Origin of the sequence: Novosphingobium sp. (assembly GCF_030696665.1) — a bacterium.
In the GTDB taxonomy this organism is placed as follows: domain Bacteria; phylum Pseudomonadota; class Alphaproteobacteria; order Sphingomonadales; family Sphingomonadaceae; genus Novosphingobium.
Genome location: NZ_JAUYRV010000041.1, coordinates 1 through 54,913, shown reverse-complemented (window position 1 = coordinate 54,913; position 54,913 = coordinate 1). Strand labels below are relative to the sequence as shown.

Annotated in this window: 61 protein-coding genes and 1 tRNA gene (1 of these 62 cut by a window edge); 43 read left to right on the top strand and 19 right to left on the bottom strand. The window is 61.1% G+C overall.

The genetic code is table 11. The annotated features are described in order from the left end of the window. The 3 genes from fabZ to Q8R81_RS11835 all read left to right on the top strand — a co-directional run. Positions 1-274, top strand: the 3' portion of a protein-coding gene (gene fabZ, locus Q8R81_RS11845) for a 3-hydroxyacyl-ACP dehydratase FabZ (RefSeq protein ID WP_305618065.1). The gene continues 194 nt to the left of window position 1, outside the view; only the last 274 of its 468 coding nucleotides appear in the window; its start codon lies off the left edge, out of view; its stop codon occupies positions 272-274. A 102-nt stretch (positions 275-376) separates the two neighbouring features. Next, positions 377-601 carry a 50S ribosomal protein L31 gene (rpmE, locus tag Q8R81_RS11840; protein ID WP_039337458.1) on the top strand — a complete coding sequence of 75 codons (225 nt, stop codon included), beginning with the start codon at positions 377-379 and terminating at the stop codon, positions 599-601. 114 nt (positions 602-715) lie between these two features. Further along, positions 716-1,156, top strand: a complete 441-nt coding sequence (locus Q8R81_RS11835; RefSeq protein ID WP_305618059.1) for a MarR family winged helix-turn-helix transcriptional regulator — start codon at positions 716-718, stop codon at positions 1,154-1,156. Here Q8R81_RS11835 and Q8R81_RS11830 read toward each other — a convergent pair whose 3' ends face one another. Further along, positions 1,157-1,792, bottom strand: coding sequence for a 2OG-Fe(II) oxygenase (locus tag Q8R81_RS11830; RefSeq protein WP_305618057.1), 636 nt, complete (start codon positions 1,790-1,792; stop codon positions 1,157-1,159). A 97-nt stretch (positions 1,793-1,889) separates the two neighbouring features. Here Q8R81_RS11830 and Q8R81_RS11825 point away from each other — a divergent pair, with 97 nt between their 5' ends. From Q8R81_RS11825 to Q8R81_RS11755, 15 genes are all read left to right on the top strand, one after another. Further along, positions 1,890-2,348: a GspH/FimT family pseudopilin gene (locus tag Q8R81_RS11825; protein WP_305618055.1), complete on the top strand. Its 459-nt coding sequence runs from the start codon at positions 1,890-1,892 to the stop codon at positions 2,346-2,348. Beyond that, complete coding sequence (gene gspI, locus Q8R81_RS11820; protein WP_305618053.1) at positions 2,338-2,712, top strand: type II secretion system minor pseudopilin GspI; 375 nt, start codon at positions 2,338-2,340, stop codon at positions 2,710-2,712. The genes Q8R81_RS11825 and gspI overlap by 11 nt, the downstream gene beginning before the upstream one ends. Next, positions 2,709-3,305: a type II secretion system minor pseudopilin GspJ gene (gspJ, locus tag Q8R81_RS11815; RefSeq protein ID WP_305618051.1), complete on the top strand. Its 597-nt coding sequence runs from the start codon at positions 2,709-2,711 to the stop codon at positions 3,303-3,305. The genes gspI and gspJ overlap by 4 nt, the downstream gene beginning before the upstream one ends. Further along, positions 3,302-4,288, top strand: a complete 987-nt coding sequence (gspK, locus tag Q8R81_RS11810; RefSeq protein WP_305618049.1) for a type II secretion system minor pseudopilin GspK — start codon at positions 3,302-3,304, stop codon at positions 4,286-4,288. The genes gspJ and gspK overlap by 4 nt, the downstream gene beginning before the upstream one ends. Before the next feature lie 90 nt (positions 4,289-4,378). Further along, positions 4,379-4,455: transfer RNA gene (locus Q8R81_RS11805), tRNA-His, on the top strand. 168 nt (positions 4,456-4,623) lie between these two features. After that, positions 4,624-5,352 (top strand): heme ABC transporter permease CcmC, encoded by a 729-nt coding sequence (ccmC, locus tag Q8R81_RS11800; protein ID WP_305618048.1) that lies wholly within the window; start codon positions 4,624-4,626, stop codon positions 5,350-5,352. 7 nt (positions 5,353-5,359) lie between these two features. Next, positions 5,360-5,500, top strand: coding sequence for a hypothetical protein (locus Q8R81_RS11795; protein ID WP_305618046.1), 141 nt, complete (start codon positions 5,360-5,362; stop codon positions 5,498-5,500). Further along, positions 5,497-5,964 carry a cytochrome c maturation protein CcmE gene (gene ccmE, locus Q8R81_RS11790; protein ID WP_305618044.1) on the top strand — a complete coding sequence of 156 codons (468 nt, stop codon included), beginning with the start codon at positions 5,497-5,499 and terminating at the stop codon, positions 5,962-5,964. The genes Q8R81_RS11795 and ccmE overlap by 4 nt, the downstream gene beginning before the upstream one ends. Further along, positions 5,961-7,916 carry a heme lyase CcmF/NrfE family subunit gene (locus tag Q8R81_RS11785; RefSeq protein ID WP_305618043.1) on the top strand — a complete coding sequence of 652 codons (1,956 nt, stop codon included), beginning with the start codon at positions 5,961-5,963 and terminating at the stop codon, positions 7,914-7,916. Before ccmE ends, Q8R81_RS11785 begins: the two co-directional genes overlap by 4 nt. Continuing rightward, a complete protein-coding gene (locus tag Q8R81_RS11780; protein ID WP_305618041.1) occupies positions 7,913-8,464 on the top strand; it encodes a DsbE family thiol:disulfide interchange protein in 552 nt (183 codons plus the stop codon). The genes Q8R81_RS11785 and Q8R81_RS11780 overlap by 4 nt, the downstream gene beginning before the upstream one ends. 62 nt (positions 8,465-8,526) lie before the next feature. Next, entirely contained in the window at positions 8,527-8,901 is a 375-nt protein-coding gene (locus Q8R81_RS11775; RefSeq protein WP_305618078.1) for a cytochrome c-type biogenesis protein, read from the top strand. Further along, positions 8,898-9,596 (top strand): tetratricopeptide repeat protein, encoded by a 699-nt coding sequence (locus Q8R81_RS11770; protein ID WP_305618039.1) that lies wholly within the window; start codon positions 8,898-8,900, stop codon positions 9,594-9,596. The genes Q8R81_RS11775 and Q8R81_RS11770 overlap by 4 nt, the downstream gene beginning before the upstream one ends. 166 nt (positions 9,597-9,762) lie before the next feature. Further along, positions 9,763-11,685 carry a potassium transporter Kup gene (locus Q8R81_RS11765; RefSeq protein WP_305618038.1) on the top strand — a complete coding sequence of 641 codons (1,923 nt, stop codon included), beginning with the start codon at positions 9,763-9,765 and terminating at the stop codon, positions 11,683-11,685. A 109-nt stretch (positions 11,686-11,794) separates the two neighbouring features. Continuing rightward, a complete protein-coding gene (locus Q8R81_RS11760; RefSeq protein WP_305618036.1) occupies positions 11,795-12,778 on the top strand; it encodes a sensor histidine kinase in 984 nt (327 codons plus the stop codon). Beyond that, entirely contained in the window at positions 12,779-13,129 is a 351-nt protein-coding gene (locus Q8R81_RS11755) for a response regulator (protein WP_305618034.1), read from the top strand. A 73-nt stretch (positions 13,130-13,202) separates the two neighbouring features. On the opposite strand, the gene Q8R81_RS11750 is transcribed toward Q8R81_RS11755, so the two are convergent. From Q8R81_RS11750 to Q8R81_RS11720, 7 genes are all read right to left on the bottom strand, one after another. Continuing rightward, positions 13,203-13,508 (bottom strand): hypothetical protein, encoded by a 306-nt coding sequence (locus tag Q8R81_RS11750; RefSeq protein ID WP_305618032.1) that lies wholly within the window; start codon positions 13,506-13,508, stop codon positions 13,203-13,205. Between the two features lie 182 nt (positions 13,509-13,690). Next, positions 13,691-14,263, bottom strand: a complete 573-nt coding sequence (locus tag Q8R81_RS11745) for a urate hydroxylase PuuD (RefSeq protein ID WP_305618031.1) — start codon at positions 14,261-14,263, stop codon at positions 13,691-13,693. A 123-nt stretch (positions 14,264-14,386) separates the two neighbouring features. Further along, a complete protein-coding gene (locus Q8R81_RS11740) occupies positions 14,387-15,046 on the bottom strand; it encodes an inner membrane-spanning protein YciB (protein ID WP_305618030.1) in 660 nt (219 codons plus the stop codon). After that, complete coding sequence (gene ftsY, locus Q8R81_RS11735) at positions 15,043-15,981, bottom strand: signal recognition particle-docking protein FtsY (RefSeq protein WP_305618028.1); 939 nt, start codon at positions 15,979-15,981, stop codon at positions 15,043-15,045. The genes Q8R81_RS11740 and ftsY overlap by 4 nt, the downstream gene beginning before the upstream one ends. Further along, complete coding sequence (locus Q8R81_RS11730) at positions 15,978-17,264, bottom strand: MiaB/RimO family radical SAM methylthiotransferase (RefSeq protein ID WP_305618027.1); 1,287 nt, start codon at positions 17,262-17,264, stop codon at positions 15,978-15,980. The genes ftsY and Q8R81_RS11730 overlap by 4 nt, the downstream gene beginning before the upstream one ends. Further along, entirely contained in the window at positions 17,261-18,082 is an 822-nt protein-coding gene (gene dapF, locus Q8R81_RS11725; RefSeq protein WP_305618026.1) for a diaminopimelate epimerase, read from the bottom strand. The genes Q8R81_RS11730 and dapF overlap by 4 nt, the downstream gene beginning before the upstream one ends. 78 nt (positions 18,083-18,160) lie before the next feature. After that, positions 18,161-19,849 carry a bifunctional diguanylate cyclase/phosphodiesterase gene (locus Q8R81_RS11720; RefSeq protein WP_305618025.1) on the bottom strand — a complete coding sequence of 563 codons (1,689 nt, stop codon included), beginning with the start codon at positions 19,847-19,849 and terminating at the stop codon, positions 18,161-18,163. A gap of 335 nt (positions 19,850-20,184) precedes the next feature. On the opposite strand from Q8R81_RS11720, the gene ffh reads away from it, so the two are divergent. The 14 genes from ffh to Q8R81_RS11650 all read left to right on the top strand — a co-directional run bounded on the left by ffh (position 20,185) and on the right by Q8R81_RS11650 (position 32,730). Next, on the top strand, positions 20,185-21,675 hold the full coding sequence (ffh, locus tag Q8R81_RS11715; protein ID WP_305618023.1) for a signal recognition particle protein: 1,491 nt from the start codon (positions 20,185-20,187) through the stop codon (positions 21,673-21,675). Positions 21,676-21,725: 50 nt separating this feature from the next. After that, positions 21,726-22,172, top strand: coding sequence for a 30S ribosomal protein S16 (gene rpsP, locus Q8R81_RS11710; RefSeq protein ID WP_305618021.1), 447 nt, complete (start codon positions 21,726-21,728; stop codon positions 22,170-22,172). 2 nt (positions 22,173-22,174) lie between these two features. Beyond that, entirely contained in the window at positions 22,175-22,660 is a 486-nt protein-coding gene (gene rimM, locus Q8R81_RS11705) for a ribosome maturation factor RimM (RefSeq protein WP_305618019.1), read from the top strand. A gap of 30 nt (positions 22,661-22,690) precedes the next feature. Beyond that, complete coding sequence (locus Q8R81_RS11700; protein ID WP_305618017.1) at positions 22,691-22,960, top strand: hypothetical protein; 270 nt, start codon at positions 22,691-22,693, stop codon at positions 22,958-22,960. After that, a complete protein-coding gene (locus tag Q8R81_RS11695; protein WP_305618015.1) occupies positions 22,957-23,334 on the top strand; it encodes a type II toxin-antitoxin system VapC family toxin in 378 nt (125 codons plus the stop codon). Before Q8R81_RS11700 ends, Q8R81_RS11695 begins: the two co-directional genes overlap by 4 nt. Beyond that, positions 23,334-23,681 carry a hypothetical protein gene (locus Q8R81_RS11690; RefSeq protein ID WP_305618014.1) on the top strand — a complete coding sequence of 116 codons (348 nt, stop codon included), beginning with the start codon at positions 23,334-23,336 and terminating at the stop codon, positions 23,679-23,681. The genes Q8R81_RS11695 and Q8R81_RS11690 overlap by 1 nt, the downstream gene beginning before the upstream one ends. After that, entirely contained in the window at positions 23,678-24,424 is a 747-nt protein-coding gene (gene trmD / locus Q8R81_RS11685; RefSeq protein ID WP_305618012.1) for a tRNA (guanosine(37)-N1)-methyltransferase TrmD, read from the top strand. Before Q8R81_RS11690 ends, trmD begins: the two co-directional genes overlap by 4 nt. Further along, entirely contained in the window at positions 24,421-24,789 is a 369-nt protein-coding gene (gene rplS, locus Q8R81_RS11680) for a 50S ribosomal protein L19 (protein ID WP_305618010.1), read from the top strand. The genes trmD and rplS overlap by 4 nt, the downstream gene beginning before the upstream one ends. 161 nt (positions 24,790-24,950) lie before the next feature. Continuing rightward, positions 24,951-27,206 (top strand): DPP IV N-terminal domain-containing protein, encoded by a 2,256-nt coding sequence (locus Q8R81_RS11675; RefSeq protein WP_305618009.1) that lies wholly within the window; start codon positions 24,951-24,953, stop codon positions 27,204-27,206. A gap of 244 nt (positions 27,207-27,450) precedes the next feature. Continuing rightward, positions 27,451-28,482 carry an aspartate-semialdehyde dehydrogenase gene (locus Q8R81_RS11670; RefSeq protein ID WP_305618007.1) on the top strand — a complete coding sequence of 344 codons (1,032 nt, stop codon included), beginning with the start codon at positions 27,451-27,453 and terminating at the stop codon, positions 28,480-28,482. 181 nt (positions 28,483-28,663) lie between these two features. After that, positions 28,664-29,446 (top strand): sulfite exporter TauE/SafE family protein, encoded by a 783-nt coding sequence (locus Q8R81_RS11665; RefSeq protein WP_305618006.1) that lies wholly within the window; start codon positions 28,664-28,666, stop codon positions 29,444-29,446. Further along, complete coding sequence (locus Q8R81_RS11660; protein WP_305618004.1) at positions 29,443-30,195, top strand: alpha/beta fold hydrolase; 753 nt, start codon at positions 29,443-29,445, stop codon at positions 30,193-30,195. The genes Q8R81_RS11665 and Q8R81_RS11660 overlap by 4 nt, the downstream gene beginning before the upstream one ends. A gap of 109 nt (positions 30,196-30,304) precedes the next feature. Then, a complete protein-coding gene (locus tag Q8R81_RS11655) occupies positions 30,305-32,116 on the top strand; it encodes a M2 family metallopeptidase (RefSeq protein ID WP_305618002.1) in 1,812 nt (603 codons plus the stop codon). 125 nt (positions 32,117-32,241) lie between these two features. Beyond that, complete coding sequence (locus Q8R81_RS11650) at positions 32,242-32,730, top strand: YbjN domain-containing protein (RefSeq protein ID WP_305618000.1); 489 nt, start codon at positions 32,242-32,244, stop codon at positions 32,728-32,730. A gap of 117 nt (positions 32,731-32,847) precedes the next feature. On the opposite strand, the gene Q8R81_RS11645 is transcribed toward Q8R81_RS11650, so the two are convergent. Further along, on the bottom strand, positions 32,848-34,284 hold the full coding sequence (locus Q8R81_RS11645) for an AMP nucleosidase (protein WP_305617999.1): 1,437 nt from the start codon (positions 34,282-34,284) through the stop codon (positions 32,848-32,850). A gap of 150 nt (positions 34,285-34,434) precedes the next feature. Here Q8R81_RS11645 and Q8R81_RS11640 point away from each other — a divergent pair, with 150 nt between their 5' ends. After that, positions 34,435-35,430, top strand: a complete 996-nt coding sequence (locus Q8R81_RS11640; RefSeq protein ID WP_305617997.1) for an amidohydrolase family protein — start codon at positions 34,435-34,437, stop codon at positions 35,428-35,430. Positions 35,431-35,497: 67 nt separating this feature from the next. On the opposite strand, the gene rplI is transcribed toward Q8R81_RS11640, so the two are convergent. The 4 genes from rplI to Q8R81_RS11620 all read right to left on the bottom strand — a co-directional run bounded on the left by rplI (position 35,498) and on the right by Q8R81_RS11620 (position 37,970). Continuing rightward, on the bottom strand, positions 35,498-36,100 hold the full coding sequence (gene rplI, locus Q8R81_RS11635; RefSeq protein ID WP_305617995.1) for a 50S ribosomal protein L9: 603 nt from the start codon (positions 36,098-36,100) through the stop codon (positions 35,498-35,500). Between the two features lie 12 nt (positions 36,101-36,112). Further along, the gene (gene rpsR / locus Q8R81_RS11630) at positions 36,113-36,337 is read right to left on the bottom strand and encodes a 30S ribosomal protein S18 (RefSeq protein WP_011445073.1); all 225 of its coding nucleotides are present in this window, start codon (positions 36,335-36,337) and stop codon (positions 36,113-36,115) included. A 3-nt stretch (positions 36,338-36,340) separates the two neighbouring features. After that, positions 36,341-36,703: a 30S ribosomal protein S6 gene (gene rpsF / locus Q8R81_RS11625; protein WP_305617992.1), complete on the bottom strand. Its 363-nt coding sequence runs from the start codon at positions 36,701-36,703 to the stop codon at positions 36,341-36,343. Positions 36,704-36,812: 109 nt separating this feature from the next. Then, positions 36,813-37,970, bottom strand: coding sequence for an acyltransferase family protein (locus tag Q8R81_RS11620; protein ID WP_305617991.1), 1,158 nt, complete (start codon positions 37,968-37,970; stop codon positions 36,813-36,815). Between the two features lie 149 nt (positions 37,971-38,119). Between Q8R81_RS11620 and Q8R81_RS11615 the strand changes: the two genes are divergently transcribed. Beyond that, positions 38,120-39,061, top strand: a complete 942-nt coding sequence (locus tag Q8R81_RS11615) for a DUF808 domain-containing protein (RefSeq protein ID WP_305617989.1) — start codon at positions 38,120-38,122, stop codon at positions 39,059-39,061. 46 nt (positions 39,062-39,107) lie between these two features. On the opposite strand, the gene Q8R81_RS11610 is transcribed toward Q8R81_RS11615, so the two are convergent. Next, positions 39,108-39,476 (bottom strand): PilZ domain-containing protein, encoded by a 369-nt coding sequence (locus tag Q8R81_RS11610; protein ID WP_305617986.1) that lies wholly within the window; start codon positions 39,474-39,476, stop codon positions 39,108-39,110. 214 nt (positions 39,477-39,690) lie between these two features. Here Q8R81_RS11610 and Q8R81_RS11605 point away from each other — a divergent pair, with 214 nt between their 5' ends. Beyond that, entirely contained in the window at positions 39,691-40,221 is a 531-nt protein-coding gene (locus Q8R81_RS11605; protein ID WP_305617984.1) for a GNAT family N-acetyltransferase, read from the top strand. A 95-nt stretch (positions 40,222-40,316) separates the two neighbouring features. Here Q8R81_RS11605 and Q8R81_RS11600 read toward each other — a convergent pair whose 3' ends face one another. Continuing rightward, positions 40,317-41,759: a glutamate ligase domain-containing protein gene (locus Q8R81_RS11600; protein ID WP_305617982.1), complete on the bottom strand. Its 1,443-nt coding sequence runs from the start codon at positions 41,757-41,759 to the stop codon at positions 40,317-40,319. 86 nt (positions 41,760-41,845) lie between these two features. On the opposite strand from Q8R81_RS11600, the gene Q8R81_RS11595 reads away from it, so the two are divergent. The 6 genes from Q8R81_RS11595 to Q8R81_RS11570 all read left to right on the top strand — a co-directional run bounded on the left by Q8R81_RS11595 (position 41,846) and on the right by Q8R81_RS11570 (position 47,588). Beyond that, positions 41,846-42,667, top strand: coding sequence for an LD-carboxypeptidase (locus tag Q8R81_RS11595; RefSeq protein ID WP_305617980.1), 822 nt, complete (start codon positions 41,846-41,848; stop codon positions 42,665-42,667). A 60-nt stretch (positions 42,668-42,727) separates the two neighbouring features. Beyond that, positions 42,728-43,663 (top strand): ACP S-malonyltransferase, encoded by a 936-nt coding sequence (fabD, locus tag Q8R81_RS11590; RefSeq protein WP_305617978.1) that lies wholly within the window; start codon positions 42,728-42,730, stop codon positions 43,661-43,663. A 4-nt stretch (positions 43,664-43,667) separates the two neighbouring features. Further along, entirely contained in the window at positions 43,668-44,444 is a 777-nt protein-coding gene (gene fabG, locus Q8R81_RS11585) for a 3-oxoacyl-[acyl-carrier-protein] reductase (protein ID WP_305617976.1), read from the top strand. 204 nt (positions 44,445-44,648) lie between these two features. Then, entirely contained in the window at positions 44,649-45,776 is a 1,128-nt protein-coding gene (dnaN, locus tag Q8R81_RS11580) for a DNA polymerase III subunit beta (RefSeq protein WP_305617974.1), read from the top strand. 298 nt (positions 45,777-46,074) lie between these two features. Then, complete coding sequence (locus Q8R81_RS11575; protein WP_305617972.1) at positions 46,075-47,409, top strand: IS5 family transposase; 1,335 nt, start codon at positions 46,075-46,077, stop codon at positions 47,407-47,409. Continuing rightward, on the top strand, positions 47,409-47,588 hold the full coding sequence (locus Q8R81_RS11570; protein ID WP_305617970.1) for a DUF559 domain-containing protein: 180 nt from the start codon (positions 47,409-47,411) through the stop codon (positions 47,586-47,588). The genes Q8R81_RS11575 and Q8R81_RS11570 overlap by 1 nt, the downstream gene beginning before the upstream one ends. 523 nt (positions 47,589-48,111) lie before the next feature. On the opposite strand, the gene Q8R81_RS11560 is transcribed toward Q8R81_RS11570, so the two are convergent. Together Q8R81_RS11560 and Q8R81_RS11555 are read right to left on the bottom strand one after the other, a co-directional pair. Beyond that, positions 48,112-49,677 (bottom strand): anti-phage dCTP deaminase, encoded by a 1,566-nt coding sequence (locus Q8R81_RS11560; RefSeq protein WP_305617967.1) that lies wholly within the window; start codon positions 49,675-49,677, stop codon positions 48,112-48,114. 74 nt (positions 49,678-49,751) lie between these two features. Beyond that, the gene (locus Q8R81_RS11555; protein WP_305617964.1) at positions 49,752-50,807 is read right to left on the bottom strand and encodes a ribonucleotide-diphosphate reductase subunit beta; all 1,056 of its coding nucleotides are present in this window, start codon (positions 50,805-50,807) and stop codon (positions 49,752-49,754) included. 274 nt (positions 50,808-51,081) lie between these two features. On the opposite strand from Q8R81_RS11555, the gene Q8R81_RS11550 reads away from it, so the two are divergent. After that, complete coding sequence (locus Q8R81_RS11550; protein WP_305617962.1) at positions 51,082-51,351, top strand: DUF2171 domain-containing protein; 270 nt, start codon at positions 51,082-51,084, stop codon at positions 51,349-51,351. Between the two features lie 173 nt (positions 51,352-51,524). On the opposite strand, the gene Q8R81_RS11545 is transcribed toward Q8R81_RS11550, so the two are convergent. Continuing rightward, complete coding sequence (locus Q8R81_RS11545; RefSeq protein ID WP_305617960.1) at positions 51,525-52,001, bottom strand: PepSY domain-containing protein; 477 nt, start codon at positions 51,999-52,001, stop codon at positions 51,525-51,527. 125 nt (positions 52,002-52,126) lie between these two features. Then, positions 52,127-54,130: a ribonucleoside-diphosphate reductase subunit alpha gene (locus tag Q8R81_RS11540; RefSeq protein WP_305617958.1), complete on the bottom strand. Its 2,004-nt coding sequence runs from the start codon at positions 54,128-54,130 to the stop codon at positions 52,127-52,129. Positions 54,131-54,627: 497 nt separating this feature from the next. Here Q8R81_RS11540 and Q8R81_RS11535 point away from each other — a divergent pair, with 497 nt between their 5' ends. Next, complete coding sequence (locus Q8R81_RS11535; RefSeq protein ID WP_305617956.1) at positions 54,628-54,876, top strand: GlsB/YeaQ/YmgE family stress response membrane protein; 249 nt, start codon at positions 54,628-54,630, stop codon at positions 54,874-54,876. Positions 54,877-54,913: the final 37 nt, after the last annotated feature.

The following is a 54,913-nucleotide window of genomic DNA, read 5'->3' as shown; positions in this document are numbered from 1 at the left end:
CATGCCCGGCGTCCTCCAGATTGAGGCGCTGGCGCAGGCTGCTGGCGTTCTCGCGGTGGAATCCCTTGGCCTCGCAGGCTCGGGCAAGCTCGTCTATTTCATGGCGATTGAAGAGGCCAAGTTCCGCAACCCTGTGGAACCCGGCGTTCTGCTCGATCTCCACGTCGAATTCACGCAGAAGCGTTCGCGCGTGTGCAAGTTTGCCGGCAAGGCCATGATTGGCGACAAGGTGACCTGCGAAGTCAGCTTCACCGCGATGATTGCCGACGCCTGATCCGATCACTGACGCTGGACAATAGCGCCACTTTCGGTTAGGCGCGCGCCCTTACAGATTCTTGCGGCCGGTCGGAACCGGCTGCGCACCGGAGTTAGACGCATGAAGACTGGCATTCACCCCGACTACCACATGATCAAGGTGCAGATGACCGACGGCACCGTTTTCGAGACTCGCTCCACCTGGGGCAAGGAAGGCGACACGCTGGCGCTCGAAATCGACCCGACTTCGCACCCGGCATGGACCGGCGGCACCCGCCAGCTCGATCAGGGCGGCCGCGTTGCCCAGTTCAACAAGCGTTTCGGCGGTCTTTCGCTCAAGCGCTAAGACACAGCCAACGCTGGAAATTCAGGGAAGGGCGGCTTCGGTCGCCCTTTTCTTTGCGTGGAACGCAGGGCTTCGGGCATTGCTATCGGCGATAGCTGTCTTAAAGAACGTGTCATGACGTTGACCAATTCCCTCGAAAGCCGCCTCGGCTATCAGCTTCGCCGGGCATCGGCGGTCATGATGGCCGATCTCTCCCGCGAACTCGCAGACCTTGATCTGCGCCCCGCTGAAGTTACGACGCTATTGGTCATCGCAGAGAACCCTGATTGCTCGCAGACCGAAGTGGGGCAGGCGCTGGCGATCAAGCGCGCCAACATGGTGCCGATTATTTCGCGCCTGATGGAGCGCGGACTGGTGGACCGCCGCCGCCTCGATGGCCGCAGCCACGCGCTAAGCCTGACCGATGAAGGCCGCAAGACGGCGGATGATGCAGTGGCGCGGATCGAACGACACGAAACCCGCTTCACCGAGCTGCTTGGCTCCACCGATTCTGATGCTCTGTTCCGCTGCCTGCCCGTTATACGCGCAGTGCTGGATGCTGACGCTGAACTCTGATCAGCCCCACACCTTCTCCCGGTACCACTTCGTAATCACGTACTTCAGCCCCTTGCGCACCTTCATCGCGTGATGAAGCGTGCACGGGTTGCCGCTGCCGTCGGGCCGACGGTTGTTCCAGCACACCAGTTTGCCGCGCTCGGCCTGGATGATCTTGTCGATTACCTTGAACCGCGTCGCGCCGCCCGCTTCCACATCGTTGAGGTAGACCATGAAGGTCCATGTGCGTTGCCCCGCCACGCTGCAGAACTTCTCGAAATCCACACCGCCCGGATCGAAAAAGTCGGTGTGTGCCTTGAACTCCTGCCCCACGTCGTAGCGCTGCCCTTGAATCGGCTCGCCAAACTGCCGGTCGATTCCCGATAGTGCCGAAAGCTTTGCGTCCAGCGCGGCAACCTCCGGCGCGTCCATGTGCAGGTCGCACGTCTCGCTGGTGCGGAAATAGTGATCCCCATCGGCATCGGCGAGCGTCGAGGGCCGCCGCTCCCGCTCGATCCGCGCCACCAGCGCCGCGCATTCCGCCTCGGACAGGAAATCGCGGAGCACGAACATTTCCAGCCGGGGCGAGGGCATGCGCATCATGCCGGGCAGCGACATCAGGCGTTCGGCAGACGATTCGTTGGCGGGAAGTGTCATCGCGCGCAGCCTATCGCAGCCCCGCTTCGCGCTGCAACTTGAACCTGCTGGCTTGTTGGTCGTAAAACCGTCACGTTCCTGCCGCATGCGATCCGAGATGCCCCGCCAAAACGCCCACATCCCTCCACGCAACGGCTTCTCGCTGGTCGAGATGCTTGTCGTGCTGATGGTCATGGGCCTGCTCGCCACGGTGGCGGTGCTCACCATCCCCGGCGATGAGCGCAAGCTGCGCGACGAGGCCGAACGCTTCGCCGCCCGCACGCTCGCCGCGCGCGACGAGGCGATCATCGGCGCGCGCCCCGTGGCATTGGTGGTCAGCGATCGCGGCTACTATTTCGAGCGGCGCATGCAGGGCCAGTGGCAACCGCTGCCGGGCCGGGGCTTTGACCTCACCGGCTGGGCTGATGGCACGACGGCCAATGCAGGCCGCCAGCGCCTTGTGTTCGATTCGCTTGGCTTGGCCAGCAGTGAAGCCGCTGTCCGCCTGACGCGCGATGGCAAAACACTCGTCGTCCACTTGCGTCGCGACGGCAAGGTCACGCTCGATGCAGGTTGAACGCAACGGTTTCTCTCTGCTTGAACTGCTCGTCGCGCTGGCTGTTTTTGCCATCGCCGCGCTGGCACTGCTGCAGATGGAAGGCGCCAGCATTTCCCGCACCGCCGATCTTGACCAGCGCCTGCTGCGCGAGATCGTGGCGCAGAACATGGCCGCCGAAATCCTCACCGACCCCGCGCCGCCATCGGTGGGCAGTGCCAGCGGTACTATAGAGAACGCCGGTCGCCGCTTCCAATGGACCCGTACCGTGGCCATGCAGCCCGATTACGGCGTCCTTTCGATCACCCTCTCAGTCCGCGAAACCAGCCCCGGCGCGCAAAGCCAGTCGTTCACGCTCGATTTCACGCGGCTCCCCGGCGCATGAATGAGGAGCCTACCCCCAACGGTTTCACTCTGGTCGAGATGCTCGTTGCGCTCGCGCTCTTCGCCGTCATTGCGGTCGGCGCGCTTGGCCTGCTGCGGTTCTCGGTCGATGCCGAGCTCGCCAGCCGCGCCAAGACGGACAGCATCGCTGCCCAGCGCCGCTTCCTCTCGGTCTGGACCGCCGATCTGGCCCAAGCCGTTCCACGCCCGTCGCGTGACCAATCCGGCACCCCGCGCCCTGCTTTCGAGGCGAACACGGACGGCATGGTCATTCGCTTCACCCGCAGCGGTTGGGACAATCTCGACGGTGCCGCGCGCCCCGGCCTGCAAAAGGTTGAATACCGCATCACCGCAACCGCGCTGGTCCGCGCAGGTTACCCGTTCCCCGATGGCGCGGCGGCGGACTCACCCAGTGAAGTCCTGCCGCTCACCGCCCCCGCCACTGTCCGCTTCCGCACCAGGGATGGCAACTGGCGTGACCGGTGGGAGCCGCAACTCACCACTGAATTGCCCATCGCGGTTGAACTGCTGATTCCGCAACGCGGCGTGCCCCCGCTGCGCATCGTCTCGCTGGTCGGGGTCAATTACCAGTGAACCCGCACGACCCAAGGGAGCGTGGTGCGGCGTTGCTCTCGGTCCTGCTGCTAGTCGCAGTCATGGCGGTGATCGCGGCGGTAATGCTTGATCGCCTGAACCTTGCCACGCGCCTTGCCGGAAACGGGCAGGCGATGACGCAGGCCCGCCTCTATGCCACCAGCGCCGAAACGCTGGCGATGGCGCGGATCAAGGCGATGGTCGATCAATCGCAGGAACGCACGGTGGATCGCACCGGCCTGCTTGGCCGCGAATTTCCGCTGCCCCTGCCGCGCGGCACCGTGATGGCGAGGGTGGATGACGCCGGAAACTGCTTCAATCTCAATTCCTTGGTCGAGGCTGATGCCCAAGCCAACAACCGCCTGCGCCTCGTTGGGCTGAACCAACTACGCGCCTTGATGCGCAGCCTTGCCATCCCCGAAGCCGAGGCTGCGATCATCAGCGATTCGATTGCCGACTGGATCGACACCGACAGCGCGCCCGCGCCCAACGGGGCCGAGGACGATTCCTACCAAGGCCGCCCCGTGCCTTATCGCACCGCCGGACGTCTGATCGGCGATGTCAGTGAGATTCGCGCGGTTCGTGGCATGACGCCGCAGTTCTACGAACGCTTGCGCCCGTGGCTTTGCGCGCTGCCCGCTGCCCAGCTCTCGCCGCTCAACATCAACACTTTGCGCGCGGATCAGGCCCCGCTGCTCGCCATGATTGCGCCCACCGCCATCCCGGTGGACCGCGCGCGCGCGCTGATTGCCAGCCGCTCCCCGCTCGGCTGGGCCACGGCGGAGGATGCCTTGCGCAGCTTCGGCGGTGGCGAAGGGGCGGGCATTCCTGCAGGCCAGTTGCAGGTCCGCAGCCGCTGGTTCCTGCTGACGCAGACCGTCACCGTCGATTCGGCAGTGCTTGAAGAACAGGCGCTGATCGACGTTGGCCTCAACCCACCGCGCGTTGCTTTCCGCACATGGGGCGACAGGTTCAGCCGCTGAATTGCCGCATATGGCAAATTTCCGCTTCCCTTTCCTGCGCCTTTCTGCAAAGGGGCCACCCCGCGCAGCGTGTTCTGTGCGATCAATGTGGCGACCGTAGCTCAGTTGGTTAGAGCGCCGGTTTGTGGTACCGGAGGTCGGGGGTTCGAACCCCCTCGGTCGCCCCATTTTCCTCCCAAAGCTCCTGCATTTCCCCCTTTCGGGGTGCGCACCAAGGCATAGCCTTTTGGTGTGGATTGCCGCCATTGCGCTTGCGGCTGCGCGGCCCGCGTGGCAGAGCGAGGCAAGACCGGTTGCGAGCGCTTCCGGGAGAAGGATCAGACTGCTCCGCGCCCATGCACGGTTTTGCCAATCCCGCCCGTTTCCTGCGCCTTGCCCGCTGGATGATGCCGCTTCTGCTGGTTTCCGGCCTGCTGCTGTCGATGGGCGCGCTGCTCTATGGCATACTTGTCGTCCCGCCTGACCGGCTGATGGGTGAAACGGTGCGGATCATGTTCATCCATGTGCCCGCCGCATGGCTGGGCATGGCTGGATGGTCCACCATCGCTATTGCCAGCATTGTCGAATTGGTCTGGCGGCACCCGCTGGCTGCCATCGCAGGCCGCGCCGCAGCCGTTCCTGGCGCAACTTTCACCGCCATCTGCCTTGCCACCGGCTCCATCTGGGCGCGGCCCACGTGGGGCACCTGGTGGGTGTGGGATGGGCGGTTGACGAGTTTCCTCGTGCTGCTGTTCCTCTATTTCGGCTATATCGCGCTGTCCGGCGCGGCGCAGCGTGATATGGCGGGCGGAGGCGGGGGCAACCGCATCACTGCAATCTTCGGCCTCGTCGGCGCTATCAACATCCCGATCATCAACCGCTCGGTCGTGTGGTGGAACAGCCTGCACCAGCCGCCTTCGATCACCGCAGGCAAATCCGCCATTGATGGCACGTTCCTGTGGCCGCTGCTGATTGCCGCGATTGGCTTCAGCCTGATCTTCGGCGGCGTTGTAATCGCGCGGATGCGCACCCTTCTGGCCGATATTCAGGCCGAGGCGCGTCTGCGCCGGAAAGCGATGGCGTAACAAGCGTATGCGCGAAGGTCTTGAGCAATGGGATTACGTCGTGGCCGCCCTGTCGATCGGGGTTATCGGCACGCTGCTGCTGGTCGGCTGGTCCTTGGTAGCCATGATCCGCGCCGAACGTCGCCGGGATAAGGTCAGAGGCAAGTGAGCAGTAACCCGTCCGGCGGTATCAAGCCCAAACACCAGCGCCTCGTCCTCATCATTGTGGCGTTGGTCGCGCTGGTCGGTGCCGGTCTGCTTGCTGCCTATGCCCTGTCCAATCAGGCCAGCTATTTCTACGTGCCCGCCGATCTGGTGAAGGCCCCGCCTGAACAGGGCCGCGCCATCCGTCTTGGCGGCATGGTTGAAAAGGGTTCACTCAAGACGCGCAGTGACGGCATCACCATCGATTTCATCGTCGGCGATGGCAAAGCGCGCGTTCCCGTGCGCTACACCGGCATCACCCCTGATCTCTTCGTCGAAGCCTCCGGCGTGGTTGCCGAAGGCCGCATGGAAGGCCAGACATTCGTGGCTGACAACCTCCTTGCCAAGCACGATGAGAACTACGTCCCGCGCCAGATGGGCGACATGACCCCGGAACAGGCCAAGCAAGTGGTGGCTGAAACGCAATGATCGCCGAAATCGGCCTCGCCGTGCTGTGGATGGCAGCAGCCCTTGCCGTGCTGCAGTTGTTCGCCGGTTTCTCTGCACTGCGCCCCGGCGGCAAGGCGTTGGCTGGGGTCGTGCGCCCGCTTGCGGTGATGCAGGGCGTGCTCGTCGCGATCTCGTTCCTTGCGCTGATCGACCTGTTCCTTGAAACCGACCTGTCGGTAAAGCTTGTCGCGGCCAACAGCCATTCGATGAAGCCGTTCATCTTCAAGCTGGCGGGTACATGGGGCAACCATGAAGGCTCGATGCTGCTGTGGATCACGATTATGGCCGTCTCGGGCGGTGTGGTCGCGCTGGTGGAAAAGCGCCTGCGCGAAGACACACTGATCGCCACGCTGGCGGGGCAGGCTTTCGTCAGCCTTGGTTTTTACGCTTTCTTGCTGCTGTCCTCGAACCCGTTCGAGCGCCTGCCCGAACCTGCGCCCGAAGGGCAAGGCCTCAACCCGCTGCTGCAGGACATTGGTCTCGCCTTCCACCCACCGACGCTCTACGTCGGCTATGTTGGCCTCTCGGTCGCGTTCAGCTTTGCCATTGGCGCGCTCATCACACGTGATGTCGGCCCGGCTTTTGCCCGCGCCATGCGGCCGTGGGTGCTGGGTGCATGGATTTTCCTCACGGTCGGCATCACCGCCGGATCGTATTGGGCCTATTACACGCTCGGCTGGGGTGGCTGGTGGTTCTGGGATCCGGTTGAAAACGCGTCGCTGATGCCGTGGCTCGCCGCCACTGCGCTGCTTCATTCGTGCTCGGTCCTCGCCAGCCGCAACGCCTTGCGCGCGTGGACGGTGATGCTCGGCGTGATTGCGTTTTCGATGTCGATGGTGGGCACGTTCCTCGTGCGCTCGGGCATCCTCACCTCGGTCCACGCGTTTGCGGTTGATCCAGAGCGCGGTTCGTTCATTCTTGCCCTGCTGGCCATCTACATCGGCGGTGCGCTCGCGCTGTTCGGCATCCGGGCATCGACCGTGACCGAGGGTGAGCGCTTCAGTCTGTTCAGCCGCGAAGCCAGCCTCGTGTTCAACAACGTGATGCTGTGCGGCATCCTTGGTATCGTGCTGCTCGGCACACTCTATCCGCTGATGACCGAGGCTTTCGGTGCCAAAGTTTCCGTCGGCCCGCCCTACTTCAACCCGGTTTCGGCCATCTTCGCGATCCCGATGATGCTGATGATGGGCGTTGGCCCGCTCCTGCGCTGGCGCAAGGACAAGCCTTCGCGCATCACCGCCACGGTGGCCATTCCGGCGCTGGTCGTCGCGCTTGTCCTGCTGGCCGTCGTGTTGATGTTCCCATCGATCCGCATTCTGCCGATGCTCGGCATCGCTGTCGGCGCAGGGCTGGCGGTGGGAAGCTGGCTTCCGCTCAAGGGTCGCAACTTGCGCCGCACTCCGTTTGCCGTGTGGGGCATGGTCGTGGCGCATTGCGGCCTCGGCGTCGCGCTGCTGGGCGCGGCCAGCGAGAGTGCGTTCTCAACCGAACGCCTTGCCGCGATGAACGTGGGTGACACGCAAAGCGTCGGCCCGATCGCGCTCAAGCTTGAAAAGATCGAGCCCGTCGCCGGACCGAACTGGACCGCCATCGAAGCCACCGTGACCGCCTCATACAAGGGTGGAACCCCGGTCACGCTCCACCCGCAGGCGCGCACCTTCACCTCGCCGCCCGGAGAGCGCACCGAATCCGCACTGCACACTCGCTGGAACGGCCAGCTTTACGCGGTGCTGGGCAATGAAGGTGATGATGGCCGCTGGCAGATGCGCTTCTGGTGGAAGCCTTTCGTGCCGCTGCTCTGGCTTGGCGGTCTGCTGGTCGCTTTCGGCGGTCTGCTCGCGCTCATTGGCCGTGTTGCGCAGGATGTGAAGCGCGTTCGCGTGAATGACAAGATCGCCTTCCGCAAGACGCAGCAGGATATGCTGAAATGACCGGGGAAGCTCCCAAACGCTCTGGCTTGGCGATCTGGCTCCCCCTCGCCGTGTTCGGTGCGTTCTTCGCACTCGTCATCTGGGGCCTCTACCGCCCGGCAGACCGCGACGTTGCCAGCGCGTTCATCGGCAAGCCGCTGCCCCAGTTCAACCTGCCCGCCGCCACCGAAGACCGCCCCGGCCTCTCCACTGCCGAAATGAAGGCTGGCAAACCCCGCTTGCTCAATGTTTTCGCCAGTTGGTGCGTGCCCTGCGCGGTCGAAGCGCCACAGCTTGAAGCGCTCCGCCAGCAAGGGGTGGACATCGACGGCGTCGCCATCCGTGATCGCAGTGAAGACCTCAACCGCTTCCTCGCCACTTATGGCAACCCGTTCACCCGCATCGGCAAGGACGATCTGTCCGAAGTCCAGCTTGGCATCGGCTCGTCGGGTGTGCCCGAAACGTTCGTGATTGATGGCAAAGGCGTGATCCGCCACCAACACATCGGCGAAATCCGCCCCGAGGACGTGCCCATGATCCTCGAAAAGTTGAAGGAGGCGCAATCGTGAAGCGCCTGATTATCGCCATCCTCACGCTCCTCCTCGCCACCCCGCTCGCAGCGCAAGACCAGATGCCGCCTGCGCCGCTGGCCTACAAGCAACTCGATGATCCAGCGCTCGAAGCCAAGGCTCAGGGCCTGATGGAAACCCTGCGCTGCCTCAAGTGTCAGAGCCAATCCATCGCCGACAGCGACGCGCCGATGGCGGGTGACATGCGCCATCAGGTCCGCACGCGCATCGCCGCAGGTGAGGAGCCCGAGGCAATCCGCACATGGCTGGTTGAGCGCTATGGCGATTACGTCAGCTACGCGCCGCAGAACAAGCCGATCATGTGGCCGCTCTTCGCAGCGCCGCTGGTGATTCTGCTCCTCGCCGTGTTCCTGTTGCGCGGGCGCTTCCGCAGTGCAGGCAAGAAGGAAACAGACAACAAGGTGGCTGGCGAATGACGTGGGTTATCGTCCTCCTGATCGCCGCCGCAGCCTTTGGCGTGATGGCCTTCGCGCTCAGGATGCCCCGCGCAGGCTGGGAGTTGGCCGGCGCGGCGCTGCTCGTCGGCATCGCGGGATATGCACTGCAAGGCATGCCCAGCATGCCCGGTGCCCCCAAGGCTCCGATTGAAAACAAGCGCGCCGCTGACGAAGCGCTGATCAAGCAGCGCCAGCAGATGGGCAACGGTTTTGCCAAGGGCGCGAGTTGGATGATCCTTGCCGATGGGCTTGCCCGGCAGGGCCAGTTCGGCGCAGCTGCCGAAGTGCTGCGCAAGGGCACGCAGCAGTTTCCGCAGGACGCGGACCTGTGGGTATCGCTGGGCAATGCGCTGGTCGGGCACTCCGACGGCATGATCACGCCTGCCGCGCAGTTCGCCTTCCAGAAGGCGGCCAGCATCGATCCCGCGCACCCCGGCCCGCCATTCTTCATGGGTCTCGCGCTCGCCCAGTCGGGACGTTTGCCCGATGCCCGCGCGGTCTGGTCCGAACTGCTCGAACGCTCTCCCGCCGATGCCCCTTGGCGCGCCGACCTTGCTGCACGGATTCAGCGTATCGATTCGATGTTGGCGATGAATGGTGGAGCCGAAACCGCAGGCGCTCCAGTCGAAGCTCAGCCACCCACACCCGAAGCCTCGGTCCAAGCCGCTGAATAAGCGCCTGGAATTTCGCTCCGAAAAGGGCTGAATGCCCGCGCCTTTCAGCTTGTCCCAAGGCGCGTTCGGCCCCATTGCAGGGGGCAGGGGGCGGTGCTACAGCGCCGCGCCGCTCCGCCGTTTCGGGGGAATGGAACAGGGCTGAAAAGCCGGGGGCACGGTCGCCATGAGTAATGCCGAAACCACTGCGGAAACACCCGGCATAGCCGCGCCTGCTTCCGGCGGGCATGGCCAATCACAAGGGCCGCTGCTGAAACTTGCGGTGGGCGCCATTGGCGTCGTCTTCGGTGACATCGGCACCAGCCCGCTTTACGCCCTGCGCGATACATTCGCGGGTCATCACCCGCTCCCGCTCGATCTCATGCACATCTTCGGCATCATCAGCCTGATGTTCTGGTCCATGATGATCATTGTGACGTTCAAATACGTCACAGTCATCATGCGGGCCGACAACAAGGGTGAGGGCGGCAGCCTCGCATTGCTGGCGCTGATCAACCAGCACACCGATGGCAAACGCTGGGGCAAGGGCATCATCCTGCTCGGCGTGTTCGCCACCGCGCTGTTCTATGGCGATTCCATGATCACGCCGGCCGTCTCGGTCATGGGCGCGATTGAAGGTGTCGCGGTCTATCGCCCCTCAATGCAGGGCATGATCGTGCCGCTGGTCGTCACCATCCTGATCGGCCTGTTCTTTATCCAGAGCCGTGGGACGGAAAAGGTCGCAACGTTCTTCGGCCCGATCATGCTGCTCTATTTCGCCACGATCTCGGTCCTCGGCGCGCTGAGTATTGCGCAGTATCCGCAGGTTATCGCGGCGCTCAGCCCGCATTATGCGGTCAGCATGTTCATCAGCGATCCGTTCCGTGGGTTTCTGGCAATGGGCGCTGCGGTGCTGGCGGTGACCGGGGCAGAGGCACTCTATGCCGATATGGGCCACTTCGGTCGCCGCCCGATCCGCGTATCCTGGCTGGTCTTCGTGCTGCCTGCGCTGGTGCTCAATTATCTGGGCCAGGCCTCGCTGCTGATCCGCAACCCCGCAGCGCTGGAAAGCCCGTTCTATTTCCTTGCGCCGGAATGGTTCCAGTGGCCGCTGCTGTTCATCGCTTCGGCCGCCGCCGTCATTGCCTCGCAGGCGGTGATCTCGGGTGCTTTCTCGGTCACGCAGCAGGCCATCCAGCTCGGCTTCATCCCGCGCATGACGATCAAGCACACATCGACCGCTGCGGGCCAGATCTACATTCCGGTGATCAACTGGGCGCTGATGATCGCGGTGATCCTGCTGGTGCTGGTGTTCCAGCGCTCGTCAAACCTCACCGCCGCCTATGGTATCGCGGTGACCGGGGCGATGCTGATTGACAACTTCCTGCTCGCAGTCGTGCTGTTCAAGCTGTGGAACTGGAAGAAGACGGCGGCGATTGCCATGCTCGCGCTGTTCTTCGCAATTGACGGGGCCTATCTGGGTGCCAACCTCACCAAGATCCCTGATGGCGGCTGGGTGCCGCTGGTGATGGGCGTGGCGATCTTCACGCTGCTTACCACATGGTCGCGGGGCCGCGCGCTGATGCGGGCCAACATGGCCGAAGGCACCATCCCGCTGGAAGTGTTCACCAAGTCCGCCCATTCCAGCGCCGCCCGCGTGTCGGGCACCGCCATCTTCATGGCCTCCACCGCCGCTGGCGTGCCCTCGGCGCTGCTGCACAACATCAAGCACAACAAGGTGCTGCACGAACGGGTGGTGATCCTCACCGTGTCGATCGAGGACGTCCCCTATGTGGATGAAGGTGAGCGCTTCTCGGTCAAGGACTACTCCAACGGCTTCTACCGCCTGACCATGCGCTTCGGCTTTCTTGAGGAAACTGACGTCCCCGCCGCGCTCAAGAAAGTCAGCATGTGCGGCGAGCCGTTCAACATGATGAAGACCAGTTTCTTCCTCTCACGCCAGACGCTGATCGCATCGGACAAGCCGGGCATGGCGCTGTGGCGTGAAAAGCTGTTCGCGTGGATGCTGCGCAACGCAGCCAGTGCGATGGAATTCTTCCGTCTGCCCACCAATCGCGTGGTGGAACTTGGTAGCCAGCTCAAGATCTGAACCCGCAAATCGGTCCATTTCGGCTTATCGCTCTTTGCAGGGCAGGGCTTGGATTGGCGCAGAATTGCGATAATCTGCTAATCCGACTGGCGAATGGGGGCGGCCCGCAATGCCCGACAAGGCGCTCTTGCGCGAAATACTTGATGCTCAGCTGGAAATGGTGTGCCGCTTCACAGCGGAAGGCACCATTTTGTTCGTCAACCGCGCCTATGCCGCTACGCTCGGCCATGCGTCCGATGATCTGACGGGAAGAAACCTCTGGGCTTACGTGACCGAGGACGATCACGCATACGTCAGCCAGATGCTGGATCAGCTGACCCCGGCATCGCCCGAACTGACCATCGAAAACCGCTTTGAAACGGCGCAAGGCACACGCTGGGTACTCTGGCGCAATCACGCACTGGCATTTGACGATGCCGGGCGGTGGCACGAGGCGCAGTCTACCGGCATCGACATAACCGAACGCAAGCAGCTTGAAGAACAGCTCGAACTGCTGGTTGGCGAACTTAACCATCGTGTGAAGAACACGCTGATGGTGGTTCAGGCTATGGCGCAACAGACTTTTCGTGGGACTGGCCTGCCCGCCCAGCCTGTTGCCACGTTCAATAACCGCCTTGCCGCGCTATCGGGCGCGCACGATGCGCTCAGCCGCACCAATTGGACCGGGGCAACATTGGCCGAGATCGTCCGTCAGGGCCTGTTGATTTGCGGGCCGGATGACATGCGGCTGGATATTGGTGGACCAGACGTTTCCGTGCCTGCCAGTGCCACTGTGTCGCTGGTCATGGTTTTCCATGAACTTGCCACAAACGCGATGAAGTACGGCGCGCTTTCCACGATGTCGGGCAAAGTCCTGATCCGATGGGACTATCAACCCGCCCCAGGCGATTCCACGGGCACCGTCACTATCGATTGGCAGGAGAGCGGGGGCCCGATCGTGGCCACACCCACACGCCACGGCTTTGGATCGCGGCTTGTGTCCGAGGCAGTTCCGCGGCAATTGGGTGGATCGGTGCAGCTTGATTATGCGCCAACCGGGCTGCATTGCCGCATCTCGGTTCCGGGTGCCACTTCCGTGGCGGGGATGGGATAGATGATAGCAGGTAAGCGCATCCTCGTTGTTGAGGACGAATTCATCGTCGCGGCCATGCTTTGCGATACGCTGGAAGATGCAGGCGCCGTGCCGCTGGGGCCAGTCGGCCGTCTGAACGATGCACTGGAGGCAATTGCCGCAGGGGGCATTGATGCTGCGGTGCTCGACTGGAACCTTGCGGGCGAACCCAGCCTTGCTGCCGCCGCCGCTTTGGCACAACGCAATGTGCCGTTCGTCATCGCTACCGGTTATGGCTCGGTCGAAGCGCCGTTTGATGATCGCCCGATCCTTGGCAAACCCTATGTTTCGGCCCACCTGATTGAAAAGCTGGCCGCGTTTTTCACAAGTTGATCCAGGTCGTGCTGATCACAGTAATGCCCCGTCATCCCGGACAGCGTCCGCAATGACGGGGTGAGCGTTTGACTTAGTCTTTCTTGGCTTCGGCCACGGATTCGTTGTGCAGGCTGGCTTCGGCTTCTGCCGCTTCCTGCTTCGCGTCGGCAGCAGCCTTGGCACCCAGTTCGTCGGTTGCAGCAGCGGCATCATCCACGGCCTTGGCAGCCTTGTCGCCCAGTTCGTCGGTTGCAGCCGCAGCCTTGTCGGCGGCGTTCGCAACGTCGTTACCTGCTGATTCAGCGGTGGTTTCTGCAGCATCCTGGGTCTGTTCCGAACAGGCCGAAAGAGCCAGGGCACTGGCCGCTGCGGCGGCGATCAGGGTAAACTTGCGCATGTGATGAATTACTCCCCTAAGGTGTCTCGCCCGCAACGCGGGTTAAGAGCGCAACGCCCGGGCGTGCAAAAATATCCCGGCAGTTTCAGCGGCCTGTCTTATTGCCAATAGGCACGAAGCAAAAAAAGAGCGCGACATCCGCAGATGCCGCGCTCGATTTTCAACCACCAAGCTGAAACGTATCAGCCGAGGTTTGCGCTCACCATTGCATAAAGCATCGGCAGCGAAAGCAGGGTGTTGGTGCGGCTGGCGTAAAGCGCGCGGGGCGCAGCAGCAGCCTTTTCCTCAGCCGTCGCTTCCACGATGCCAAGCACCTTCTTCTGTGCGGGCCAGATGATGAACCACACGTTGAAGGCCATGATCAGCGCCAGCCACATGCCAAGGCCGATCAGGTTGACGTTGCCTTCACCGGTAAAGGTCATCGCCTGATGGGCATAGCCCGAGACGACTGCGATGCCGAGACCGGTCAGCACGGTCAGCAGCGCGCCATAACGGAAGAAGAAGAACACCTTGGGAGCGATGTGCCCGGTGATCGCGCCCTTCTGTTCGGCCGGGATCTTCGGCATGGTCGGCACCTGCACGAAGTTCAGGTAATAGAGCAGGCCGATCCACACGATGCCGAAGAAGATGTGCAGCCAGCGCAGCACAGAGTTGGCATCGACGGGCGCGGAATCGCCATAGGCGAACATCACAGCGATGGCGGCAACAAGGCCGACAACCAGTACGAGATGAAGATTGCCAAAGAACTTGGCCATGAGATTTCCCCCTATTTGCAACCGTCATGTTGGCAGGGGCACGACCATGCCCCCCTGCGGTTGCCGCGCATATTAGGCAGCGTGGCGCAAAAGTCACATGAAAATGGGGTGGAGCACCCCTGCTCAATCGTGCGGCGGGTTCTTCTCAACGTCGGTTTCGGCCTCAACCGCCAGCCCGTGCTTCAACAGCATGGGAATCTGCGTGAAGGTGAACAGGAACGACAGCGTGGTCACGCCCCACAGCTTGGCCTGTAACCAAATCTCGAAATTGCCGTTGGGGGTGTTGAAGAAGTAGCGCAAAACCTCGTTCAATCCGGCAAGGAACAGGAAGAAGAACGCCCAGTTGCGTGACAGCTTGAGCCATCCTTCGTTGCTCAGCCCCTCAAACGCAGCTTCCAGCAGATAGCGCAGCATGGGCTTGCCCTTCGCAAGTCCGGCAAACAGCACGCCTGCAAACAACAGGTAGATTGCGGTCGGCTTTACCTGAATCCAGAACGGATCGCCCAGCAGCACGGTCAGCGTGCCGAAGCCGAGGATCAGCACGGTGGACAGCCACAGCATCGGCGAAATCTTGCCCAGCCGAAGCTTTGATATAATCAGCGCCGCCACCGTCGCCACCATGAACACCGCCGTGCCCTTGGTCACCGCCACCACTTCGGCAAGGCCAGCATCGCCGCCAGATGGTTTGAAATAGCGGTAGGCGAGGAAGAACACCAACAGCGGGCCGTAATCGACCAGCAGGTTGACCCACGATGACTTGGGCTTCTTGTCAGCGGCGCTCATCGGTAAACTCCCGCGATGACCTTGGCCAGCAGGTCGGGGTCGAAGGGCCGCAGATCATCGATCTTTTCGCCTACGCCAATCGCGTGGATCGGCAGGCCATATTGCTCCGCCGCCGCAACCAGCACGCCCCCGCGCGCGGTACCGTCCAGCTTCGTCATGATCAGGCCGGTCACGCCTGCCACTTCCTTGAAAATCTCGATCTGTTGCAAGGCGTTCTGCCCGTTGGTGGCATCCAGCACCAGCACCACGTCGTGCGGCGCTTCGGGGTTCAGGCGGCCCAGAACGCGGCGCACTTTGGCCAGTTCGTCCATCAACTCGCGCTTGTTCTGCAACCGGCCCGCCGTGTCGACGATCAGCGTGTCGATCCCGGTGTCGGTGGCCGATTTCACGGCGTCGAACACGATCGCCGCCGGGTCTCCGCCTTCAGGCCCGGTCACGATGGGAACGCCCAACCGCTCGGCCCAGACCTTCAGCTGGCCGATGGCGGCGGCGCGGAAGGTATCACCGGCGGCCAGCATCACGCCATAGTCCTGCTCCTGGAACAGGTGCGCCAGCTTGGCGATGGTGGTGGTTTTGCCCGAACCGTTCACGCCGATCACAAGGATCACTTGCGGGCGCGGAAAAGCCACGATTTCCAGCGGCTTGGCCACCGGGCGCAGGATCGCGGCGATTTCCTCGGCCACGGCTTCCTTCAAGCCCTGCTCGTCCACGCCGTTCTCGAATTTCGCCGCCTTCAGCTTCTCGCGGATACGCGCGGCGGCGCGGGGGCCGAGGTCGGAGAGGATCAGCGCGTCCTCAAGATCGTCAAGCTGCGCCTCGGTCAGCCGCGATGCGCCGACGATGCCACCGAGATTTTCCGCAAGCCGTTCAGAAGTCTTGCGAAAACCTCCCAGCAGACGGTCGGACCAGCTTGAACTGGCGGTTTCCGGACTCATTCCAGTATTCCTTCAACAATCTTGGTCGGCGTTACCGTCACGAGGCTGCCCGCAGCCACGCCTTGCGGCACGCGATAGCTCGCAAAGTGGCCCGCATGGCCGGTTCCGTCGCGCTCGGCAAGGATTTGCGCGGGTTTGCCGATCAGCGAGCCGAGCCAGCGGGCGCGTTCTTCTGCCACAGCAGCGCGGACTTCGGCAGCCCGCTCACGGACCAAAACCGGATCGACTTGCGGCATCCGCGCTGCCGGAGTGCCGGGGCGGGGGGAGTAGGGGAAAATGTGGCCGTGAACGATCCCGCATTCGCGCACGATCGACACGTTTTCTTCATGCATTTCAGCGGTTTCGGTTGGAAACCCGGCGATCAGGTCTGCGCCGATGGCAAGTTCGGGCCGCCGCGCCTTCATCCGCTGCACAAGGTCTATTGCCTGCGCGCGCGAGTGTCGCCGCTTCATCCTTTTCAGCACCATGTCGCTACCGGACTGCAGCGAGAGGTGGATGTGCGGCATCATGCGCGGTTCGGTGGTGATGAGGTCGAAAAGGAGCGGATCGATCTCCACCCCATCAAGCGAGGAGAGGCGAATCCGGGGGAGGGTGGGGAACGCTTCGAGGATCGCAGCGACCAGATCGCCGAGCTTTGGGGCACCCGGCAGGTCAGCGCCCCATGAAGTCACATCAACCCCGGTCAAGACCACTTCATTGACGCCCTGATGCGCTTTAGGTGCGTCTAGGTGCATCTTGGTGCTGTTCAGGAATATCGCGCTTTCGACCGCTGAAAGCACATCAACTATCGGCAATGAAACGCTTTTTCCGCGCCCCTGTGGGATGATGCAGAACGTACAGGCATGATCGCACCCGTTCTGCACCGGAACGAATGCGCGGGTGTGCAATCCAACACGCCGATGCTCCAAAACACCCTCACTGCTCCCCCGCGAAGGCGGGGGTCTCAGGAGTGTTGCTCCGTGCTGCCCGAGGCCCCCGCCTTCGCGGGGGAGCCAGCTTTGTTCAAGAAGCTTGATCGTGTTGGAAACCACAGCATCGACTTCGGGCATCGCAGCGAAAGCCTCAGCCTCAATCGTCGCAGCGCACCCCGTCACGACCAGCCGCGCATCGGGATGCTCCCGCCGCAGCTTGCGCACCGCGCGGCGCGACTGGCGCACGGCCTCGGCTGTCACCGCGCAGGTATTGACCACCACGGTGGGCGGGCCATCGGCCAGAAAGCCCCGGATCGCCTCGCTTTCGGCGATGTTCAGGCGGCAGCCGAGCGAGACGACTTGAGCGCTCATGCCGGAAAGTCGGCATCCTCGAACGTGCCTTCGAAGCTGAGCGCGGCCGGGCCTGTCATATCGATGTTGCCGCCCGCGCCTGCATTTTCCGGCCATGTGATCGTCAGTGGGCCTCCGGGCAAGTCCACGCGCACCTTGCGCCCCGTCAGCTTGCGACGGATCGCGGCGACGGCGGTGGCGCACGCGCCGGTGCCGCAGGCGCGTGTCAGGCCCACGCCGCGCTCCCACACGCGCAGCTTCAGGTGATCGGTGCCGACCACACTGGCGACGTTGACGTTGATTTTCTGCGGAAAAAGCGGATCGCACTCGATCAGCGGGCCGAGCCGTTCAAGGTCCACCGCATCGGCATCGGGCACGAAGAAAATCACGTGCGGATTGCCGACGTTGACGCCGACCGGGTTCTCCAGATCCTCCCACCCAACGGGCATTTCCAGCGTGTCCATCGCATAGGCCACCGGGATTTCGTCCCAGCCCAGCCGGGGTGCGCCCATATCGACCGAGACGCCCTCAGCGCGCGCTTCGGAGCGGATCATTCCGCCAAGCGTTTCAATGCTTTGCGTGCCACCCAGCAGCAGGCCGACAGCGCGGCTGGCATTGCCGCAAGCTTCAACCTCGCTGCCGTCATGGTTGAAAATGCGCATCTTCACATCGGCAGCGTCGGAAGTTTCCAGCAAAATCAACTGGTCGCAGCCAATGCCTGTCCGCCGGTCAGCCAAAGCCGCAGCGCGTAGCGCGGACATGGCGACGGGCATCTCGCGGGCGTCGATCACCACGAAATCATTGCCGAGGCCGTGCATCTTGCGAAAGGGAATGCGCATGAGGCGCGACTTAGGGATTGCCGCGCCTCAAGGCAATGCGTGCCGGAAAACTCAACGCTGGCCGGGAACGGGCTGAAATCAGGCCGTGGCGGCGCGCGGGGGTTCAGGATCAGCGGCGGGCGCATCCGGTGCTTCGACAGGCCCCATCGGCAGCAGGTTGCCTTCTGCCAGCAATGTGCGGACGGAATCTGCGTCTGAAGGCTGGCCGTAAAGAAAGCCTTGGCCCTTGAACGAGCCATATTTGCGCAATTCTGCAAGCACTTCGATGCTCTCGATGCCTTCTGCGGTAATCGGCAGGTTCAGCCCCTTGCCGAGCGACGAGATCGCTTCGACAATGGTATCGCTGTCCTTGTTCTTGCCCAGGTTCGAGACGAAGAAGCGGTCAATCTTGATCTGGTCGAACGGCAGGGTGCGCAACTGCGCAAGGCTGGAATAGCCGGTGCCGAAATCATCGAGGCTGATGCGGATGCCCTGATTTTTCAGGCTGGTGATCAGCGTGCGAACCACCCCGATGTTTTCATGCAGGCAGGTCTCGGTGATTTCAATGTCGAGCCGATGCGGCGGGAAATTGGCCTCTACCAGCAGCTTGAGCAGCTTTTGCGCAAACCAAGGATCGCGCAACTGCATCGGCGAGATGTTGACCGACAGCGTCAGGCGTGGATCCCAGTCACGGGCGTCCTTTAGCGCCTGCCGGATCAGGCTTTCCGACAGTTCAGAGATCAGGCCGATTTCTTCAGCAATGGCGATGAAGATTTCGGGCGAAAGCAGACCGTGCTTCGGGCTTTTCCAGCGGGCCAGCATTTCAAAGCCGGTGAGTTCGCCGGTATCGAGATTGATCTGCTTTTCATAGAACGGCACAAATTCGCCGCGCGGAATGCCGTCGCGGATGCCGCGCTCCAGTTCGCTGCGGAAGCGCAGTTCGTTTTCCATGCTCTGTTCGAACCAGCAATAGCGGTTCCGGCCAGACTTCTTGGCCTGATACATGGCAAGATCGGCGCGGTGCATAAGCTTGGCCGCAGCCTCGCCGGGCTGGCAGTTGGCTCGGTCCGCCGAAGTGGCGAGGCCGAAGGAGGCGGTGATATCCAGCACCACGCCTTCGACTTCGATCGGACGGTTGATGGCAATGCTGATGCGGGCCATCAAGCGATCGATCGCTTCGACATGGTCAGGGTCGTAAATTGCAGCAAAAGCGAATTCATCGCCGCCCAGACGCGCCATAACCGAACGTTCCGGCAGAATATCGCCAACGCGGCGCGCGGATTGGCGGAGCACTTCGTCTCCGGCCTTGTGGCCATGCGCATCGTTGGAGCGCTTGAAATTGTCGAGATCCATCATCACCACAACCACTTCGTGGCCGGTGGCGCGCGCGGTCTCGATCATTTCGTCCAGCACAGGGCTGATGCTGCGCCGGTTGAGGCAGCCGGTGAGTGGATCGGTATGGGCGAGGCGATGGGCGGTTTCCTCGGCTTCGCGACGCTGGCCGACCTCGCGTGTGAGATCGACGTAGCGGCGCCAGCCGAACAGCAGCAGCGCGATGTTCAGGATCAGCGCAACGCTGAGCATCGGTTCATGCGGCCGAGTGCCCGTCAGGACCGAGCGGATGAAATCGGTGAGTACTGTCGAACCATTGGCGACGAACAGCAGCACGGCGGCCACGATGATGCCAAGACCAACGTAGTCATGGACCGGCTTGTCAGCGGTTCCATCTGCTGGACTGCCGTCTATCCCGACCCGCGTTGGCCCATTGTGAATTGGCGCTGTTGCCATGACCCCTGCTTCCACTACTTGCCATCAGCAAGGACAATCCCTGCCAAAAGGCTTTACCCGTCGACCCTTAAACTAGGTGAACGTCCTGAAGTTTTGGTTAAGATTGGCTTTGCAGGCCCGGTTGGCCGTGGTTCCGGTGGGGGTATGGCCCAAGCCGCTTGCCTTGGCGCACGACAACGGCTAAGGGCCTCGCGACGAAGGGCTTAGCCTTTCTCGGTTTTACAACGGCCCCTGTTCAGGATGCCACACGCTGGTCGGCGAGGTTTCGCCCACCGGCGTTTTTCGCGTTATGCGAAAATGGCGTCATTTCAAGGGCATGGTGATGGGAATTCGGCGTGTTCGATAGTCTTTCAGACCGGCTTGGAGGCGTGTTTGACCGCCTGCGTGGCCGCGGCGCGCTGCGCGAGGAAGACGTTCTGGCCGCAATGCGCGAAGTGCGTATCGCGCTGCTCGAAGCCGATGTTGCGCTCCCGGTCGTCCGTCGATTTATTGAATCCGTTTCGGAGCAGGCTGTTGGTCAGTCGGTCCTGAAATCGGTCACGCCCGGCCAGCAAGTTGTCAAGATTGTCAACGATGCGCTGGTTGAAATGCTGGGTGGCGGTACTGCCGAACTGGATCTGAACGCCGCGCCGCCGGTGGTGATCATGATGGTCGGCCTGCAGGGTTCGGGCAAGACCACCAGCACCGCCAAGATTGCCAAGCTGCTGAAAGAGAAGCACGGCAAGAAGGTGCTGATGGCCTCGCTGGACGTCAATCGTCCGGCAGCACAGGAACAGCTGAAAGTGCTGGGCGAGCAGGCGGGCGTTGCCACGCTGCCGATCATTGCAGGCCAACTGCCGGTGGACATCGCCACGCGCGCGGTGAATGCGGCCAAGCTGCAGGCAGTCGATGTGCTGATGCTCGACACCGCAGGCCGCCTGCATGTCGACGCGGCACTGATGGACGAGATGAAGGCGGTTTCCGCCGTCTCGGTGCCGAAGGAAACGCTGCTCGTCGTCGATTCGCTGACCGGGCAGGACGCGGTCAACGTGGCGCAGTCATTCTCGGGCGAGGTCAACCTGACCGGCGTGGTGCTGACCCGCATGGACGGCGATGCGCGCGGCGGTGCGGCGCTTTCGATGCGCGCGGTTACCGGCAAGCCGATCAAGTTTGCAGGCACCGGTGAAAAGCTCGACGCGATTGAGCCGTTCCATCCGGAACGGGTGGCGGGCCGCATCCTTGGCATGGGCGACATTGTCTCCATCGTCGAGAAGGCGGCGGCGACGATTGATGCGCAGGACGCTGAACGGCTTGCGGCGCGCATGTCGAAGGGTCAGTTCGACATGAACGACCTGCGCACGCAATTGCGGCAGATGCAGAACATGGGCGGTCTTGGCGCGCTGGCAGGCATGATGCCGGGCATGAAGAAGGCCAAGGCGGCGATGGCGCAGTCTGGCATGGACGACAAGGTTTTGCTGCACATGGACGCGATCATCGGTTCCATGACGCCCAAGGAGCGCGAAAAGCCCGAACTGCTGAACGCCAAGCGCAAGATCCGCGTGGCCAAGGGTTCCGGCACGCAAGTGCAGGACGTGAACAAGCTTCTGAAAATGCATCAGGAAATGGCCAAGGCCATGAAGCAGATCAAGAAGATGGGCGGGTTGAAGGGCCTTGGCGCGCTGTTCGGCAAGGGTGGCCTTGGCGCTGCCATGCCGGGGCTGGATCAGCAGATGGGGCCGGGCGGTCTTGGTGGCATGGGCGGCGGAATGGGCGGCATGGGCGGTTTGCCCGGGCTGGGTTCGGGCGGTTTGCCTGGCAACCTTGGCGACCTGCTCAAGAAGAAATGAGTTTGCAGTTTCCAGTTTTGATTTTTCGGTTTGATTGAAAGGTAGTTCAGATGTCGGTTTCTCTCCGTCTTTCGCGTGGTGGTTCGAAGAAGCGCCCGTATTACAAGGTTGTCGTTTCCAACAGCCGCGCACCACGCGATGGCAAGTATCTGGAGCAGGTCGGCACCTACAACCCGCTGCTCGCCAAGGATGACGAAAACCGCGTGCGTCTGGTCGAAGACCGCGTGCGTTACTGGCTGGGCGTTGGCGCACAGCCGACCGACCGCGTTGCCCGCATGCTCGACAAGGCAGGCATCAAGGAGCGCAAGGTTACGCTGAACCCGAACGCTGGCGTCCCCGGCAAGAAGGCCCAGGACCGCGCCGAAGAAAAGGCCCAGAAGGCTGCTGAAGCCGCTGAAGCTGCTGCCGCTGCTGCAGCCGCTCCCGTGGTTGAAGAAGCTGCTGCTGAAGAGGCTCCTGCCGCTGAAGCCGCTGCTGAAGAGCAGACGGAAGCCTGATCTTGCGCGACCTGTCTGTCACGCTGGCCGCTGTCACCGGCGCGCACGGCGTGACCGGCGAGGTGCGCTTGAAACTGTTCGGAGAAGGCGCGGGCGCGTTGAAGCGCTACCGCGCCTTTTGCGATTCAACGCTGACCGTGGTGTCGCTGCGCGATGATGGCAAAGGCGGCGCGATTGCCCGCTTTGCCGAAGTGGTGGACAGAACGGCGGCAGAAAAGCTGCGCGGCACGACGCTAACCGTGCCAAGGGCATCGCTGCCGCCTTTGGCCGAGGGTGAGTACTATTACGCCGATCTGATCGGGCTGCCGGTGGTTTCAACCGACGGCGAGGCGCTGGGCGAATGCATCGCGGTGGACAACTTTGGCGCGGGCGACGTGATCGAAGTGCGTAAGCCCGACGGCAAGAAGTTCATGGTTCCGATGAAGGCCGAAGCAGTGCCCGAGTGGGACGACGCGCGGATAGTGATTGAAGCGGGGTGGGCGGAGTAGTATATACATCGCGTATATACGGAGGCCGTGATGGGCAAGGAATATACCGCCAAGAGCTTCAAGTCCGGGAATTCCGTGGCAATTCGTGTGCCTGCCGGGTTGGGAATAGAGCCGGACCGCGAATGGGCGGCCGAATGGGTGGACGGTAATCTGGTGCTTCGGGCCAAGCTGCAGGCTAAGCCCAAACTGGATGTCAGCAAGTTCTGGGGCAAGGCAAAGCGGCTCAAGGTTCCAGAACGGCGCGATTTTGATGAGCGGCCAAGCGCCATTGCTGCGCGCGAGGCGGACGCTGGCAGATGATCGCTTATCTGCTCGATACCGATTGCTCGATCTATGCCATGCTCGGAACCCGCCCGGCTCTTCGGGAACGGCTGGCGGATTGCCAGCCCGATGAGGTGGGGATCTCGGCCGTGAGCTTTGCCGAGATCGTGATGGGTGAGAACCTCGGGCATCCACCTGATCGCGAGGTGATCGAGGATTTCGTTTCGGTTGTTCCAGTCCTGCCGTTCGATGAAGCCGCCGCGCGGGAGTACGCAAAGCTGCCGTTCAAGCGGGCGCGGTTTGATCGGCTGCTGGCGGCCCATGCCTTGAGCATCGGCGCGACGGTAGTGACGAACAACGTGGGCGACTTTGCTGACGTGCCGGGGTTGGTGGTTGAGAACTGGACGGTTTGATGATCCTGGTTGCGATCCTGGCTGTTACCTGCGTGCTTCTCTTTCTCGGCAGCATGGCGGTTGTAAAGTTGCGGCCTGACTGGTCGCTTCGACGCGTTGTCATCGCTGTGGCCATTCCTCTTCCGCTCGTGCTGTTTTGCGTCTCGCTGATTGCCTTTCTTGATGCGTCAGAGGCGATGGGGCAGGGGTGCGAAATTGATGTCTGCGAACCGCGCGGTTACGTTGCGGCGGGTGGAATGTTTTATGGCTTTTTCTTGTTCATTGCCGGGATGATCATCGCAGGCAGCGTTGCTTCCAAATTCGGCAAATCCACCTCTGGCGAACATACAGAGTCTTTCGAAGCATGACCTTCGCTGCCACAGTCCTCACGCTCTACCCCGAGATGTTTCCTGGCCCGCTGGGTGTCAGCCTTGCGGGGCGGGCGCTGGGGGAGGGGAAGTGGGCGATGGATGCGGTGCAGATCCGTGACTTTGCCATCGACAAGCACAAGACCGTTGATGACACGCCGGCAGGTGGCGGGGCCGGGATGGTGTTGCGCGTGGATGTGCTGGCCAAGGCCATCGATCATGCGCGAGCGGCACAATCGGGCTGCCCGGTCATCGCGCTTACTCCCCGCGGCAAGCCGCTTACGCAGGAGCGAGTGCGAGAGCTTGCCGCCGGTCCCGGCGTGATCCTTGTCTGTGGGCGGTTCGAGGGGTTTGACGAGCGCATCTTCGAAGGTCGCGCAGTCGAGGAAGTCTCGGTTGGCGACATCGTCCTGTCGGGCGGGGAATGTGCGGCGTTGATGCTGCTGGACGCTTGCATTCGGCTGCTTCCCGGCGTAATGGGCGCGGCTTGTAGTGGGCATGAGGAGTCGTTCGAGAACGGCCTCCTTGAATACCCGCACTATACCCGGCCCGCTGAGTGGGAAGGGCGCACGATCCCTGAAGTGCTGCGATCGGGGGATCATGCGAAGATCGCGGCTTGGCGCAAGTCACAGTCCGAGATCGACACACGGTTACGCAGGCCGGACCTTTGGGAGCGTCACATCGACGCTCGGGTCCAGTCTGCCTCTGGCGCGCAGCGTGAAGTGCAGGACGTTAAAAAATGAACCTGATTCAGCAGCTTGAAGCTGAAGCCATCGCCGAATACAAGGCGAAGAAGGAAATTCCGGACTTCCGCGCGGGCGATACCGTGCGCATTGGCGTGCGCGTTGTTGAAGGTGAGCGCACCCGCGTTCAGGCCTACGAAGGCGTTTGCATCGCGCGCTCGAACCGCGGCCTCGGCTCGAACTTCACCGTTCGCAAGATCTCGTTCGGCGAAGGCGTGGAGCGCGTGTTCCCGCTCTACTCGCCCAACATCGATTCGATTACCGTGGTGCGCCGTGGTGTCGTGCGTCGTGCGAAGCTCTACTATCTTCGTGGCCGCACCGGCAAATCGGCACGTATTGCTGAACGCAAGGTCAACAAGGCCTGAGCCGACCAACGCCGCAACACGGCTGACGTGTTACAAAAGGCGCTCTGGCTCACCGGCCAGGGCGCTTTTTTGTGCTTTCAAACGCAACCATTTCGGGCCACCCAAGGGCATTGCAATCGCGCCTGAGCCACCTGTGCCGGGCCAGAGGATACCGAAACACCATGCGTCACTTGTCGTTGCTCGCCGCCTGCGCGCTGTCTGCCTTTGTCGCCGCGCCCGCGCTTGCCCAACAGGGAAACTCCATGACTGCGAATGCCCCCGCCGAAGCTGGAAGCCTGACCTTCGAACGGGTGTTCGCCAGCCCGAGCCTGAACGGGCCTGCGCCGCGCGCAGTGAAGCTTTCGCCTGATGGCCGTTATCTGACGCTGCTGAAGAACCGTGCGGATGACCGGGAGCGGTACGACCTGTGGGGCTTTGATCGGCAGACCAGCGAATGGAAGATGCTGGTGGATTCGCTCAAACTTTCGTCCGGGCGGCAGCTTTCGGAAGCCGAGAAGATGCAGCGTGAGCGCCAGCGCATCGGCGATCTGAAGGGTATCGTGGCTTATGAATGGGCTGCCGATGGCAAGTCGGTGCTGGTGCCGGTGGATGGTGAACTGTTCCTGGCCGGGCTGGACGGTTCGGTGCGCAAGGTGGAGGGCACCAAGGGCGGCGAACTGACGCCCAAGCTGGGGCCGAAGGGTGAACACATTGCCTATGTGCGCGACCGGCGGCTGTGGGCCGGCCCGGTGACGGGAGCCGCGCAGGCGATCACGCCCGAGGAAGCGAACGCAGACGTCCACTGGGGCGAGGCCGAGTTCGTGGCGCAGGAAGAAATGAACCGGTTCAACGGTTTCTGGTGGTCGCCCGATGAAAAGCGCATCGCGGTGGAGCGCTTTGACGAGAGCATGGTGGGCGTGGTGACGCGCACGGCCATCGGCGCGGAAGACACGCGGACCTATCAGCAGCGCTATCCGGCGGCGGGCACGCCCAATGCCGAGGTTTCGCTGTGGGTAATGGGACCGGACGGATCGAACCGCGTGCAGGTGGATCTGGGCGCGGATAACGACATCTACCTTGCGCGCGTGGACTGGGCGCCCGATGGCAAGACGCTCTATGTGCAGCGGATGAACCGCGAGCAGACAGTGCTCGATATGCTCAAGGTCGATCCGGCCACCGGCAACGCGAGTGTGATGTTCACCGAGAAGGCGGCGGACAGGCACTGGATCGATCTGTCGGACAGCTACCGGTTCCTGTCTGACGGGAGCCTCGTGTGGTGGTCGCAGCGCGATGGGTTTGGGCACCTTTATCGCCTGAAGGGCGGCAAGTGGGGCCAGTTGACCAAGGGTGACTGGGTGGTCACCGGGCTGGTCGGCGTGGATGAGAAGGGCGGCAAGCTCTACTTCACCGGCACGAAGGATGATGTGCTGGCGCAGCAGGTCTATGCGATGGACCTCAACGCGCCGGGCAAGCTGACGCGGATTACCGAGCCGGGCTGGGTTAACAATGCCTCGATGGACCGCACCGGGCAGACATTGATGATCTCGCGCGCTTCGGATGCGCAGCCTGCGCAGTCGTATATCGCGGACACCAGCGGCAAGCGGCTGGCGTGGATCGAGGAGAACAAGGTGGCAGGCGCGCATCCTTATGCGCCTTATCTTGCCAGCCATCGCCGCGCGCAGTTCGGCACGATTCCGGCGGCTGATGGTACGCCGCTGCACTACATGATGATCACGCCGCCGCTGGAGGCCGGAAAGAAGTATCCGGTGTTCACCTATCATTATGGCGGGCCGACTTCGCAGGTGGTGGCCAAGGGCTTTCAGGGCGCGCTGGCGCAGGCGATTGTCGACAAGGGCTATATCTATTTCGCCATCGACAACCGTGGGTCGGAAAACCGGGGCGTGAAGTTCGCCTCGGCGCTCCACCATGCGATGGGTTCGGTCGAAGTGGAGGACCAGTTGGCGGGGGCGAACTGGCTTAAGACGCAAGCCTTTGTGGATGCGAACAAGATCAGCACGTTCGGCTGGTCTTATGGCGGATATATGTCGATCAAGATGCTGGAGGCCAATCCGGGGGCCTACGCGGCGGGGATCGCGGTGGCTCCGGTGACCAAGTGGCAGCTTTACGATACGACCTATACCGAGCGCTATCTGGGCGATCCCGGCAAGCTGCCGCAGGTTTACGAGAAATCCAACGCATTGGCCGATACCGGCAAGATCAGCGATCCGCTGCTGATCATCCACGGCATGGCCGATGACAACGTGGTGTTCGAGAATGCCAGCGCGATCATTGCGAAGATGCAGGGTGAGGCGGTGCCGTTCGAGATGATGCTCTATCCCGGCTACACCCACCGCATCAGCGGGCCGAAAGTGAGCCAGCATTTGTATGAGACGATTTTCCGGTTTCTTGACCGTAATGGGGCGGGGAGCGGGAAGTAGGGGCTGCCCTTGGTTTTCTTCGTCACCCTGAACTTGGTTCAGGGTCCATTTCTCCGTCGAGAGCCTCGGCCTGATCGGGACGATGGGCCCTGAAACAAGTTCAGGGTGACGAGCGGGCTAGCAAGAGCGGGCGCGCAAGCGTCGGTGTCTGGTGCAAAAGTGTTTTTAACTTGGCTGGTCGGAACCAGCCGCTAGGGAACGGGTCGACTGCCTGAACAGGGCCGGCCGCTGGAAGGGAAGTAAGATGGGTTACCGGGTTGTAGTTGTCGGCGCGACGGGGAACGTGGGCCGCGAAATGCTCAACATCCTTGCCGAGCGTGAATTTCCGTTGGACGAGATCGCGGCAGTTGCATCGCCACGGTCGCAGGGCACCGAGATCGACTTTGGCGAGACGGGCAAAAAGCTCAAGGTGAGGAACATCGAGAACTTCGATTTCACCGGATGGGACATTGCGCTGTTTGCGGCAGGCTCCGCCCCGACCGAGATTCATGCGCCTCGCGCTGCGGCTGCGGGCTGCGTGGTGATCGACAACTCGTCGCTCTACCGCATGGACCCGGACGTGCCGCTGATCGTGCCAGAGGTGAACCCTGACGCCATCGACGGCTATACCAAGAAGAACATCATCGCGAACCCCAACTGCTCGACCGCGCAGATGGTGGTGGCACTGAAGCCGCTGCACGATGCCGCCACGATCAAGCGCGTGGTCGTGGCCACCTACCAGTCGGTTTCGGGCGCAGGCAAGGACGGCATGGACGAGCTGTTCGAGCAGACCCGCGCCATCTACATGCCGCAGGGCGAGCTGGGCGCGCCCAAGAAGTTCACCAAGCAGATTGCGTTCAACGTGATCCCGCACATCGACGTGTTCCTTGACGACGGTTCGACCAAGGAAGAGTGGAAGATGGTCGCCGAGACCAAGAAAATCCTTGATCCCAAGATCAAGATTTCGGCCACTTGCGTGCGCGTGCCGGTGTTTGTCGGCCATTCCGAAGCGCTCAACATCGAATTCGAAAAAGAGATCAGCGCGGAAGAAGCCCAGAACATCCTGCGCGAAGCACCGGGCGTCATGCTGATCGATAAGCGCGAGAACGGCGGATACATCACGCCGATCGAATGCGTGGGCGACGATGCGACTTACGTCAGCCGCGTGCGCGAAGATCCGACCGTGGACAGCGGACTTTCGCTGTGGTGCGTTTCCGACAACCTGCGCAAGGGCGCGGCGCTGAACGCGGTGCAGATTGCCGAACTGCTTGGCCGTCGGCATCTGAAGAAGGGCTGATCGATTTTCGGTGGGCGGGTGTAGAGCCTGCCCACCGCACTTTGTCCCTTTAACGCAAGATCATAACTGTATTCCCAACTTCTAGAGTAGAGATTTTTAAAACTCGCCATTGCATCGGACATAAAGGAAGCGTTATGTGCGGTGCAGCAAGGCAGATCGCCAAGCGCAATCATGGGGGGTTATGCTCGAACACCTGGACATACTCCACGGCATAGCGGGCCTTCTGGTTGGCGTGCTGGTGGGATTGACCGGCGTCGGCGGCGGTTCGCTGATGACGCCGATTCTGGTGCTGATGTTCGGGGTAAGCCCCGCGACGGCTGTGGGCACCGACCTTTTGTTTGCGGCAATTACCAAGATCGGCGGCTCTTTCGTCCACAATCAGCACGAGAGTGTTGACTGGAAGATCATGAAGCGGCTGGCGGCGGGCAGCGTTCCAGCGGCCGTTGTGACGCTGGTGGGCGTTTCCTATTTCGGCAAAGTGGGCAAGGATTCCAGCGGGATCATCCTGACCGTGCTCGGATCGATGCTGGTGCTGACGGCCTTTGCCACGTTGTTCCAGAAGCAACTCGCCAAGTTTGCCAAAACGCATGAGCGGCTGGACGATTCGCATGCGCTGCTGCCTACTGTCGGCCTGGGGGCGGTGTTGGGCGTTGCTGTGTCGATCTCGTCAGTCGGGGCGGGCGCGATTGGGGTGACGGCGCTGCTGATGCTCTATCCGGCGCTGCGGGTTTCGCGCATTGTCGGGACGGACATCGCGCACGCTGTGCCGCTGACGCTGGTTGCGGGCTTTGGGCACTGGCTGATCGGCGGCGTGGACCTGAACCTGCTGATGAACCTGCTGATGGGATCGCTGCCCGGCGTGGCGATCGGCAGCTTTCTGTCGGCGCGGTCACCCGATAAGGTGTTGCGCCCGGCACTGGCAGCGGTCCTGCTGTTTTCGGGCGTGAAACTGCTGACGGCATGAGCGTGACGACGGAATTCTTCGAAGGCTTTGGCGGGACGCAACTGGCGCTGCATCGCATGGGTGCGGGGCGACCGGCGCTGCTGCTGCATGGACTGTTCTCCTCGGCGGAGGTCAACTGGATCAAGTTCGGCACGGCGGCAAAGCTGGCGGCGGCGGGCTTTGAATGCCTGATGCCAGATCTGCGCGTGCATGGACAAAGTGCTGCGCCGCATGATGCCGCGGCCTACCGCCAAGACGTGCTGGTGCGTGATCTGGAAGCGCTGGTGGCGCATCTTGAGCTGGTGGACTTCGACCTTGTTGGGTTCTCGCTGGGATCGCGCACATCGGCGCGCGCGGTGATTGCGGGGCTGCGGCCCCGCAGGCTGGTGCTTTCAGGCATGGGTTTGCAGGGGCTGGCGGGCTGGGCGCGGAGGCAGGATTTCTTCCTCGACGTGATCGACCGCTTCGGCACAATCAAGCGTGACGATCCGGCCTATTTCGCACAGCAGTTCCTGAAGACGATGGGCACGGACCGCGAGGCGGCGCGCCTGTTGCTGGGCACGATGGCGGACACCGATCCTGCGGAACTGGCAGCGATCACGGTGCCGACGCTGGTGCTGTGTGGCGATCAGGACAATGACAACGGATCGGCGGAGCAACTGGCCGAGGCGCTGCCCGATGCCACGCTGGCGCTGATCCCCGGCACGCACATGAGCAGTGTGACAATGCCGCAACTTGGGGACGAACTGGTGAAGTTCCTGACTGCCTAAATTGCTTTGGGCGGGTTGACCCGGGCGGTTTCACCGGTAACCAGAAGGCAAGCCTTTTGCACCTGCGCTTTGCAGGACGGGCACTGTCTTTCCGGGAGATCCTGAGATCATGAAATCGCTCGTATCTAGTCTGGCGCTTGCCGCCGCGACGCTCGCCACTCCTGCATTGGCGCAAAGCGCGCCCGCCAATGCTTCCGCCGTGGCTGACTGGGTGAAGCAGGCCGAAGCGGAGGTGCTGGCCAAGTCGGTGGAGACATCGCGCGCCAACTGGATTTATGCCACGTACATCATCGATGACAGCGCAGCGCTGGTGGCCATTGCCAACGGTGAAAACACCGCCATGCAAGTCGCCCAAGCCAAGCAGGCGGCGGAATATGCCAAAGTGGCAGGGCTTGCCCCCGATGTCGCGCGCAAGCTGGTGATGATGCGCACGCAGATTACCGGACCCGCACCGAGCACGCCGGGAGCGACGCAGGAATTCGCTGCGCTTCAGGCCAAGCTTGAGGGCGTGTACGGCAAGGGCATGGGCAAGCTGAAAGGCCAGCCTATCAACGGCAGCGACATCGAAGAAGCGATGGGCACCAATCGCAACCCTGATGAGCTGAAGGAGATGTGGCTGAGCTGGCATGACAATGTTGGCGCGCCGATGAAGGCCGATTACCAGCAGATGATCGGAATTGGTAACGCCGGGGCGCAGGAACTGGGCTTTGCCGATATGGGTGCGCTGTGGCGGTCAAACTATGACATGCCGCCGGAAGAATTTGCTGCGCTGACCGAGAAAATCTGGAACGAGGTCAAGCCGCTTTACAACCAGCTGCACTGCTTCACGCGCATGAAGCTGAACGAGAAGTACGGCGATGGGGTGCAGTCCAAGAGCGGCCCGATCCGCGCCGATCTGCTGGGCAATATGTGGGCGCAGGAATGGGGCAATATCTATGGCGTCGTGGCACCGGAAGGGGCGGGCGACATCGGCTATGACGTGGGCGAGTTGCTGACCGCAAAGGGTTATGACGCGATCAAGATGGTGAAGGCGGGTGAAGGGTTCTATTCCTCGCTCGGCATGGCTCCGCTGCCGCAGACCTTCTGGGAGCGGTCGCAGTTTGTGAAGCCGCGCGACCGCGACGTGGTGTGCCATGCCTCTGCGTGGAATGTGGACAACGTGGACGATCTGCGCATCAAAATGTGCATCAAGGTGAACGGCGACGATTTCGTCACGATCCACCACGAACTGGGTCACAACTATTATCAGCGCGCCTATAACAAGCAGGACGCGCTCTATCTGAACGGCGCGAACGACGGATTCCATGAGGCAATCGGCGATTTCGTGGCGCTCTCGATCACGCCCGAATACCTTGTGCAGATCGGATTGCTCGATCGTGCGAAGGTGCCTGCGGAATCCAAGGACACCGGACTGCTGTTGCGCCAGGCGATGGACAAGATTGCGTTCTTGCCCTTCGGCCTGCTGATCGACCGCTATCGCTGGGATGTGTTCAGCGGCAAGATTGCACCTGCCGATTACCAGAAGGGCTGGGATGCGATGCGGCTGAAGTATCAGGGCATTGTTCCGCCCGCGGCACGGCCTGCGGATGGCTTCGATGCAGGCGCGAAGTATCATGTGCCCGCCAACGTGCCTTACACGCGCTACTTCCTTGCCCGGGTGCTGCAGTTCCAGTTGTATGAGGCAGCGTGCAAGCAGGCTGGCTGGAAGGGGCCGCTTCACCGCTGCAGCTTCTATGGCAACAAGGAGGTCGGTGCGAAGCTGAACGCGATGCTCGAGATGGGCGCGTCCAAGCCTTGGCCTGACGCGCTGGAAGCCTTCACCGGCAGCCGCGAGATGAGCGGAAAGGCAATGATCCGCTATTTCGCGCCGCTGACGAAGTGGCTGGCGAGCCAGACCAAAGGCCAATCCTGTGGTTGGTAGGGGCTGCGACTGAAGCACCCTTTTTGCATTTCCCGTTCAGGCCCTCTTGCCGGATCGCTTCGTTAGTGGCAGCTTGATGACACAACGAACGGACCGGCAAGAGTCCTATCGGGATTGAAGATGCGATGATGGTAAAAGGCATGCTTGCGGCATTGGCCTTGGGGGTTCTGGTCCCTTCGACGGCGAGCGCGACAACAGAGGCAGCAGGCAAGGTATCGGCGATCAAGCCCGATGGTGTAGCCGAAGCGCTGACGAACCTTGGCTACACAGCGGAACTGGCGACGGACGCGAACGGTGATCCGCTGATCAATGCCGACATCGGCGGTTGGCAGGCCGCGCTGCTCTTCTACGAATGCAACGCCAAGACGCATGACGGGTGCCAGTCGTTGCAGTTCGTGGCCAATTTCACCGCTGAGAAGAAATTCACCGCCGAAGATGCTGTGCGCTTCAACCGCAACACCCGCTTTGCCTCGGTTTCACTGGGCAAGGACGATGCGGTGATGATGACCTGGGACGTGGTGACCGGCAAGGGCATCGACTTCGAGGTGTTTTCCAACTCGGTCGATATGTTCCGCAGTGCGATGGACACGCTGGGCACCGAAGTTTTCAAATAACGCCGGATTTCATTCACGGTGCCCCGCTCCGGCCACCCCGGAGCGTCGGGACGCTACCTCGGCAATCCGCAAGCAGGGCTAGCTGCTTCGGATTGCCTTTTCTTTGTGCGGTACGGATCAGCGGAACGGCGGCTCGTTAAACGCCCGAAGTTTGCGGCTGTGAAGCCGGGCGCCTTCCTTGCGAAGCAAGGCGCAGGCGGTTGTGCCGATGGCGAGGTGGGCGGCGATGGCTTCCTCGTAAAAGCGGTTGGCCTGCCCCGGCAGTTTGATCTCGCCATGCAGCGGCTTGTCCGAGACGCAGAGCAGGGTGCCGTAGGGGACGCGGAAGCGATAGCCCTGCGCGGCGATGGTGGCGCTTTCCATATCGATGCCGACTGCGCGCGAGAGCGACAGGCGGCGCGCGGAGTGCGAATAGCGCAGTTCCCAATTACGATCATCGGTGGTGACGATGGTGCCGGTGCGCATCCGCTTTTTCAGATCGATCCCGCCCGCGCCCGAGACCATTTCAGCCGCCTGCTGCAACGCAACCTGCACTTCTGCAATGGCAGGGATCGGGATTTCGGGCGGGAGGACCGGGTCAAGCACGTGATCATCGCGCAAATAGGCGTGGGCCAGCACATAGTCGCCGATCTTTTGCGTCGGGCGCAGGCCCCCGCAATGGCCAATCATCAGCCATGCTTCGGGACGCAGCACCGCAAGGTGATCGCAGATGGTTTTGGCGTTCGATGGGCCGACGCCGATGTTGACGAGCGTGATGCCGGATTTGTCCGGCGCAACGAGGTGATAGGCCGGCATCTGGTGCCGCCGCCATGCCGTGTCCGAAAGCCGTGCGCGGGCGTTGTCAGTGCGGGCATCAAGCGACAGGCCACCCGCGCCGGTCAACGCGATGTAGTTCTCGCCATCAATCTGCAGGCCTGCCCAATCGACGAATTCGTCAACATAGCGGTGATAGTTGGTGAACAGGATGTAACGCTGGAAATCCTCGATCCGCGTGCCGGTGTAGTGCGCAAGGCGAGCGAGACTGAAATCGGTGCGCAGCCCATCGAACAGCGAGAGCGGCAAGGGGCCGTCGCCGACATTGTATTCGCCGTCGGCAATCTCGTCGCCGATGTGGGCAAGGTCCGTGGCGGGGAAGTGTTTGGCCAGTTCCTGCGGGCTGACTCTGCCGATCTGCGCGCCATAGGCTCCGTCCAGCACATAGGGGAACGGTATTTCCTGCCGGGACCGGCCAACCTCTACGCGCACATTGTAGGAACTTGTGATGAGTTCGATCTGCTCGGCAAGATAGTCTGCGAAGAGATTGGGCCGGGTGACGGTGCAAGCATAATCACCGCGCTGGGTAAGGCGGCCGAATGCGCGGCCAATGGTCTCGTTGCGGGGTTCGTCCTCAAGCCGGATACGCAGTTCAGGGTAGCAGTAACTACCATCATGCCGCTTGTTGATTGAGGGCGCAGTGCCTGTGTTTGCGTAAGTCGCTATGTCTTCGCGAAGTTGGGCAACGGCGCTGTCATAGAGACGGGTAAGCTCGGCGAGGATCGTTTCAGTTGTAGCCATCCCGGCAGGTGTAGCGCGCCTTCCTTGCTGTGCAAAGACATTGGCGGTGCCAATCGGCAATGTCTGGCCAACAAAGATGCAACCGACTTGCCAGTGGCGCGCATTCATATGATAACGTTGTCAAAACTTATAACGGATGGAGCCTGAACGATGCGCACGATGTCTGCTTTGCTTGCCGGTGCTGCTCTTGTCTGGGCGGGGAGCGCCTTGGCACAGAATACTTCGGCTGAAACTGCCCCGATCATCGATGTTCACATGCATGCGATGGATGATGCACCTTGGGCGACGCCGGTATGCCCCAATCAGGCGCGGTTCGAAGCGTCCGACCCCAAGAATGGTCCGGAAGCGCCGTTCGGGTGGTCTATCGAGGAGTGTTCGCCCAAGCTCTATCCCGCGCCGAAGGGGCAGTACATGAAGATGGTGCTGGCCGAGATGGAGCGGCTTAACGTGCGGGGCGTGGTGTTTGGCGAGCCGGACGCGGTGAAGAAGTGGCAGGCTGCAGCGCCCGCGCGCGTCATTCCCGGCACCGCGTTTGGCCGTGTGGCAGGAGGCGATGCGGCCAAGGCGCTGAAGATGATGGAAGTTGCCTTTGGGCAGGACGGTTTCAAGGTCATGGGCGAGATCGGCCTGCAATATGAAGGCATTTCGCCATCAGACATGCGCGTAGACCAATACTTTGCACTGGCCGAAAAGCTGGATATTCCGGTGGCGATCCACATGGGTACCGGCGGTTCAGGCCGCGCCAACGTGGCAATGCCGACATTCCGCGGGTCTATGGGTGATCCGTTGTTGCTGGAAGAACTGCTGGCGCGCCATCCCAAGCTGCGCGTGCAGGTGATGCACGCCGGCTATCCGATGATCGACAACATGCTGACGCTGCTGCAGGCCAACAGCCACGTCTATGTGGATATTGCAGGACTGATCTGGAGTTACCCGCGCAAGGAAGTGAACCGCTATATCGAGCGGATGGTCGATGCAGGGTTCGGCGACCGCGTGATGTACGGGACCGACCAACTCGCTTGGCCGGGGCTGATGGCCTATTCGATCGGGCTGATCCAGAACGCCGATTACCTGAGCCAGGATCAGAAGCGCGACATCCTGTACAACAATGCGGCGCGGTTCCTGCGGCTCGAACCGGTGAAGTAAGGCATAGAAAAAGGGGCGTCCCGCGAAGGACACCCCTTTGATCTTTTGCGTGAAGTGAAGGAAAGCCTCAGGCTTCCGCTTCAGCCTCTTCGCCACCGTCCAGCATGTCGGACGAGATTTCGCCCGGCTCTGCGTTCGGATCGTAAGCTTCGGTGAAGCCGCCGACTTCGGTGTCGAACATCGCGTCGATGACGTTGACGCCCTTCGACTGAAGTTCGGCTTCGTCGGGCGAACGGGCTACGTTCACGCGGACCTGAACCGTGACTTCGGGGTGCAGCGAAACCTTGACGCTGTAAACGCCAAGCGTCTTGATCGGGCGTTCCAGCACGACCATCGACTTGTTCACCTTGGCACCCTGTTCAGCCAGCGCATCGGAGATGTCGCGGACCGAAACCGAACCGTAAAGCTGGCCGGAGTTGGACGAAGCGCGGATGAGCACGACTTCCTTGCCTTCAACGTTGCTCGACTCTGCAGTCGCGTCTTCACGACGTGCTGCGTTGTCGGCCTCGATGCGGGCACGGTTGGCTTCGAAAACCTTGCGGGTTGCGTCGTTGGCGCGAAGCGCCTTCTTGTTGGGCAGCAGGAAGTTGCGGGCATAACCGTCCTTGACGGTCACTTCGTCGCCGATGGCGCCCAGCTTCTCGATGCGCTCGAGCAGGATGATCTGCATGTCTGGCGCTCCTTACTTGACGATGTAGGGCAGGAGGCCGATGTGCCGGGCGCGCTTGATCGCCTGGCTCAGCTCACGCTGCTTCTTGGCCGAAACGGCCGTGATGCGGCTGGGAACGATCTTGCCACGCTCGGACATGAAGCCCTGCAGCAGACGCACGTCCTTGTAGTCGATCTTCGGAGCGTTCTTGCCCGAGAACGGGCAGCTCTTGCGGCGGCGGAAAAACGGACGAGCCATCTCTTATTCCCCTTCGCGTTCGCGACGGCGGCTACGCTCGCGGTCGTTCTTGCGCATCATCACCGACGGACCACCTTCGTGTTCGTCAACACGAACAGTCATGTAGCGGATGACGTCTTCGTTGATCTGCGTCTGACGCTCAAGCTCGGCGATCACGTCGCCGGTGGCATCGATGTTCAGCAGAACGAAGTGCGCCTTGCGGTTCTTCTGGATCTTGTAAGCCAGCGAACGGAGGCCCCAGGTCTCGGTCTTGGTGACCTTGCCCTTGTTGCTCTCAACAATTTCGGTGGCTGTGGCGGCAAGAACGTCGACCTGAGCCTGGCTCAGATCCTGGCGCGCCAGAAAGACATGCTCGTAAAGCGGCATGCTTTGTGCTTCCTTATCTATATAACCGATCGCTGGCTGTCCGCGGGATTGCGGTGCCCCTCCGGCTTTCTTCTTTTCCACTGGCCAAATGCCGGTGAAGGGGCGGCGCTTAGCGATTCTGGCGTGGAAAGCAAGGAGGAACTTGAGGTTCAGCCCGCTTTGGCGCGCCGCAGAACAGCACGGATGTGAGGTTGGTTGTGCGCACGATGAGGTAACTTGCAATCGCCAGCAGCAGAACCGCGCATGAAGCGACGAACCATTGCGCCTCGGGCGGCAGGGACAGGGCGCGGGCCTGTGGCAGCAACAGCATCGCCCAGACAAGGTGGAACAGATATATTGCCAGCGCCCCGTCGACAAAGAAAGTGACGATCCGGCTTGGTCTGCGCACAGCCCAAGCCAATACGCGAAACATTGCCAGCGACATCAGAAACGCCAGCGGCAATTCAATAATGCGCAAGGTCAGCGCGCCGGTGAGATCGGGGTAGATTTCCTTGCCCAGCGCCGGTCTGAGCAGCGGATCAAGCGGGAGATAGGGGATGAGCAGCACTGCGATGGCTGGAATGATCCAGCGATTGCGCAGGGCAAATACCTGCGCCCCGATGCGGGCGTGCCACGCGGAAACACCCAGCGCAAAGCCTGCGGCGTGGAACAGGAACTGCTGCCACAGCAGCGTTTCGATAGGCGCTTCAGGGATCGGCGGGGCAAGCTCTGCTGCGTAGCGGACCAGACCCCACAGCGCGAGCAGCGCAAGCAGGATCAGGCTTTGCGGTCCTTGCATCAACATTGCGCGGCGCGTGTGTTCACCCGGTGTGATGCGCGTGGCAGGGACGGCAGCATAGACCGCGCACAAGCCGAGCAGGACGACCAGGAACCACAAGTGATCGAGTGCCAGCGGCAGGCCAAGGAAATGCGGCGATGGCTTGTGCAGCACGGCTTCCTGCAATTGGAACTGCAGCGCGCCAAGCGTTAGCAGGCTGGCCACGAAGGGCAGGCCGAGCCGCCGGGTGCGATCAACAAGCCACGCTTTCGTGCCTTTGCGCTCGCGGATCATGCCCGCAAAATACCCTGCGAGCATGAAGAACGCGAACATGCGGAAGACATGGGTGAGCGAGGCCCAACCTCCGATCAGCAGTGATTGCTGGAAGTCCACCGCCGCAGGCTCACTCTCGAAGATAGCCTTGGTGGCGACGTGGAACGGCAGGCCAAGCAGCAAGAGCAGTGCGCGCGCGGCGTCGAGGTGGTGCAGGCGGGGTGCAGGCGCGGCCATTTTTGGCCCCTAGAGGAATTTTGCGGGCGATAGAAGCTTGGAAGGACGGGAACCATCTTGAAAGCAAAGCGCTGCAGGCTTGCGCTTCACGGTCGGTTCCCGCAAATCGGCTGCCTGAACGCGAACACCTTCAAGGATTTCCCCACCCCATGCCTACCGGTCTTGTCGCCCTGCTTGACGACGTGTCCATCATTGCCCGCGCCGCTGCTGCATCGCTGGACGATGTCAGCGCGGCTGCCGCCAAGGCCGGGTCCAAGGCCGCAGGCGTGGTGATCGATGATGCGGCGGTGACGCCGTCTTACGTCACCGATTTCACCCCTGATCGCGAATTGCCGGTGATCTGGAGGATTGCCCGGGGCAGCTTTTTCAACAAGCTGGTGATTCTCTTGCCCGCTGCGCTCCTGCTCAGTGCGTTCCTGCCCGCTGCGATTACGCCGATCCTGATGGCGGGCGGCCTGTTCCTGTGCTTCGAGGGCGCGGAAAAGGTGATGGAAAAGCTGGGTGGGGAAAAGCACGGCGAGACGCTGGCGGATCAGCCGACCGACCTTGCGGCATTCGAAGAACAGCGGGTTTCGGGCGCGGTGCGCACCGATCTGATCCTGTCAGCCGAGATCATGGCGATCACCCTTTCTGACCTGACGGAGCAAAGCATTTTCCAGCAGGGCGTCATTCTTGCCATTGTAGGCATTGCCATCACAGTGCTGGTTTACGGCGCAGTCGGATTTATCGTCAAGATGGACGATATCGGCCTTCATCTTGCCGAAAAGCAATCTTCGTTGGCGCGCGCAACGGGCGCGATGTTGCTCAAGGCGATGCCGATATTGCTGACAGTTCTCGCCACGGTTGGAACGCTAGCGATGCTGTGGGTCGGCGGCCAAATCATCCTGCATGGCAGCGAACAATTGGGTCTACATGGCCCGGCAGAAATGGCCCATGCCGCCCAACATGCAGTTGAAGCCGCCGCTGGGCCGCTGGGTGGTGTGTTGGGCTGGCTGACTTACGCCGTGATCTCGGCGATCGTCGGACTGGTGCTTGGTGCCATCGTCGCGTCGGTTGTCCACGTCGTCGCCAAAGCGCGCGGCAAGCACTGAAGGGCTGCCGCGCGTCTGGAATCGCTTGCCGGGAACGGCGGTCGGCTCAGGCGGCGTGGCGGATTGGATGGGCCTTGGGCGCTGCGGCCTCGCGGTATTGCTTGATCGCAAATTCGCTGACGATGCTGTCGAACACGTCATCATGCAGCGGTCGTTCGAATTCCAGTCCGCTAACGCGGTCGCGGCTCCACACCACGAAGGCCAGCTTTGGCTGAAGCCCGGGCAGCATCAGGCTGATCGGCTCATCGATGCGCAGCTTTTGAAGGCCCTCAATGCGCGCGCCATATTGGTTGAGGTCTTTAAGGATGACCGTTGACCGGTCGGTGCCGTGTTTGCAGCGGACAGGAAGCTCGATTCCCACACGCGCGGCGCGGCGTTTGGCGTCAAAGTCATCGCGTTCAGTATCCAGCCACATGGCAAATCCTCCACTTGCGTTAACCACAAGCCTTAGGACGGTTTAACCGGCAAAAGTTTCAGGGGGCCTAATGGCGCGCGCACAGAAAAAGGTGCGATTTGCGCACTTGGCATTGCCTGTTTTGCATTTGCGCTACTTGCGCTGGATCAACGTGGCCAATGCAAACGCCGCTAGAACGCTTGTCGGAACACCATCCTTCCGAGGAGACGCTAAGATGACAGCTGCTACACTTGCCGAACTGGCGCAGCTTCGCCAGTTCACCACGCGTGACGGGGTGCTGCTGGATGTGCGGCCTGCATATGCCGAAGACGAGGCCTTGCTTGAGGATTTTTTCGACAAGGTCAGCCCGGAAGACCGGCGTTTCCGCTTCCTTGCCGCCAGCCGGCATGTCGGCCACGGCCAGCTCGTCCCGCTGATCCATGTCGATCATTGGCGTACCGAAAGCTTCCTGGCGTTCGAACGCCAGACCGGCGCGCTTGTGGCATCGGCCATGCTGGCATGCGATGCAAAGATGGACACCGGCGAAATCGCGGTGTCGATCCGTTGCGATTTTCGTGGACGCGGCGTGGGCTGGACCATGCTCGATCTGATCTCGCAGGAAGCGCGCAGGCGCGGCCTCAAGCGGGTGATCTCGATTGAGGACCGCGACAATCACGCGGCGATCGAATTGGAGCGTGAGCGGGGCTTTGTCGCACATGGAATGGACGGCGACGCGAATCTTGTGATGCTCGAAAAGGTGTTCTGAACAAGGATAGGATCGATCGCCCTCGGGTCGCCCCTTCGGAGGAAGGGCCGGGGGGGAAGGCCGGGTCGCGGGGGCGCGCGGCCCGGCCTTTCGCTTTACAGACGCTGCAGGATTTCGCGGGCGAAGAGCGAGAGTGTGTCGTCACGCGCGCCCATCACCACTACCCGGTCGCCGGGGCGGGACATCTCGACGATGCGGTCCGCGCAGACGGCGCGTTCGGGAATGTACTCGGCGTTGCCGCCATGCTTGCGGATTAGGCTGACGATGCGTTCAGAGCCGACCGAGCGATCAACCGTGCCACCGAAATAGACCGGATCGCACAGAATCGTCACGTCATTGGCGTCGAGCCGCGTTGCCATGACTTCGGCCAGTTCATGCCCCATCTGGCGCAGCGGACCATAACCATGCGGCTGGAAGAATGCGATAACGCGGCCGGGATGGGCCTTGAGGGTCGCCAGCGTCGCCGCGACTTTTTCGGGGTTGTGGCCGAAATCGTCGATCACAGTAACGCCTGATGCCGATGTGCCGACAACGTCGAAGCGGCGCGCAAGACCCGCAAAGCCGCCAAGGTGGCGCACCGCGTCGTCCAGCGCCACGCCTGCCGCTGCTGCTGCGGCAAGCGCAGCCAGGGCATTGGCAAGGTTGTGTCGCCCCGGGACGCCGAGGCCCAGCGGGTAGACCGCGCCGCTTCGCCGGTCGATCACGTGTGCGGATATTGAAGTGGGGCCTTCGGTGATGGAGCCTTCCTCAACCGAAATCTGTGCTTTTGCGCCAAAGCCGAAGGTCAACGCGCTCTTCGTCCTGTCGATCAGCCCCATGCTCTCGGCATCATCGGCGTTGACCACCGCCGTTCCGGCGCGGGCGAGGAAATTGCCAAACAGATCGCGCAGTTCCTCAAGGCTCTTGTGATCCAAGCTGACGTTGTTGAGCACGGCCACGGCGGGGTTGTAGAGCGCGATGGAGCCGTCGCTTTCGTCAACCTCGGAAACGAACACCTCGCCGCTGCCCACGCGTGCCGAAGCAAACGGTGCGTCTTCGGCAACGAAGTTTTTCATCACCGCGCCGTTCATGATCGTGGGGTCGCGTCCTGCCTCGGTCATGATCCAGCCGATCATGCCGGTGACGGTGGATTTCCCGCTGGTGCCGCCCACCGCAACGCCCTGTGGCGCTGCATTGAACAGGGCCGAGAGCAGTTCGGCTCGGCTCATCCGCGTGCAGCCCAGCGCCTTTGCGCGCACCATTTCCGGCACGGTATCTTCCACTGCGGCAGAGGCAACCAGCACTTGTCGGGCAGACGTGATCCCTGAACCATCCTGCGCAAACATCTTGAAGCCAAGGCTTTCCAGCCATGCAAACTTTTCCGGCGTGCGCCCCTGATCGCGGCTGCGGTCAGATCCGGCGACACTTGCGCCCATGCCGCGCAGGATCAGCGCCAGCGGCAGCATCCCCGATCCGCCGATGCCGCAAAAGAACCATTCGCGGCTGGCAAGATTGGCGGGGGTGAGGGCAGCGGGGGCGAGAGGCTTGTCGTCGGTCATCCCCTTCCGGTATGCGCCCGCGCCGCCGGTGACAACCTTCGGATTGCCGCTTTCACCCGATGGGCGAAACGGGCTAGGGAAGGGGCGTGACCAGACGCATCGCCATCTGTGCCCCTTCCACGCCCTTTACGCGCGAAGATGCAGCGCGCGTTACGGCGTTGACCCAAGCGGAATACCCGCAGCTGGACCTCTATTTTCACGATCAGTGTTTTGCCAGCGAGGGCCATTTTGCTGGGCCTGATGCCCTGCGCCTTTCCGCTTTTGTGGAATGTGCCAACGATCCTGCTTTTGACGCGGTGTGGTTCGTGCGCGGCGGCTATGGCGCAAACCGGATTGCGATGGATGCAATCCGGCTGCTTTCGCCGGTGGCCTACGACAAACAGTATCTCGGTTATTCCGACGCCGGCACACTGCTTGCTGCGCTTTATCGTGCGCGCATCGGGCAACAGGTGCACGCGCCCATGCCGACCGATATTCGCCGCGCGGGCGGTGAAGCTGCCGTGCTGCGCACGCTGGGGTGGCTGGCCGGTTCGCGTGAGGGGCTTGAGCCTTCGCTGGTTGAGGGCACGCCGGCAGTGGCTTTAAACCTGATGACTCTCGCCATGCTGTGCGGGACGCCGCTGATGCCCGATCTTGCCGGGCATGTGGTGATGATCGAGGAAGTGGCCGAGTATCACTATGCCGTCGACCGCCTGTTGTTCCACGTTACCAACAACCTGGCCTCAGTCGGCATTGCGGGGCTTAGGTTGGGCAGAGTGAGTGATGTCCCGGAAAATGACCGTCCGTTCGGGTGCGAGGCAGTGACCATGATGCGCCACTGGTGTGCGCAGACCGGTATCGCATATCTTGGCGCGGCTGGCATTGGCCACGACGTTGACAACAGGATCGTGCCGTTCGGTCTTGCCTGAACGCCACCACCGGAATAGGGCGCGCCACCGTCTATGACGCCCGCACAGCAGGAGAGTGAGATGCGAGCTTTCGTTTTTCCGGGGCAGGGCAGCCAGAAGGTTGGCATGGGCCTCGAACTTGCCGAAGCCAGCGCTGCTGCGCGCGAAGTGTTCGAGGAAGTGGACGAGGCACTGGGCCAGAAGCTCTTCCAGATCATGAAGGAAGGCCCGGAAGACGTTCTGACGCTTACCGAAAATGCCCAGCCCGCGATTATGGCCAACGCCATCGCCGTGCTGCGCGTGCTTGAGCGCGAAGGCGGCTTTACGCTGGCCGAAAAGGCGGACTTTGTCGCCGGGCACAGCCTTGGCGAATATACCGCGCTATGTGCGGCGGGCGCGTTTAGCCTTGCCGATACAGCGCGCCTGCTGAAGCTGCGTGGCCAGGCCATGCAGGCTGCCGTGCCGGTGGGCATTGGCGCCATGTGCGCGTTGCTCGGGGCGGACATCGAAAAAGCAACTGCACTTGCCGATGCCGCTGCAGAGGGCGAAGTTTGCACCGTCGCAAACGACAATGACCCCACGCAGGTTGTGCTCTCGGGCCACAAGGCGGCGATTGAGCGCGCGGTGGCGATGGTCAAGGATCACGGGATCAAGCGCGGCATTCTCTTGCCTGTCTCCGCACCGTTCCATTGCCCGCTGATGCAGCCTGCTGCCGATGCGATGGCCGAAGCGTTTGAGAAGACTCCGCCCGGCCCCTTGCGCGTGGCGCTCTTTGCCAACGTGACCGCCTCAGTTGTCACCGATCCTGCTGAAGTAAAGCGCCTACTGGTGGAGCAGGTTACGGGCCGGGTCCGTTGGCGCGAGAGCGCTGCTGCCATGAAGGAAGCAGGCGTCGAACGCTTCGTCGAGCTTGGCGGCAAAGTCCTTGCCCCCATGATTACCCGCTCTGCCACCGATGTTTCCGTGACCAGCGTCATCGGCATGGCCGATATCGAAGCCATTCTGAAGGAGCTTTGACCCGATGGAAAACCGTCTTTTCGACCTCACCGGCATGACTGCCCTTGTTACTGGCGCTGCTGGCGGCATCGGTTCGGCCATCTGCCATGCGCTGGCACAACAGGGCGCGCGGCTGGCGCTTTCGGGCACCAATCCGGCCAAGCTGCGCAGCTTTCGCGAGGAACTGAACGACACGTACGGCGCTAGAGATAATGGGGATCATGTCGAGATCACGTGCGACCTTTCGAACACCGAGCAGGTTGAGCATCTTGTGCCCGCCGCGATGGATACGCTGGGCAAGCTCGATATCCTTGTGAACAACGCCGGGATCACGCGCGATAACCTCGCCATGCGGATGAAGGATGATGAGTGGGACGCGGTGATCCGGGTGAACCTTGAAGCCGCGTTCCGTCTGATGCGCGCTGCGACCAAGCCGATGATGAAGGCGCGGTTCGGGCGTATCGTCAGCGTCACCAGTGTGGTCGGCGCAACCGGCAATCCGGGACAAATCAATTATGCCGCTGCAAAGGCCGGCCTTGTCGGCATGTCGAAGTCGCTGGGGCAAGAACTGGCCACGCGCGGCGTCACGGTCAATTGCGTAGCCCCCGGCTTCATCCGCACTGCGATGACCGATGTTCTACCCGATGCGCAGAAGGACGCGCTGAACGCGCGCATCCCGATGGGCCGCATGGGTGAAGGATCCGACATCGGCGCGGCGGTGGCCTATCTCGCTTCGAAGGAGGCGGGCTACGTCACCGGGCAGACGCTGCACGTCAATGGCGGCATGGCCATGATGTCGTAATGGGCTGTCTTCACGGGCTGAAAGGCTGAATCCGCCGGTTTTATCCCCAACTTAGGCCGCATCGGTGGGAGCGGCGCTTGCCGAGTCCGGTCCCTGCGTTAAGACAGGTGGTCCGAACGAAGTGCCGGGGATGCGATTCCCCGGTTCAGCCAAATTCACGGGGGCTGGGCAAACGCCCGCTGTCCCGGGGGGATCGAGACGAGAATGAAGGCGACGATTGAACGCGCAACACTGCTGCGCTGCCTGTCCCACGTCCAGTCGGTGGTCGAACGCCGCAACACGATTCCGATTCTGTCGAACGTGCTGATTGAGGCGTCTTCCGATAACCGGGTCCGCCTGATGGCGACCGACCTTGATCTGCAGGTCATTGAATCAATGGCTGCGGTTTCGGTCGAAGGTGCAGGTGCGATTACTGTTTCGGCGCACCTCCTGTTCGACATTGCGCGCAAGTTGCCTGATGGTTCGCAGGTCAGCCTTGAAACGACTGACAATCGCATGGTCGTGAAGGCTGGGCGCAGCCGTTTCCAGTTGCCCACCCTGCCGCGTGACGATTTCCCGGTGATCGTCGAAGGGGATTTACCCACCAGCTTCGAAGTGCCCGCGCGCACGTTGGCCGAACTGATTGACCGCACGCGCTTTGCGATCTCCACCGAAGAGACCCGCTATTACCTTAACGGCATCTTCCTGCATGTATCAGACGAAGCGACGCCGGTGCTCAAGGCCGCTGCCACCGATGGCCACCGTCTTGCCCGCTTCACCATCGCCCGCCCCGAAGGCGCAGAGGGCATGCCCGATGTGATCGTACCGCGCAAATGTGTGGGTGAACTGCGCAAGTTGCTCGAAGAAGTGCTGGATACTGCGGTGCTTGTCGATCTTTCGGCCAGCAAGGTGCGCTTCACCTTGGGCGGTGAGAACGGCGTTGTGTTGACCAGCAAGCTGATCGACGGCACGTTCCCCGATTACAGCCGCGTTATTCCTACCGGCAATGACAAACTGCTGAAGCTCGATCCGCGCTCCTTCTTCGAAGGTGTGGACCGCGTGGCCACGATTGCCACCGAAAAGACTCGCGCGGTCAAGATGGCGCTCGACAATGATCGCGTGACGCTTTCGGTGACCAGCCCGGACAACGGTACTGCGGCAGAAGAACTGGCCGCAAGTTACAGCGCTGCCGGGTTCGAAATCGGCTTCAACGCCAATTACCTCAAGGACATTCTCAGCCAGATCGATGGTGACACGGTGGAACTGCATCTTGCCGATGCCGGGGCTCCGACGCTGATCCGCAAGGATGACAAGAGCCCGGCGCTCTATGTCCTGATGCCGATGCGCGTTTAGGGAATTTGCAAAGGTCCGGGTTTTCAATACTTTGGGCGCGGCCCCGTTTGTTAACAGCATTCAGTTCGTGCTGTCAGTAAGCCCACTCTGGACATAATTACCGTATCTGGTCACCCGTGAAGAACGCTGAAGCCGGCAGGAATGCGTGGGTTTTGGCGGATTTGAAGTAATCGTATTTGCAAGGTTTCGAGCGAATTCGGGGAAAAAGCTTGCGATTTTGCACGCCCGCGCACGTAGGGGCTTCCTCAGCAAACTGGGCTGTGATTCAGTGCGCTGGTCGACACGATGAGGTTTGCCGATGCCGCCGAAGAAGCCAGCGCCGCGCAGTGACGAGTTGTTCCGCAGCCAGCTCGACAACATGATCGATATGGGGCACGCTCTGGTGAAGCTGGCTCGGCTGATCGACTGGTCAAGGTTCGATGAAGCGTTTGGTCGGTTCTATCATGAGAAGGGCCGTCCTGGCCTGTCGACCCGGCTGATGGCGGGCCTGCACCTGCTCAAGCACATGGAGGGTCTGTCAGACGAGGCAGTCTGTGCCCGCTGGGTTGAGAACCCGTATTTCCAGTATTTCTGCGGCGAGCAGTACTTCCGCCACAAATTGCCGCTTGATCGCTCGTCGATGACCCGCTGGCGCGGGCGGATCGGTGCTGACAAGCTTGAGCTTTTGCTGGCCGAGACGCTGCGGATTGCAATGGAAACACGGGCGATGCCGCCGCAGGCTTGCGAGCGGGTGACGGTGGATACGACGGTCCAGACCAAGGCGGTTGCCCATCCCACCGACAGTCATCTGCTGATGCGTGGCATCGAGTGGCTGAACCGTTTGGCCAGGAAGCACGGGCTCAAGTTGCGGCAGTCATTCCTGCGCGTTGGACGCCAGGCCCGGCGTGATATCTCGCGGCTGATCCACGGTCGTGGACACAAACAGGCGATGCGCTGGGTTCGGAAACTGCGCACCTGGCTTGGTAGGCTTGATCGCGACATCGGGCGCAAGATTGCCGGCAATGAAGAACTCGAGGCTGCCTTTGCCGTGGCGCGCGAGCGGGTGGCAAAGATCCTGACTCAGAAGGCGGACAGCACCGACAAGCTCTACGCGCTGCACGCGCCCGAGGTGGAATGCATCGCCAAGGGCAAGGCGAGAACGCGATACGAGTTCGGGGTAAAGACCTCCATTGCGGTCACCAACGCGCGGACCGCAGGCGGCCAGTTCATCGTCGGCATGCAAGCGCTGCCTGGCAACCCCTATGACGGCCACACGCTCTCCGGGCAGATCGAGCAGGTCGAGCGCCTGACCGGTGTCACCGTCGAGCGGGCCTATGTCGACCGGGGCTACAAGGGGCACAAGCACGGCGGAAAGGCCAAGATCTACATCGCCCACACCCGCGGTATCGCCTCACCTACGATCAAGCGCGAGCTGCGGCGACGCAATGCCATCGAGCCGATTATCGGCCACACCAAATCTGATGGCTTGCTCGAACGAAATCACCTGGCCGGCGCCACTGGTGATGCCATCAACGCCATCCTGGTTGCCGCCGGACATAACCTGAGGCTGCTCGTCGCATGGCTGAACGCGCTTTTGCGCGTCCTGCTCACGGCATGCCTTCCGGCTGCGCACCGTGAAATCGTCCAAGCCTGATGACCCAAGGGCAGCTCACCGGTCCAACTCATCCCAGCCCAGATCACAAATCGCGTTCTTCACGGCCGACTGGCTACAAAGTGCTGCGCTTCAGCAACACCGACGTGCGCGAAAATGTGGAAGGCGTGGTCACCACGATCCGCCTGACGGTGGAAACAGCGCGCCAATGCTTCGGCTGACGCCGAATGCCCACCCCCAACCCCTCCCGCCTGCGGGAGGGGGGAAAGAAAGCCAATGCGCCAACCTGTCCCCCTCTTCTCCCCTCCCGCAGGCGGGAGGGGCCGGGGGTGGGCACTTTCAAATGCGCGCAGTGCCCACGAAGTCCAACACAAATCCGAAAAGGCCCTGGGCGACAAGGCCACCGCCCAAGAGACCGACAAATACGGCCGCACACTCCGCACGATCACCCGAGGCGGCGAAAGCCTCGGCGCGGTATTGGTGGCTGAGGGGCTAGCGGAGGAAGGGAAGGCCTGTCGCAGCGGGTGGTGCTAATTGTTGCAACTATTTTTTCTATAAAACACTTTGATGCGGCACGCCCGTAATCACCAAACAGCGCATTTATATAAATAAAAAGATTAGGCCTCCAAACTCTATTTGGGCGGTTTATTACCTTTTCCAAAACTATAATTTGAGCCTTTATCAATGACCCTTATGTATTCTTTAGTGTAGCTTGCACGAACCTGCTCACTATAATGTGAAACTTCATCCCGATCTTTCCGAATTTGGTTCCACAGGCGTGATTCCTGCATGATTCTCTGCCTCTACCGCTACCGGCGTGCCGGTGTTGTCCCCTGTCTCGCCACAATGAATCATTTCGACGATGGTTGCAATCTGGCTTGCGACGAATGTTTCAAATTGTGGGCGAACAATCTCGGTGACCGCTCCAATCGGCATGGCTTGCTCGGGTAACCAACTCGCGATTGCTTCGTACGAGTCTTTACGTTTGCGATATGCGAATACGCGTTGGTAGAGCGTTGGTGATATCCCCCTGAACGACCGGAAAGAGATTTTTCCGGAGCCATCAGTTGCATCTGCCTCGGACGCGATTTCTCGGTGGTAAAGTGAAGTAGTTAGACTTTTTGGGTATGGCTCTATATAAATAACTTCATTAATTCCAGACGAAATAATATGCCTTGCACAAAGATGGCAAGGAAATGTCGTACAATAGAGTTTCGTATTTGCCAGAGGTCTTCCGATTTGCGCAGCCTGAGTTATAGCCTGCATCTCAGCGTGCACAACGCGGCTAAACTCGATCAGATTTCTGAATCGAGCATTTTCCATATCCTTTTTGTGCTCTCCATGTAGCAGATTATCTGCTATTTTACTTAAATCTTGATCTTCTGATATGTAGCCCGTGGATTTTAGTATCCCTAGAAATTCCGACACGGACCTTTTAACTTCATTAAAATTTGGATCATGCTTTTCTTCTTTATCACGATTATCGCCAATGCTTCCTGTTCGGCCTTCAAAATAGAACCCGCCCCCAGGATATGGCACTTCATTACAGCCAGTGGCAATAATATTACCCATAAAATCAGATATTACAGCTCCAACTTGTCGAGATAAATCACATGACCTCAAAGCTGTCGCTTTCGCAACAAACATCATGTACTCATCAAGGGTCGGAGTAATAAATGGGTCTTGAAATACAAGTCGAATAAAACGCTTTATGTCTTCAACACATGATCCATTCTCAACGAAGAAATCACCTTTCGGAAATGTGTCGCGAACGCTTTGTCCAGTTTGATCTTCACCAGCTTGGTCAAAATTTATAAGATGTTCCGCTTCGTCGAAATGAATATCTGAAATAGCTTCTTTCCGAGATCGTGCAATTTTATTCGCTAAAAATTGACTGCGATCTTCTTTAGGGGCGTTAATTGAGATCGTATAAAAATTACGTCCATAAATTTGATCAAGGATGTCAATTTCTTTAGGATTTTTGAGAGAGTCAATAATGAAAGCAGTCGATGTTGTATGTTCTCCCTCTCTTTCAGCGCGGAGTGCGGAAACAATCAAAGATGCTACACCCGAACCTTCATCAGAATACTTTCTAATATTATCGCCAGCCTGCATAAATGTTCGCATACGAACAAATTCGTCTGTTATCGGCTCAATTTGAAGGGCCTCGCCTATAGCTTTGCTTACTTTTATATCTTTACATTTATAATGTACGATCGATAATTGAGCTGTAAGTTGCTGCTTAATTTCCGATAAATCAGTGCCCGCTGGGCAAATCAGGCCAATTACTAAGTTAGGTTTATCTTCCATACTTTATACCCCCGGGAGCGCGAGGGGACACACCCCTCGCATCAATCCCTTACATTTGTAACTCACCCCTTACCTCACTCCGCCGCAATCCCGGTCCCGCCAAACATATCCACCTCAACCTCAGTCGGCAGTTCCACATTCGCTGCCGACTTCGCGCTGCGGCGCTTGTCGAAGCTGCTCCATACGGTGTTCCAGTCGCCCTTGGTGGCGCCCTTGGAATATTCGGTGGCGCGGGTTTCGAAGAAGTTGGCGTGTTCCACGCCGTTCAGCAGCGGGGCGAGCCACGGCAGTGGGTGGTCTTCGATCATGTAGATCGGCTGGAAGCCCAGCTGGCCCAGACGCCAGTCGGCGATGAAGCGGATGTAGCGCTTGATTTCCTTGGCGCTCATCCCCGGCACCGGGCCTTGTTCAAACGCAAGGTCGATGAACGCATCTTCCAGCCGCACGGTCTTCTGGCAGCAGTCGATGATGTCTTCCTTCACCGCCTTGGTCAGGCAGCCGCGTTCCTGCACGAAGGTGTGGAACAGCTTGATGATGCCTTCGCAGTGCAGCGTTTCATCACGGACAGACCATGTGACGATCTGGCCCATGCCCTTCATCTTGTTGAAGCGCGGGAAGTTCATCAGCATGGCGAAGCTGGCAAACAGCTGCAGCCCTTCGGTGAAGCCGCCGAACATGGCGAGTGTGCGGGCGATGTCTTCATCGTTGTCGACGCCGAAGGTCTGCAGGTAATCGTGCTTGGCCTTCAGCTCCTCGTATTCGAGGAACATGCCATATTCGCTCTCGGGCATGCCGATGGTGTCAAGCAGGTGGCTGTAGGCCGCAATGTGGATCGTTTCCATGTTGGAGAACGATGCGAGCATCATCTTGATTTCGGTCGGCTTGAACACGCGGCCATACTGTTCGTGGTAGCAGTTCTGCACTTCCACATCGGCCTGCGTGAAGAAGCGGAAAATCTGCGTCAGCAGGTTGCGCTCATGCTCGGAAATCTTCTGCGCCCAATCGCGGCAATCCTCGCCCAGCGGCACCTCTTCGGGCATCCAGTGAACCTGCTGCTGACGCTTCCAGAATTCATAGGCCCACGGATATTCGAAGGGCTTGTAGGTGTTGCGGGCTTCAAGAAGGGGCATGGGCGGTATCCTGTACTGATTTGCGTCAATGTAAGGTGTGGCGGCGCGCGGCGAAAGGACGCGGGGGGCCTTGGCCGGGGATAGTGTTGGGGTTTTCCACCGAAGGGAATCGTGTGCTTTGGGGCAGTCGCTTTCGCACTGGCGCGAGGGACGTTCGCACTGGCGTGACAGGACTGCTGCAGGCGGAACGGGCGGGGGCCGAGGCGGTTGTTCGAACAACGACGCAACCAGCAAGGCGAGCAGCAGAACCGCTTGCCTCTACAGGAGAAACATCATGGCCGAAGACAACCGCGATTGGTCCACCCAGATCCGCGAACACATGGAAGTGATCGGCGCAGACGGCACGCATGTCGGCACCGTCGACCACATGGACGGTGACCGCATCAAGCTCACCAAGAAGGACAATGATGCAGGTCATGAAGGCGGAACCCATTCGGGCCACCATCATTACCTGTCCAGCGGGCTGATTGCCGAAGTCGAGGGCGACAAGGTGCGCCTTTCGGCCAACGGCGATGTCGCTTGGGGCATGCTCGAAGAAAAATAGGCTTTGCAGGGTGGCGCGGCGTGTCCGTGGCTCCTTGCGGGGCTGCAGAAACGTCCCGCCCCCTTCGGGACCAGGCTGTGAACAACAGCCGGAAAGCGCCTCGCTGAAAAGCGGGGCGTTTTTCTGTGTCCGTAGGGTGCGCCCCTGACATCCGTCAGGGGCCGCACATAACTCTACTTCCAGAACCAGCCGGGCTTCAGGCTGCGATCCTTGCGGTTCTTCCACATCGTGAAGTACATCCACAGGCCCGAGATACTGAAGAACAGCAGCGCGAGGCCCGTCATCAGCGAGATCGCCGTGCCCACCGGGCCGAATTCCTCGCCCGAATGCAGGTGGTGGAACCAGCCGACCAGTGCTTTTACGCTGCCCTCGGGTGCTTTGGGGCGGCACATCAGCGTTTCGGGGCAAACAAAGCCCTGCGGCATTGGCGGCGGCCCTGCCGCTTCGCCTGCGGGCCAAAGTGCGGTCACATGGCTGGCGACGCCCGTAAAGGCCATCCACAGCATGAACACCCCGAAAAACACCGTGATCCATCGGTGCCACTTGCGCATAATCGATTCCTTCCGTTCCCGGCGAACAAGTCGCCCCCATTTGCGTCCCAGCCGGGATCGAGCCGGACGCGCGCATCTGCGCCGGAAGGACGGCAGCACGCAAGCCGCGAAATGTCGCGGGGTGTAACGACGGCGCAGCCTTCGGCAGCCGGTCTGACGTCTGGAGACGTATCGAGGCTGCCGGAAAAGGCATCGCTTGCGCGGGACGGACTACCGGCGTGCCATCACTGGCAGGCCAGACATTCCTCGTAGTCCGTCTCAGCCGCAGCGAGCGCCATCACCGGCGCGGCAGAGGTGTTGTCCGCCTCAACCCCGCCCGCAAAGCCCGCACGCTGCACGGACTTCGAACGCAGGTAATAGAGCGACTTGATGCCCTTTTCCCACGCCTGGAAGTGCAGCATCATCAGGTCCCACTTGTCCACGTCTGCCGGGATATAGAGGTTCAGCGACTGGGCCTGATCGATATAGGGCGTGCGGTCTGCCGCGAATTCGAGCAGCCAGCGCTGGTCGATCTCGAAGCTGGTCTTGTAGATCGCCTTTTCATCGGGGCTGAGGAAATCGAGGTGCTGGATCGATCCGCCATGTTCGAGGATCGTGTTCCACACATTGGTGGAATCCTTGCTCTTTTCCGCCAGCAGCTTCTGCAGGTACGGGTTCTTCACCACGAACGAGCCGGACAGCGTCTTGTGCGTGTAGATATTCGCCGGGATCGGCTCGATACAGGCAGACGTGCCGCCGCAGATGATGCTGATAGACGCGGTCGGCGCAATCGCCATCTTGCACGAAAAGCGCTGCATCACGCCCATGTCAGCCGCATCGGGGCACGGTCCGCGCTCCTGCGCCAGCATCAGCGATGCTTCGTCGGCCTTGGCGGCGACATGGCGGAACATCTTGAGGTTCCACGCCTTGGCCATTGCCGATTCAAACGCGATGCCCTTCATCTGCAGGAACGAATGGAAGCCCATTACGCCCATGCCGACGCTGCGTTCACGCGCGGCGGAATACTTGGCGCGGGCCATCTCATTCGGCGCGCGATCGATATAGTCCTGCAGCACGTTGTCGAGGAAGCGCAGCACGTCTTCAATGAACACCTTGTCGGCGTTCCATTCGTCCCACGTTTCAAGGTTCAACGATGACAGGCAGCACACCGCCGTGCGGTCATTGCCCAGATGGTCGCGCCCGGTTGGCAGGGTGATTTCCGAACAGAGGTTCGATGTCGAAACCTTCAGCCCCAGATCGCGGTGATGCTTGGGCATCATGCGGTTCACCGTGTCGCTGAACACGATGTACGGCTCACCCGTGGCAAGGCGGGTTTCGACCAGTTTCTGGAACAGCGAGCGCGCATCCACCGTGCTGCGGATCGACCCATCCTTGGGTGAACGCAAGTGATGTTCGCGGCCATCGCGCACCGCTTCCATGAACTCGTCGGTCAGCAGCACACCGTGGTGGAGATTCAGCGCCTTGCGGTTGAAGTCACCGCTCGGCTTACGGATTTCGAGGAACTCCTCGATCTCAGGGTGCGACACATCAAGATAGCACGCGGCCGAACCACGGCGCAGCGAACCTTGCGAAATCGCCAGCGTCAGGCTGTCCATCACGCGTACGAAAGGAATGATGCCGCTGGTCTTGCCGTTGAGGCCGACGCTTTCACCAATGCCGCGCACCTGCCCCCAATAGGTGCCGATGCCGCCGCCGCGTGATGCGAGCCAGACGTTCTCGTTCCAAGTGGCGACAATGCCTTCAAGGCTGTCATCAACCGAGTTCAGATAGCACGAGATCGGCAGGCCACGCCCGGTGCCGCCGTTCGAAAGCACCGGCGTTGCGGGCATGAACCACAGCTTCGAGATGTAGTCGTACAAACGCTGCGCATGGGCCTGATCGTCGGCATAGGCATCGGCCACGCGTGCGAACAGATCCTGATACTTCTCACCCGGCAACAGGTAACGGTCGTCCAGCGTATCCTTGCCGAAATCGGTCAGGCGCGCATCGCGGCTGTGGTCCGTCACGATGGTGAAGCGGCGCGGATTGACCGTCTTGGAATCGCTGACGGGCTGGGCGGCGACAGCGGCTGCCGCAACCGTGGCTGCCATCCCGGCAACCAGCGCATCGCTGCCCGCGTCTTTGGTATTCATATCCATTGCTTTCGCCTCACCGGTCGATGCCGGAGCGCCTGCAAGCGCCAATTCGTCCTGCGCAACCACGGAGCCGTCTCCAGTCCTGAAATCCACGTCGCAACCCCCGTTTCGCACCCGGACGCCAAAGGGCCGGGCGGTCGATCAAAATTCGAATCGAGCGTGCTGCCCGATCCTACAGGAGGCAGAACGAAAGTGGAACAACATTGTCCCGCAACCGCGTGCCCCCGAAATTCCCACATCATGGCCAAATTGCCGTTCGCGCAGACAACATGCTGCCAATGCGCGAAAAACACGCCCAAGCTCTCCAAACTAGGTTTAGAGGTTCCCCTGAAGCCCGACCACAACCCATAGTGCCTCAACCTGAATCTGACACAAGAGGGTAATGAACCTGTGTTGGACTCGTTTCGTCGCAAACCCGATTCGGTTCGTCGCTACAAAACCTATGCTGCAGTGCAGCGACGCGTGGGGAGAGCGGCACTGCAAGAGGGAAATGTCGCTCGTCGGATTATTTTTGGTCCGCATCAGCAAATTGTGGACAAGAACCGGTCAACCGGCACCATATCGTGTGTCCACAGGAATGGAGTGCATACGTGCTGAATCTCATCTCGATCGTGTTCACCGGATTGGTCGTCGGCGTCCTCGCAAGGTTCTTCTATCCCGGCGAAGTCGATCTGGGCCTGCTGAAGACGATCCTGCTTGGCGTGGGCGGCGCACTGGCGGCGGGCCTGTTCGCCAGTTGGCGCTCGGGCGGCAAATTCGGCGACGGCGTTAACCGCGCAGGCTGCCTGGCGTCCGTGATCGGTGCGATGCTGCTGATCTTTATCGGGCGGAGTCTGTAAGGCCCATTAAGGAGGCACCCCATCAGTTCGTGTCGAG

Bases quoted from the DNA above. Each gene is read 5' to 3' on its own strand.
- Q8R81_RS11620 (WP_305617991.1), bottom strand. From the start codon at position 37,970: ATGGCCGCGCCTGCACCCCGCCTGCACCACCTCGACGCCGCGCGCGCA.
- Q8R81_RS11720 (WP_305618025.1), bottom strand. From the start codon at position 19,849: ATGGCAACAGCGCCAATTCACAATGGGCCAACGCGGGTCGGGATAGAC.
- rpsF (WP_305617992.1), bottom strand. From the start codon at position 36,703: ATGCCGCTTTACGAGCATGTCTTTCTGGCGCGCCAGGATCTGAGCCAG.
- Q8R81_RS11645 (WP_305617999.1), bottom strand. From the start codon at position 34,284: ATGGCTACAACTGAAACGATCCTCGCCGAGCTTACCCGTCTCTATGAC.
- Q8R81_RS11575 (WP_305617972.1), top strand. From the start codon at position 46,075: ATGCCGCCGAAGAAGCCAGCGCCGCGCAGTGACGAGTTGTTCCGCAGC.
- Q8R81_RS11780 (WP_305618041.1), top strand. From the start codon at position 7,913: ATGACCGGGGAAGCTCCCAAACGCTCTGGCTTGGCGATCTGGCTCCCC.
- gspI (WP_305618053.1), top strand. From the start codon at position 2,338: ATGCAGGTTGAACGCAACGGTTTCTCTCTGCTTGAACTGCTCGTCGCG.
- ccmC (WP_305618048.1), top strand. From the start codon at position 4,624: ATGCACGGTTTTGCCAATCCCGCCCGTTTCCTGCGCCTTGCCCGCTGG.
- Q8R81_RS11775 (WP_305618078.1), top strand. From the start codon at position 8,527: ATGCCGCCTGCGCCGCTGGCCTACAAGCAACTCGATGATCCAGCGCTC.
- Q8R81_RS11675 (WP_305618009.1), top strand. From the start codon at position 24,951: ATGCGTCACTTGTCGTTGCTCGCCGCCTGCGCGCTGTCTGCCTTTGTC.
- Q8R81_RS11615 (WP_305617989.1), top strand. From the start codon at position 38,120: ATGCCTACCGGTCTTGTCGCCCTGCTTGACGACGTGTCCATCATTGCC.
- Q8R81_RS11605 (WP_305617984.1), top strand. From the start codon at position 39,691: ATGACAGCTGCTACACTTGCCGAACTGGCGCAGCTTCGCCAGTTCACC.
- Q8R81_RS11785 (WP_305618043.1), top strand. From the start codon at position 5,961: ATGATCGCCGAAATCGGCCTCGCCGTGCTGTGGATGGCAGCAGCCCTT.
- Q8R81_RS11740 (WP_305618030.1), bottom strand. From the start codon at position 15,046: ATGAGCGCCGCTGACAAGAAGCCCAAGTCATCGTGGGTCAACCTGCTG.
- Q8R81_RS11655 (WP_305618002.1), top strand. From the start codon at position 30,305: ATGAAATCGCTCGTATCTAGTCTGGCGCTTGCCGCCGCGACGCTCGCC.
- Q8R81_RS11695 (WP_305618015.1), top strand. From the start codon at position 22,957: ATGATCGCTTATCTGCTCGATACCGATTGCTCGATCTATGCCATGCTC.
- dapF (WP_305618026.1), bottom strand. From the start codon at position 18,082: ATGCGCATTCCCTTTCGCAAGATGCACGGCCTCGGCAATGATTTCGTG.
- Q8R81_RS11570 (WP_305617970.1), top strand. From the start codon at position 47,409: ATGACCCAAGGGCAGCTCACCGGTCCAACTCATCCCAGCCCAGATCAC.
- Q8R81_RS11770 (WP_305618039.1), top strand. From the start codon at position 8,898: ATGACGTGGGTTATCGTCCTCCTGATCGCCGCCGCAGCCTTTGGCGTG.
- Q8R81_RS11830 (WP_305618057.1), bottom strand. From the start codon at position 1,792: ATGACACTTCCCGCCAACGAATCGTCTGCCGAACGCCTGATGTCGCTG.
- fabD (WP_305617978.1), top strand. From the start codon at position 42,728: ATGCGAGCTTTCGTTTTTCCGGGGCAGGGCAGCCAGAAGGTTGGCATG.
- Q8R81_RS11795 (WP_305618046.1), top strand. From the start codon at position 5,360: ATGCGCGAAGGTCTTGAGCAATGGGATTACGTCGTGGCCGCCCTGTCG.
- Q8R81_RS11670 (WP_305618007.1), top strand. From the start codon at position 27,451: ATGGGTTACCGGGTTGTAGTTGTCGGCGCGACGGGGAACGTGGGCCGC.
- Q8R81_RS11650 (WP_305618000.1), top strand. From the start codon at position 32,242: ATGATGGTAAAAGGCATGCTTGCGGCATTGGCCTTGGGGGTTCTGGTC.
- fabG (WP_305617976.1), top strand. From the start codon at position 43,668: ATGGAAAACCGTCTTTTCGACCTCACCGGCATGACTGCCCTTGTTACT.
- Q8R81_RS11825 (WP_305618055.1), top strand. From the start codon at position 1,890: ATGCCCCGCCAAAACGCCCACATCCCTCCACGCAACGGCTTCTCGCTG.
- Q8R81_RS11555 (WP_305617964.1), bottom strand. From the start codon at position 50,807: ATGCCCCTTCTTGAAGCCCGCAACACCTACAAGCCCTTCGAATATCCG.
- Q8R81_RS11550 (WP_305617962.1), top strand. From the start codon at position 51,082: ATGGCCGAAGACAACCGCGATTGGTCCACCCAGATCCGCGAACACATG.
- Q8R81_RS11700 (WP_305618017.1), top strand. From the start codon at position 22,691: ATGGGCAAGGAATATACCGCCAAGAGCTTCAAGTCCGGGAATTCCGTG.
- gspJ (WP_305618051.1), top strand. From the start codon at position 2,709: ATGAATGAGGAGCCTACCCCCAACGGTTTCACTCTGGTCGAGATGCTC.
- Q8R81_RS11665 (WP_305618006.1), top strand. From the start codon at position 28,664: ATGCTCGAACACCTGGACATACTCCACGGCATAGCGGGCCTTCTGGTT.
- Q8R81_RS11755 (WP_305618034.1), top strand. From the start codon at position 12,779: ATGATAGCAGGTAAGCGCATCCTCGTTGTTGAGGACGAATTCATCGTC.
- trmD (WP_305618012.1), top strand. From the start codon at position 23,678: ATGACCTTCGCTGCCACAGTCCTCACGCTCTACCCCGAGATGTTTCCT.
- rplS (WP_305618010.1), top strand. From the start codon at position 24,421: ATGAACCTGATTCAGCAGCTTGAAGCTGAAGCCATCGCCGAATACAAG.
- Q8R81_RS11660 (WP_305618004.1), top strand. From the start codon at position 29,443: ATGAGCGTGACGACGGAATTCTTCGAAGGCTTTGGCGGGACGCAACTG.
- rpsR (WP_011445073.1), bottom strand. From the start codon at position 36,337: ATGGCTCGTCCGTTTTTCCGCCGCCGCAAGAGCTGCCCGTTCTCGGGC.
- rpmE (WP_039337458.1), top strand. From the start codon at position 377: ATGAAGACTGGCATTCACCCCGACTACCACATGATCAAGGTGCAGATG.
- Q8R81_RS11560 (WP_305617967.1), bottom strand. From the start codon at position 49,677: ATGGAAGATAAACCTAACTTAGTAATTGGCCTGATTTGCCCAGCGGGC.
- Q8R81_RS11750 (WP_305618032.1), bottom strand. From the start codon at position 13,508: ATGCGCAAGTTTACCCTGATCGCCGCCGCAGCGGCCAGTGCCCTGGCT.
- Q8R81_RS11610 (WP_305617986.1), bottom strand. From the start codon at position 39,476: ATGTGGCTGGATACTGAACGCGATGACTTTGACGCCAAACGCCGCGCC.
- Q8R81_RS11640 (WP_305617997.1), top strand. From the start codon at position 34,435: ATGCGCACGATGTCTGCTTTGCTTGCCGGTGCTGCTCTTGTCTGGGCG.
- Q8R81_RS11730 (WP_305618027.1), bottom strand. From the start codon at position 17,264: ATGAGCGCTCAAGTCGTCTCGCTCGGCTGCCGCCTGAACATCGCCGAA.
- Q8R81_RS11835 (WP_305618059.1), top strand. From the start codon at position 716: ATGACGTTGACCAATTCCCTCGAAAGCCGCCTCGGCTATCAGCTTCGC.
- Q8R81_RS11760 (WP_305618036.1), top strand. From the start codon at position 11,795: ATGCCCGACAAGGCGCTCTTGCGCGAAATACTTGATGCTCAGCTGGAA.
- Q8R81_RS11745 (WP_305618031.1), bottom strand. From the start codon at position 14,263: ATGGCCAAGTTCTTTGGCAATCTTCATCTCGTACTGGTTGTCGGCCTT.
- rplI (WP_305617995.1), bottom strand. From the start codon at position 36,100: ATGCAGATCATCCTGCTCGAGCGCATCGAGAAGCTGGGCGCCATCGGC.
- dnaN (WP_305617974.1), top strand. From the start codon at position 44,649: ATGAAGGCGACGATTGAACGCGCAACACTGCTGCGCTGCCTGTCCCAC.
- rpsP (WP_305618021.1), top strand. From the start codon at position 21,726: ATGTCGGTTTCTCTCCGTCTTTCGCGTGGTGGTTCGAAGAAGCGCCCG.
- Q8R81_RS11690 (WP_305618014.1), top strand. From the start codon at position 23,334: ATGATCCTGGTTGCGATCCTGGCTGTTACCTGCGTGCTTCTCTTTCTC.
- ftsY (WP_305618028.1), bottom strand. From the start codon at position 15,981: ATGAGTCCGGAAACCGCCAGTTCAAGCTGGTCCGACCGTCTGCTGGGA.
- Q8R81_RS11600 (WP_305617982.1), bottom strand. From the start codon at position 41,759: ATGACCGACGACAAGCCTCTCGCCCCCGCTGCCCTCACCCCCGCCAAT.
- Q8R81_RS11765 (WP_305618038.1), top strand. From the start codon at position 9,763: ATGAGTAATGCCGAAACCACTGCGGAAACACCCGGCATAGCCGCGCCT.